Source organism: Neobacillus sp. NPDC058068, assembly GCF_042885335.1.
Classification (GTDB): Bacteria; Bacillota; Bacilli; order Bacillales; family Cytobacillaceae; genus Neobacillus.
The window spans coordinates 1-56,282 of sequence record NZ_JBHVSI010000019.1 but is presented as its reverse complement, the minus strand read 5'-3'; the positions used below and the strand labels follow the sequence as shown (position 1 = coordinate 56,282).

Here is a 56,282-nt window from a genome sequence, read left to right as displayed (position 1 = left end):
CTTTAGAAAGAAGTACGGTGTAGCCCCTGGAGCTTACAGACGTGTAGATTTGACCACTTAGCTGTGGAACTAACTGATTTACCGTTGGATAACATGATGCTCTTACTTGGGGATACGTTAAACCGATCGTAAAAAGAGCTGATATCCAAAATTTCAAACCTATAGCATAATTGCTTTCGAAATCCAAGTTAATACTTTGCTAAAAAAATTAGGGGATACCATTAGTACTTTGGTATCCCCTAATAATATTTAAGGCTCTTTTCTAAAAGTTTGTTGATTTTTTCAATAATAGAAGGCTATCCGCCAGTAAAGTCAACTTATCCCTCAATTATAGGACTTTATTATGCAAAAACAACTATGTTTACGAAAACAGCCAAATTTAAACACGATATACTCTTGTCTCATACGGTTTTAGTGTTAACTGTCGGAGTGGTTCATGCTCAGAAACCTCATAGTTATTTAACAGCAAATTTTGATAGTCCAAGGAAACACCTGTGATCTCTGCCGGTTCTACGGAAAGGTTTGTGATTACGATTACCTTTTCCTCAGCCGAAGTCCGGGTATAGGCATATATTTGCGGATCCTCTTTAAGCAGCAATTCATAAATACCGTAAGTAAACACGGCATTCGACTTTTTCAAGCGAATCATTTTTTTATAAAAATTCAAGATGGAATCAGCATCCTTTTGCTGTGCTTCTACATTGATTTCCTTATAATTTTTATTCACTTTCAACCATGGTGTTCCGTTGCTAAAACCAGCATTCACTTCATCCGACCACTGCATTGGCGTACGGGAATTATCACGACCTGACGCCCAGATGACCTCCATAATTTCCTCGTGAGGAACCCCGTCCGCTCGTTTTAAACAGTACATATTTTTTGCCGAAACATCATCATAATCTTCAATTGATTCATACCGGACATTGGTCATCCCAATTTCCTGACCTTGATAAATGAACGGTGTTCCCTGCATGAGAAAGTACATCGCAGCAAACGCCGTTGCACTTTCACGCCAGTATTCCTGATCATTACCCCATGTGGAGACGACACGCGCTTTGTCATGGTTTTCAATGAAAAGTGCATTCCATCCCTTTCCCTCTAAGCCTTTTTGCCAGCGGGATAGTACATTCTTTAACTCGACGATATCAAGTTCCTTTTTTGTTTCAGCATCCCAAAGGTTAAGATGCTCAAATTGAAAAACCATGTTGAATTTCCCTTGGTTTTCACCTACCCACTGCTCAACATCATCAACATTATCAACCGTTACTCCGTTCGCTTCACCAACGGTCATGATGTCATATTTAGCAAATGTTTCTTCCTTTAACTCTTGTAAAAACGTATGAATTCCTTCGACGTTCATCATTTTTTCAAAGCATGAAACATACGGAAGCCCCTCAGGATTTGGCATATCCAGAAGGCCTGGCTCCTTCTTAATATGACTGATGGCATCAACGCGAAATCCATCAATTCCTTTATCAAGCCACCAGTTGACCATCTCATAAAGTGCCTTACGAACATTTTTATTTTCCCAATTTAGATCTGGCTGCTTTTTTGAAAAAAGATGCATGAAATACTGATCTGTTTCTTCATCATATTTCCATGCGGATCCAGCAAAAATACTTTCCCAGTTATTCGGCTCTTTACCGTCCTTACCATCTTGCCAAATATACCAATCCCGTTTCGGATTGTCTTTCGAGGTGCGAGACTCGATAAACCAAGGATGCTCATCACTTGTGTGATTGATGACTAAATCGAGGATTAATTTCATCCCGCGTTGGTGTGTTTCTTTTAATAGAAGATCAAAATCAGCCATTGTTCCAAACTCGGTCATAATCTCCTGATAATCACTAATATCATAGCCATTATCGTCATTCGGAGATTGATACATAGGACTGACCCAGATGACATCAATCCCTAAATCTTTTAGATAATCTAGTTTTGCAATAATTCCCTGTAAATCACCAATTCCATCCCCGTTGGCATCCATAAAGCTACGTGGATAAACTTGATAAGCAACTGCTTCTTTCCACCATAATTTATTCATGATAAATTCCTCACTAATCGTTACTTTTGTCTGATTTCTCTGCACTTGGCTGACTGCATGATAAGCGTTCAACCAAACGATGCGAGATTATCAGGCGCTTCGTAGGTTCATTGTTGTTTTCGATTTTTTGGATTAAATTTTTTGAAGCTTGAAAGCCAAGCTCAAAAATATTTATATCAACAGAAGTTAAGGGCGGTTTCGCCATTTCTGCCAGCAGAACATTATTAAAGCCGACAATCGAGATATCGTCTGGAACTCTAATTCCTAATTCATCCAGAGTATTCAGAACACCAAGCGCCATAAAATCATCTGCTACCACAAGGGCTGTCGGCGGATGTTCGAGCTGCATTAACTCCCGAACTGCCTGCTGTCCGCCCTCCCTTAAAAATTTCTGATGAATAATATATTCACTTCTTGCCTCAATACCTGCCTCCGCTAATGCCTTTTTATAACCATCCTGACGGTCAGACGTTACAATTAATTCAAGACTTCCGCCGATAAAACCAATTTGCTTGTGGCCTAGTCCGATTAAATAGGCAGTAGCCTCTTTCATCGCGCGAATATTATCATTATCTACGTGAGTAATTTCTTCGATATTTTTATATGGTTTTCCAATCAAAACAAACGGAAAACTTCTATCCATTAAATAAGAGATGACCTGGTCCTCAACTTTTGAAGAAAGTAAGACAATCCCGTCGACCCGTTTTCCCTGCACCATTTGAACGACAGCATGAAGAATTTCCTCTTCCGATTTCCCTGTCGTCATATGCAAGGCATAATTTTTCTCTTGTGCCCCTTCACTGATTCCCTGCAATACAGTAGGAAAAAAGGGATTTTGAAACCCAACATCCTTCGAGCTTGGCATCACTAGTCCTATTGCCTGCGTTGATTGACTCGCCAAATTTCTGGCATTTAAGTTGGGATGGTAGCCGAGCTGCTCCATTGCCTGTTTTACCTTTTGCTTTGTGGCTTCACTAATTCGTGGACTATCGGCAATAACCCTGGAAACCGTTGATGGAGCAACATTTGCTAAGCTAGCTACATCCTTAATCGTAACGTTCATATTTTTTCCCCTCTCAAAGGGTGTAATTCAATTTATCAATATTAACCTTTCGTTCCTCCTGCTGTTAATCCAGATACGAAGAATCGCTGGAATGACAAGAAGAGAATCGCAATCGGAACAGCAATTAGAACGGCCCCGGCTGCAAATGTCGTGAATTCAGCGCCAAATTGTTTAGCGACCATTTCATATAGACCCACTGCTAATGTATAATTTTTTTCAGTCCGTAGCAATATGCTCGCAATAATAAAATCAGCAAATGGGCCAATAAATGCGAACAGCGCAACAACGGCAATAATTGGTTTAGCCAGCGGCATGACAATTTGAAAAAAGATTCGTAAATGTCCGGCACCATCAATCTTTGCTGACTCATCAAGCTCCTTCGGAATGGTATCGAGATACCCCTTCATCAGCCATGTATTCATCGGAATTTGCCCACCGACGTAGACGCAGATAAGACCTAAATGGGTATCGATTAAATGGGTAAGCGTCGCTAAAATATAGATTGCAATTAGAGCAGCAAAGTTTGGAATCATTTGCAAAATCAAAAATGTCATTAAGCCATTTTTCCGTCCCACAAAGCGATAGCGGGAGAAAGAGTAGGCTGTTAAACTGACTAGAATAACGGTAAATACCATCGTTAAAATACTTACTTTTAACGAGTTGATGTACCAAAAGAGATAATTACTTTTACTTGTATCAAACAGATGCTGGTAATGGGCAAGTGTCGCGTTTTTCGGAATAATACTTGACCCCGATAAGCTTTGCCCAGGGTTAAACGATGACCCGATAATCCAGGCCAACGGATATAAAATAATAACAAACATAATCAATACGACTAGATAGGTCAGGGTAAGTCTGGTGATTTTCTGTCTTTTCGTACTCATATTACATCATATCCTCTTCTTGGAATGATTTTGTTCTTTTAAATTGCCAAATCGCCACGGTGATAACAATCACAGATAAGAGCATCGTCAATGTTGCAGCCTTTGAATATTGCGCCGAAGTCATCGTTAGACGGTAAATCCATGAAATAAGGATATCTGTACCACCGGCGTTCTGCCCAGTTACTGCCGGGCCGCCGCCATTAAATAAGTAAATGATACTAAAGTTATTAAAGTTGAATGTGTATTGCGTAATGAGCACTGGTGCTGTTGCAAATAAGACTAATGGTAAGGTAATGTTTTTAAACTTTTGAAAGGTGGAAGCACCATCAACGGTGGCAGCTTCATACAAATCTGCCGGAATCGATTGTAGAACACCGGTTGTCATCGCAAAGATGAACGGGAACCCTAACCAAGTTTGAATACAGATTAACGCAATTCTTGTAAAAATCGGTTCGGTCATCCAAGGCAGGCCTTCAATCCCAAAGAAACCTAGGATATCTCTGTTAATCGCACCAAAGGATTCATTAAACATCCCCGCAAATACTAGAATGGAGACGAATGCCGGGACAGCCCAAGGTAAAATAAACACAGTCCGCATTATTGCTTTTCCTTTTACATCCTTCTGATTGACAATAATCGCAAGGAAAATTCCCAGCGCCACCTGGAAAGTTGTCGCAACAAATGTCCAGACAAGTGTCCAAGCAAGTACCGCAAAGAAGGTGTTTCTCCACATGTCCACTTTAAAAATATCTACAAAGTTTTTAAAACCAACCCAATCAACCAGTTTTGCCGGCGGAGTATGGTAAAGATCATAGTTTGTAAACCCAAGTAAAATAACGAAAATAATCGGAAAAATAACGACAAACACTAATAGTAAAAATCCAGGTGACATGATTAAATAGGGAAAACCGTTATCAACAAGGTTTCGGTACTGTTCCTTAACGGTGCTGACGGGTTCATGGCTATCACGTTTTTTCCCCACTTTATAGGCATCACGTAAGTTAAACACGTAAAACCCAATTCCAAACACAAGGACAATGATAGCCAAAATCCCATACACTAAAAGGAAAATCGAATGATCCTCGAATGGAATTTCTCCTAATGTAACTAATCCCCATAAACCGATGTTTATTAAATCCATAAATACATAAATAAAAGCTGCACTTAAGACGAGAAAGGAGACTCCCTTTAAAATTTGCTTGTTATACAGTTGACCTATCCCAGGGATAATGGATAGAATCAATGCTTTCTTACGGTGGCTGGTTGGATAGGATACTTCACTCGACATCCTACACTCCCCTTTCTTTTTTTAATAGTTTAACTCAGATGCTTTATCAAGAAAAAACTTTTTTCCCTCATAAAACAGCTGAATTAGAGAGCAGTACCTCATTGAGGTGAGGCACTGCCGACATGGAACTATTTAGTAGAAGCAATATTTGCTTTGATTTGTTCTACTGCCGAATCAAGAGCCGCTTTCGGTGCTGATTTTCCAGTTACAACCGTTTGAAGGGATTTAGCCATTGGATCCCAAACTTGACCCATTTCAGGGATGTTTGGCATTGGCACAGCATATTGTGATTGCTCAGCTACTGCCTTTGCTCCTTCATTATCTTTAATTGCTGGATCATCAAGTAATGCTTTGTTTGTTGGAACTTCAGCTGTTTGTTCGTAACGATATTTAGAGTTTTCATCATTTGTAATAATTTCGACGAATTTGGTTGCCCATTCTTGATTCTTAGAATAAGCAGATACATGCCAGCCTTTAACGCCCATGAATGTTTTTACATGGTCACCGTTAGGAAGTGTTGGAAGTGCTGTAACTCCAATTTTAATGCCTGCATCTGTATATGGTTTAAATGCCCATGGTCCGTTCATAACAGAAGCCACTTTCCCTTCTGTGAAGAGACCATCTAGAGCAGACCCGCCATTTTCACCAATGATCCCTTTAGGGAATAATCCCTCTGTATACCATTTTTGGATATATTCAGTACCTTTGACAGCACCCTCATTATTTAAGCCAATATCTTTCGGATCATTGTTCTTAAAAACATAACCGCCCATACCGCCAATAATACCGTGAGCGAAATAGAAGTTATCCCAAAGCGCTAGAAAACCATATTTTTCACCCTTAGTGAAATCTTTGGCAAATTTATAAACATCATCCATTGTCTTTGGAGCTTCAGGCATTAAATCTTTATTATAAATAAAAACTGGTGTTTCTGAAGCTTTTGGAAGTCCGTATAATTTACCATCGTACGTTTCTGCATCAATCGAAGGTTGTGAAAATTGATCCGTAACCTTTTTGTCGACTTTAAGCTCAGCAATAAGACCTTCTGTTGCAACTTGCCCTACTTGGTCATGCGGTAAGGTTACAACATCTGGGCCTGTCCCTGCAGGACCGTCAAGGCGTAATTGATCACGCATTTTTGTAGCCATTTCTACTTCTTTGAATTCAATTTTTATGCCATTTTCTTTTTCAAAATCAGCCGCTACTTTTTTAAGCCAGCCAGATTTGTCTTTATCTTCCCATACAACAAGTTTATCCGGTTTTGCTACTGTTTCTTCCTTTTTGCCAGTGTCTTTCTTGTCTGTAGTATCACGCTTTGGACCACATGCAGACAGAACACCAAGCATCAAGACAGCCATCATAAAGATTGCTAGTGCTTTTTTCATTTTTTCCCCTCCTGTTAAATGTAGGAATGATTTGTAGTTCTGCCCGCACCGCAAAACCTATCTTTTAGAATAGCGCTTACATTTGCGAAATCGGTTGCACAACTTACTTTCATTATAATACCTAAATTTAATTTTACAACTAGTTTTTGTAAAAAGTTTTTTATTATCCAGATGAAATGGAAAGGCTAGCATGGATATAAATTTATATCATTTCTATTTGTTTTTTAGTAAAATAGCCTTAAAATAACGTTTCAAGAAAGAGAGTTGAACTAGCTTGTTTAAAGAAGCCATCTATCATCGACCAAAGGACAATTACGCATACGTTTGCGCAAACGATGAATTACATATTCAAATTCGCACTAAAAAAATGGATATTAAAAAGGTAACTCTTATCCATGGTGACCCCTATAATTGGGAAGGGAAACAATGGAAAACTGACGCCCTACCGATGAAAAAAAGCGGTTCTGATCAGTATTTTGACTATTGGTTTGCTTCAGTAATCCCCCCTTTTAAAAGATTACGGTATGGTTTTCTCTTAAATGATGGAACGGAAACCGCCTGTTTTACAGAAAAGGGCTTTTACGCTGAGCCTCCAGTTGACGATACCGCTTATTATTTCTGTTTTCCATTTATGAACAAGGCAGATATTTTCCAGGCTCCCGAGTGGGTAAAAAATACAGTATGGTACCAAATCTTCCCTGAGCGCTTTGCAAACGGAAATAAAGACATTGATCCTGATGGGGTCCTTCCTTGGGGGAGCGATGAACCGACTCCAACAAATTTTTTCGGTGGTGATATCGAGGGAATCCAGCAAAAGATACCTTACTTGAAGGATTTAGGAATTAGCGGCATTTACTTTACTCCAATCTTTAAAGCCTATTCCAACCATAAATACGATACGATTGATTATCTAGAGCTGGACCCGCAATTTGGAACAAAGGAAGCTCTTAAAGAATTTATCGATGCCTGTCATAAAAATGACATAAAAGTAATGCTTGATGCAGTGTTTAACCATAGCGGCTTTTATTTCCCTCAGTTTCAGGATGTGCTGAAAAACGGGGAAAATTCCGCTTTTAAAAATTGGTTCCATATTCATGAATTTCCATTAGTTACCGAGCCGCGTCCTAATTATGATACCTTTGCCTTTACACCGTTTATGCCAAAATTAAATACGGAGAATCCAGAAGTAAAGGAATATTTGCTGGAGGTCGGCCGCTACTGGGTTAGGGAGTTTGACATTGACGGCTGGCGTCTCGACGTGGCTAATGAAGTCGATCATGCATTTTGGCGTGAATTTCGCCGTGAAGTAAAGGCAATTAAACCTGAACTGTATATCCTCGGAGAAATTTGGCACGATTCAATGCCTTGGCTGCGTGGTGACCAATTTGATGCTGTCATGAATTATCCGTTTACCTCGAATATCCTGAACCTATTTGCTAAGCAATCGATTACGGTGAAGGAATTCGTTGAAAATATGACAAGTGTGATTCATATGTATCCGAAAAATATTAATGAGGTTGCCTTCAACCTTGTTGACAGCCATGATACTCCAAGAATTTTGACAGAGTGCGGCGAGGATTTGGATCGGGTAAAGCAAGTTTTCACTTTGCTGCTGACCTTTATTGGAACACCATGTATTTATTACGGTGATGAAATCGGGATGACCGGCGGACAAGATCCAGGGTGTCGCGGGTGTATGGAATGGGACCCTGACAAGCAAAGTCAGGAGTTATTTACCCATATCCAAAAATTAATTCAGTTACGCTTTGAAAATCCATTGCTTGCCAATGAGGGAGAACTTAGCTTCATTACACCCGGGGAGCATGATCCATGTCTCGCCTATTCGAAGTCCAATGGGGAGCAGACATTCTGCATTATTTTGAATACAAGCAGTGAGGCAGCTGCCTATTCGCTTCCATTTGATTTAAGCAATAAATCGGTTAAAAACCTGTGGGAGAATAGGGATATCGCAATTTCTGGCGCTGAGTTGACGATTCAGTTACAAGGAAATGGCATTACTATATTGGAATTTTAACAAAAAGGACAGGGAGCTCATCTTGAGCATCCTTGTCCTTTTTGCCTAGTTTTTAGTTATTTTTTAATACAATAGACTCGTATGGACGGAGATTGTTTTGGCTGCCTGCTTCATAGTTAGCAAGGACAACGTTATATTCAGCTAGCTTTGTTCTAAGCTCAGCATCCTCAATGATTACTTCATCTCCACTAAAATTACACAGGACAAGGAGGGCTTCATCGTTCCACTTTCGTTCGTAGGCAAACAATTTAGGATGATCCTTTAGCAGCAATTGAAATTCACCTACCACAACAATATCCATTTCCTTTCTTAGAGCAATCAATTTTTGATAAAAATAAAAGATAGATTCCGAATCCTCCAAGACATTTTTCACATTAATATCTTTGTATCTAGGGTTGACCTTGATCCACGGGGTTCCAGTCGTGAAGCCGCCATGTTCGGAATCATCCCATTGCATCGGCGTTCTGGCATTGTCTCTGCCTTTTACATAAATCGAAGTCATAATTTCCTCATCCGTATAGCCTAACGCTTTTCTTTCGTTATACATATTAATGGTTTCGATATCGCGATAATCTTCAAGGGATTCAAACTTAACATTGGTCATGCCGATTTCTTCCCCTTGATATATATAAGGTGTCCCCTGCATAAAATGCAGGCAGGTTGCTAACATTTTCGCAGATTCCACGCGGTACTTACCTTCATCACCAAAACGAGAAACAATCCGCGGCTGGTCATGATTATTCCAATACAGGCTATTCCAGCCTTTGTTATGTAACGCCATCTGCCACTTCGTAAGATTTTCCTTCAAATCGACTAAATTCAACGGTTTTAAATTCCACTTTCCACCCTGAGCACTGTCTAAGTCCATATGCTCAAACGTGAAAATCATGTTGACTTCTTTCCGATCAGGGTCCGTGTATTTTATAGCATCCTCTGGGTTCGCACCCGGCATTTCGCCAACGGTCATGATTGGGTAGTTAGACAAAACCTCATGGTTCATTTCTTGTAAAAATTCATGGATTCTCGGTCCATTCATATAGTATTGACCGCCATCTCCATATAATTGACCTTCGCTCTGCTCGCCGTCTGGCAGGTCCGGCTGCTTCGATATCATATTAATGACATCCATCCGGAAGCCATCGATGCCTTTATCGAGCCAGAACTTCAACATCTGGTACACTTCTTCCCGGAGCTTCGGGTTTTCCCAGTTGAGGTCAGGCTGTTTTTTTGAAAATAAATGTAAAAAGTATTCATTGGTTGTTTCGTCATATTGCCACGCCGAGCCGCTGAACACGGAACCCCAGTTATTCGGTTCTTTTCCGTCTTTACCTTTACGCCAAAAATAATAGTCGCGATATGGATTGTCTTTTGATTTTTTCGACTGAACAAACCAATCATGTTCATCAGAAGTGTGGTTCACTACTAAATCCATGACGAGTTTCATTTCGCGTTTATGCAATTCCGCTAACATCCGGTCAAAATCAGCCATTGTCCCAAATTCGTTCATAATAGCTTGGTAGTTACGGATATCATAGCCATTATCATCATTCGGCGAATCGTAAATCGGACTGAGCCATATCACATCGACTCCTAATAATTTCAAATAATCCAGTTTCTCGATAATGCCTTGGATATCACCGATTCCATCGCCGTTCGAATCATTAAAGCTTCGGGGATAAATCTGATATACGACACTCTTTTTCCACCATTGGTCATTGGTTTTCAATATACTTTCCTCCTCAATGCAAACAAACACACTATATCACAAAGATGCAGCAAAAACTGAAAAAATCCTCGTCCAATTAAAGATGGATGAGGATTTTTTTATTATCTTATTCATGATCCGGTGTATTCACCATGATTCCAGCTACTTGGGTTAAACGGTCATAAAAGGCCAATCCTGCCGGGTTTTGGTCGAGGCCAATTTCCTCAAATGCCTCTCTCATGCAACGAAGCCAGCACTGGGCTCTTCTCGGAGTCACTTCGAACGGCAGATGACGCTCTCTCATAGCCGGCGGCCCGAATTCTTGGCTGTAAAGGGCCGGACCTCCTAAAAATTGCGGCAGGAACATCCGCTGCTTCCGCTTTATCTCGTTCATATCCCCTTCAAATAATGGGGCTAGTTCAGGATCATCATATACACGCGGATAAAAGGCATTGACTAATTTATCAATCGTTTCTTGTCCGCCTATTTCGCTATAAAGTGATTTAAAATTATATTCCAATTCCTCCACCATCCACTATTATTTTCCCCCTGTTACTGATAATTATAATGATAAACCGGATGGATTTTCGTGATTTATATCACACTAAGGTAGAGTTTACATAAGTTTCCTTCTGGTTGCACTCAATTTATGTCGCCATTTGAGTGATTATGGTATTCTAAAATAATATGAAAGACACTTAACGGGGATTGCATTTTATAATGGTCTTTGTACGAAAAATAGGTCGTCTTCAAGAGGTGTGATGAATGAATAAAGCCTGGATTTATGTTGCTTTAACTTGTTTGTTGGAATTAATTTGGGTGTACGGCTTTAATACAGCTGCTACATGGTGGGAGTGGGCGATTGTTTTGGGGATTATTTTTATCGACTTTCACTTTCTTCCCAAAGCATGTAAAAGCCTCCCGACTGGCACAGTTTATGCGGTTTTTGCAGGAGTAGGAACAATTGGAACAGTGTTGATGGATGTTTTTCTTTTTGGCGGGAGCTTCAATGCTGGAAAATTTCTCTTTATTGCAATAATAGTTTTCGGCGTAATTGGCTTAAATCTCGCAGATAACAGTGAAAAAAAACAAACTGTAAAGGAGGCCGCCTAATATGGGCTGGCTATTTGTCTTTTTGGCTGCAGCAAGCGAGATCACTGGTGCTGCCGGACTTAAATTATATAGTCAGCGGAAAACCATTCGTAATGGGATTCTTTATATTGGCGGGTTTGGTCTGTCTTTTGCTTTTTTATATACTTCCTTTCACTATTTGCAAGTAAGTATTGCCTATGCGGTTTGGGTTGGGATCGGAACTGCCGGTGCGGTGTTAATTAACATGTTCCTGTTTGGGGAGTCAAAAAATATAGGGCGCGTTATTAGTGTTAGTTTGATTATTATTGGGGTAATGGGGTTAAAGGCTCTTTCCTAAAAAAAGAGCCGACCCGAACGAGCAGCCTTTTGCCATTTCCGGTCCATGAAACTGCCTCTCACGGACATTCTTTTCTAGCCCTGTTCGTTACCTAATCGGTGCAACGAGTTCCACTTTAATCCGATCCGGGTCTTCGAAATAAACAGCGTAATGAGAATCGCCTCCAGCGTAAGGATGCTTATCTTGATAAAGGATTCCTACTCCTTTCACCTTTAACTTTTCGGTGATTTCATCAACCTGTTCTTTCGATTTTGCATGAAATGCCAGATGGTTTAGACCTACTCTGCAGCGATGGTAAGGGACATCCATAAACCGATCCTCTGCTTGAACAAAAACGAGATAAGTATCACGATACTTCCAACTAATACCCGAGTCCCATTTCTGATATCGTTCATATCCTAATTCCGTTAAAAACCACTCCCAGAACTCAATAGTTTTAGTAAGTTTGGAAACATAAATTTCAAGATGGTGGAGCATGTTTTGTTCCTCCATTTCTTTAGTGTTCAAGATGAACATAATATTTATTGCAAAAAAGGACTGAACACATTATTCAGCCTTCTCTCCCAATCTCTATTTTTACATATTTGCAGCAATAATAAAGTATCAAGATCAGGCAGACCATGAAAAACGTTCAACACTAAATTCCAATGTATTCAGCTATTTTGAAGCGGAATACATGTCTCATATTTTATAAAATTTCGTAATTTATTGTAATCCAATTTTACCACGATATGACATTAATTGAACATTACCGGCAAAATTTTCGCAAATGTTCACTGAAAATAGTATCCTAGCTTCAAAATAATGGGGCAATGCAAATCATTGTTTTGAAAAGTAAGAGTATTTAAATTATAATTCAATAGAATAGATTTGTTTGGGATGGGAGAGAGTTTGATGGCTAAAATTCAAAATGTTGGACAAATTGGAGTACCCGTGAAGGATATTGATAGAGCGGTTGCCTTTTATAAGGATATACTAGCGCTGCCATTACTATTTAGTATGGAGACAATGGCTTTTTTCGAGTGTAATGGTCTCCGCCTTCTGCTAAGCCTTCCTGAGCAGGAGCAATTTGCTCACCCAAGTTCGGTTATCTATTTTCAAGTAGCAGATATTAAGGAAAGCTATCAAGGATTAGTTGAAAAAGGGGTCAACTTTATCGACGAACCGCACATAGTCGCCAAAATGGGGCATACAGAAACATGGATGACGTTCTTCAAAGATACAGAAGACAACACCCATGCACTAATGAGCGAAGTACAAAGTTAATGGTGCAAAGGAAGCCGTTTTGGATGGCTTCCTTTATTTTTTTAGAATAAAATGTCATTGACTCGTGCTTTTATTTGTATTAATATATTTGTTTGCAAGCATCATACATTAGCGTGGTTCGAGATCCTCCCACGAAAAAAAACTAAGGAGAAATGAATATGGAGAAAACAACTAACACAGTAGCACAACCAATTGGTGCCAAACCAGGTATTGGTTCTGTTGAAACTGCTGCAGCCGGCAAGGCGCACAACAAAGTGCACGGAGTTGTTGTGGGCGGGATTGTCGCCGCATTATACATTGCTGTTTCAGCCTTAATTCAGCCGTTTGGCTTTACCCAAGTCCAGTTCCGTGTCTCGGAAATGTTTAATCATCTAATCGTTTTTAACAAAAAGTACATTTATGGAATCGTTCTTGGTGTATTTTTGACGAATTTATTCTTTTCACCAATGAAAGCCTATGACCTGATTTTCGGTGTCGGCCAGTCGGTGATTGCCTTATTGATTGCGATTGGATGCGCCCGCTTTATCAAAGGCATCTGGGCACGAATGATCGTCAATACACTTGTCTTCACGTTTACAATGTTCATGATTGCCCTTGAACTTCACCTGGCGTTTGGTTTGCCCTTCATGTTTACATGGCTGACAACAGCCGTTGGTGAATTGGTCGTGATGGCCGTCGGCATGCCGATAATTTATGCTATTAACAAACGCGTCCATTTTGAAAAAATGGTTTAATCATAATAAGAGTTGCTGCTAAAAGTGATAAAGCAGCAGCTCTTTTTTGTTGTGATTTAGTTAACCATTCTTTTTATCTTTTGAATTTCTTCCCCATTAATTTGATTGCGAAAATCCCCATTTATTCTTACGGCTGAGCCAAAATGGTATTCCGAGGCTTGGAGCTGTTTATGTATATACTCAATATTACTGGAAGAGAGACCTGATCCCGGCATGATGATTGGCTGGTCAGGAGTTTTCTTCGACGCCGTTAACATCTTATTTAATGGGTCAAGTCCTTCGAGGACCGTTGGTTTTCCTCCAGAAGTGAGAATACGGTCTATATGATAGGGCGAGTCGCAAAGATCCTTATACGCCTCTAAAGTATCAGTCTGATCAATGGCGCGATGAAAGGTTACGGATAGGCCTTGCGCTTCTTCTAAAACCATGGGAAGAATGTCAAAATCTACTGTATGCTTTTCGGTTAGCCCTCCAAAAACAATCCCGGCGGCACCTAACTCTTGAATTATTTTAATATCTTCTTTAATGGCATCCCATTCATTCTTACGGTATTCAAATGAATAGCTATGAGGCCGAACCATAACCATTACAGGAATTTCTACGCTCTTTACAACCGTTTTAATCGTTCCGTAACTTGGCGTCAGGCCGCCTTCGGCAATTGCGGAAACCAACTCAAGACGGTCCGCCCCATTGGCTTCAGCTGTTTTTGCATCTTCTTGATTTAAGACAATAATTTCTACTTTGCTCATTTTTCAATCCTCCTTAATCGGAAAATATTTGTAATAGGTTTCTGTTTGTGTCCGCGTAATGCAGCCGTTTTTTTCAAAAACTCTTTGCATTTTCTTATTTGCGATATGGGTGCTCCCAATGTAGTGGGTTGCTCCCATTTTCTTTAGTGCCCATAACGATTGAAGATGCAGATCAGTACTTAAACCTTTCCCTCTCGCTTCAGGTAATAGTCCAAAATAAAACAATCGCCCCTCCACTATTGTACCGGGCTCAATGTGGGGGATGGAAATTCCAATCGGGTTATCTTGTAAATAATATACGTGGCATGATTTTCCCCAGTCTGCCCCTAATTCGCTTTTAACAGACAATAGATGCTGGTCCATTGTTAAGGTTGATGGTTTATTATCTGAACCTGACATACACCTTTCCCAGAAGTGTTTAAATTCTGATTCTGAAAACCTTTGGTCTGCTATGGCAGCATAGGTAAACAGTGTTTCCCCTTTATCAAGGTTCGATAAATCCTTGTAAACTTCAACTCTTGAGGAAAAATGTTCAAACCCGTTTCTCAGGAATATTCCCGATAAGTAGTCGAAGTCTTCTGACGTCCTATCCAACGAAACACCTATACGCTCGAGTCCCCACTGGGAGCACAGATTAATTAACAAGGAGAGCTCTTGCTCAGAAATCAGGTCTGTCGGTTTTTCTTTTTGTTCAATTGTAATGTAGGCAGGAAAGCCATTTAATAATTTAAAGGTTTTACCCACTAAACTCTCTATTAATAATATTTTGGGCATAACACTCGACCTTTCCCCATTTTAATCGCTATCAAGAATAATTTTAATAAATATTGAGACTGGAAAACAAATTCAAAGTTTGAATATTACTAAATTAAATTTTTCGATTATTAAGTTTATTGTGGTAGGATAAATTTGTTATAGTTATATTGAGAAATTAGAAGGGAGAGAACCGAATGTTAAAACGTCCATTAGAAAATGAATACCCTAATTATTATGTACCGTATGTGAAGCTAGTTCCTGAAGGTGACCTGTTATCGATTCTGAAAGAGAATCTGGTTGACACGGCAGCCCTTTTGGAGAGTTTATCTGAGGAAGACAGTCATTTCCGTTACGCCTCTGGTAAATGGAGTATCAAAGAGGTGCTTGGTCATATGGCAGACACTGAAAGAATCATGAGTTACCGCCTGTTGCGAATTGGACGCGGTGACCAGACACCCTTAGCAGGATTTAACGAGAACGATTATATTGATGGTTCTCAATTCGACCAACTTCCGATAAAAAACATCCTTGAAGACTTTGCAGCAACACGAAATGCCACCATCACGTTAATTCAGAATATGCCGGATGAGGCCTGGGCCAAAAGAGGCATTGCAAACGAAACCGATATCACCAGCCAAGCCATCGCCTACATCATCGCAGGCCATGCCATCCACCACCTGAAAATCATTCATGAAAGATACCTGCCAGAATTCAAATAAACCATTTGATCGCAGTGCAAATGGTGTTAGTTAAATGATTTAATTTTATTGATGTCATTTTAATGGTGTCATTTTAATGGTGTCAGGCACCGCTCGTGGACAAATGTCCGCCCGGGGTGGACACTCTCGTTTTTTCGGTTTAGTATGAATTTAAGCTTGCGAACGTTAGTTCTGTGATTTATAATGGAAATATCGGTAATAATATGTAGTGGGCTGCATTCATTGACAACTATCCAATGCCTGGCTATCAACCTATCGATACAAAGAACTCAAGGAGCTGATTTTTAATGACGGTACGATTAATTCCCTATTTAGTGATGGACGGAAATGCAAAGGAAGCGATTCATTTTTACAAAGAAGCATTGAATGCTGAGGTTCTCTTTCATCAATCTTTCGGCGAAATGCCGGAAAACCCAGAATTTCCTATACCTGCGGAAGCAAAGGACCGTGTGAGTCACGCGACAATAAAAGTGGGTGAAACAGAATTAATGTTTTCTGATACATTCCCTGGCCAGCCACATCAAAGCGGAACACAAGTTACGATCTGTATTACAACTGACGATGCTACATTGGCTCATAAGTTTTTTGATGCATTAAAGGAAGGCGGTCAAGTGGGCATGCCACTGCAAGAAACTTTCTTTAGCCCAGCTTACGGCAATGTAACAGACAAGTTCGGAATTTCCTTTCAAATTTTCACTGAAGGTCGACAATAGATTATATCAAAACAAAACAGCTCTGTTCGCATCTATTGCGACAGAGCTGTTTTTCTTTTTCCAGACAAACTCTTCCACAAATTGGAATTGAAATCTACAACCTATAGTTTGATATAAAATTTAAAAATTCCTTTTGCTTGGAATGATCATATTTCATAACGGCATATGTGTTAGCTTCGGGCATTGGGATCGAATGACAATCGACCTCTAGTAATCTTCCTTCTAATAATTCTCTCCTAACCGTAGATGTCGGCAGGAATGATACCCCCAACCCCTCAACAATAAACCTTTTCGTAATATGGACTTGCGATACTTTCATCATTCTTATACTTGGAAATTTGATTTTCACTACTCTGCAAAGATGCTCCCAATAACCAGGATGATTGTGGGTTAATAGAAAGTTGGTTGTTAATACTTCCCCTTCATCCAATGGGGGAGCTGATTCAGCATCCCCCCCATCATGCGGGGCAACCAATATGACTTTATCTTTATATAAAAGCTCACTAATCAAACTTGGATGACTACTGTTTAAGCACGACAGCGCCAGATCTACTTCATCCTTTAAGAGCGCCTGTTCAATATCAACAGATTCAATAATTTTTACTGAAATCTCCACTTCCGGGTACTGCTTTGTATAGCTCTTCAGAACGTAGGGTAAGATGGTATCTGCGATTAGAGGTGAGATACCGAGTGATAATTTCCTTGTGTATCCTTGACTAAAGGAAGATAAATCCTCTAGACCATGTTGATAAACCTCCAGCAATCTAGTTGCATGAACTAAATATCTTTTCCCCTCCTCCGTCAGTTTAATTTTTTTCCCTTCGCGATGAAACAATTGAGTCCCCAATTCTTTTTCCAGTTGTTTAATATGAACCGTTACGGAAGGCTGTGAAATATATAGGATCTCTGCTGTTCTGCGAAAATTACCACAATCAGCAGCCGTAATAAAGGTGTTTATCCATTGAAATTCCATTTTTCGCTCCTTATTAAAAATTTTAATTAATCGCTTCTAAAATATTCAATATTCTTAATTGTCCTTTTCCTATAAAATAACACTAAATAAGGAAGGGAGCGATTTTTATGATTCAAAAAGGATTGAAAGGGATTGTCGCGGCAGAAACATCGATTAGTCATATTGATGGGGAAAATGGACAGCTGTTTTATCGGGGGTATGAAATTCGAGAGATTGCGAAAAGATTTTCTTTTGAAGAAGCAGCCTATCTTCTTTGGTTCGGCCACTTACCTGATGAGGTACAGCTAAGCGTGCTAAAAAACGAGTTGAAATCTAATCGTGAATTACCCGAATATGTAATGGAAATAATCGACCAACTCCCGCCCGCCATGGATTTAATGAGTGTTATTAGAACGTCCATTTCCGCAGAAGGCGGTCAGTCGGATTATGGGTGGAAACCTGGTGTTTCACAGGCTATCCGGTTAACCGCTTTAGTTCCTACAATTATCGCCTATCGAAAAAGATTTTTAGAGGGGCAAAGTTTTTTCCCATCTCGGAGCGATTTAGATTTTGTTGAAAATTACTTGTATATGCTAGATGGTAACTTGCCTTTAGCTGCCCATATCGAGGCACTGGAAACATATATGATCCTAACCTTAGAGCATGGAATGAACGCCTCTACTTTTTCTGCCAGGGTTACAGCATCCACTGAATCAGATTTAGTTTCGGCAATCACATCAGCAGTTGGGACAATGAAAGGTCCTCTTCATGGCGGCGCTCCTTCAGGAGTCATCGAGCTTCTGGATGAAATTGCGATGGTTGGTGATGCTGAAACGGTAATTAGAGCAAAGGTTTTGCGCGGGGAAAAATTAATGGGGTTTGGACACAGGGTGTATAAAACGCATGACCCGCGAGCAGTTGCACTAAAAGCAAAATTAATGGGACTCGTTGGTGAGGATGAGTGGCTTGATTTAGCGATGACAGTAGAGGATACGGGTGTTAAGTTATTAGCGGAGCTGAAGCCCGGTCGATTGCTTTATACAAATGTAGAGTTTTATGCTGCGGCCATCATGAAAGCAATCAATTTGGATGTGGAACTTTTCACCCCTACCTTTACTGCAAGCAGAATGGTCGGATGGACGGCACACGTCCTAGAACAAGCAGAAAACAACACAATCTATAGACCACAATCTAAATATATTGGGACCTACAATAAATAGTAGTTATGGTGTCAGGCACTAAAACTAACCCCAACGCAGTTTTTTGCGTTGGGGTAGGGCTTTATCCCATTTTTGTTCGTGCTGGCTGATATTTTCTCATTGGTCCTTTTTCAAGTACTTCTTGAATATAGAGGTTCCCGTTCGGACTTGTTTTTTTAAGCAGTTCCATTAAATATGTAATATCATCCAGTGCTCTATGTGTTTGGTAATTTGTGATATTGTGTGCTTGTAAGAGAGTCAAGAGCTTACCATTTGGGAAACCATAGTTTTTCCAAGGGATATTTCTCATCGTGCAATACCATTTTAAATCGTTGACCTCGGGATACATGTGATAAAGAAAACTGCGATCAAAGGAAGCGTTGTGTGCAAACACAGTGTCCGCGCGATGAAAATAGGTTTTTACTTTTACATCATAAAAGCTTTTTCCTCTAACCAACTCGTATGGGATCCCGTGTACTCTATATGCTTGGTCATAATTATTTCGGGCTGATGTCGATAGAGGCTCCCGCAAAAAGGAATCTTCCTCAATTATTTCGATGATTTCCCCAGAATCGGATCGATAGGTAAATAACTTTAAAGCCAGTTCAATCACTTCATCTTTAGTAGGACCCAATCCGGTCGTTTCCACGTCCAAAAGCAAACCATATTTTTCTATGCTAGGCACCATCATCATTCCTTAATAGTTAGGTTTTCCACTATTATAACAAAGCTTACCCAACTAATACATCTCCTAAATATCCCTATTGATAACCAAATAGTCTTAGAAAGATTCCTCTTTTTTTGTCCTTATAAGCACTGTGTTACGTGTAAAAATTTACATTAAGTAAAAAAGCTTATCACTATGCTAAAAAACATACCAAGCTCTCCTTTTTTTAAGTGTCAGGTTATATGTTTTTGAATCTTACCAAAAGATACTAATAAGAAAATCATTAATTAAGTTGACACTTAATTAAGTGTACACTAAAATAAAAGTATGATTGAAAAAGTTCTACATGCATTAGCTGAACCTAGACGTAGAGATATTCTCTCCCTCGTTCGTAATCGAGAGCTTACCTCCAGCGCGATTGCCTCACATTTTGACATTTCCGCGCCAGCAGTTTCTCAGCATCTCAAAGTTCTTGAACAATCCGGCTTAGTTGTCGTCCGGAGGGACGGAACAAAACGGTACTACGGTATTAGAAGGGACGGTTTTGCTGAATTAAAACAATACATTGACCGTTTTTGGGATGAAAGTTTACTTCTATTGAAAGAAGCTGCGGAAGAGGAAGAAAGGAGAAAAAACGATGAAAACAAACAATGATACAATCAGGAAAGAGATTTATATCGAAGCACGCCCTGAAACATTATTTTCGTTTTTTACAGATGCAGACAAAATGGTCCGCTGGATGGGGAGACAGATTCTACTCGAACCAAAAATCGGCGGTAAATACCGGATAGATGTTAATGGCAGCGATATTGCCATGGGAGAATATGTGGAAATCGTGCCTTATGAAAAAATCGTCATGTCGTGGGGCTGGGAAAAGTCAAAAGTTGTCCCTCCTGGTTCCTCTAAGGTTGAGTTCCGGCTAACTCCTAAAGAAAATGGGACAAATTTAGTCTTAACGCATTATGATTTGCCAACTGAAGAAATTCCGTCACATCAGCAAGGTTGGTCTCATTACATGCCGCGCATTAAAGATTTTGCAGAAGGTAAGGACCCAGGTGTCGACCCTTGGTCCGTTGTAGCAATGCATTAATTTTTAAATAAAAAAGTTTAATTGGGAGAGGTAAAAAAAAAGACTACATTATCTTGTAACTGTGGATTTTCTGTAAAAAATACTGATCGTTATAAAGTAGAAGCTGCTATGTGGCACCATGCCATTCACGACCATGCTGACATGTTAAAAAGCATGACAGTCGAAATGCTGGAAGATTGGTTAAAATAAAAGACAAGCAGTTAGCGACTGCTAAATAATAGAGGGGGAAACATACGATGACTAATACAATTCACCAAGAAGTGGTTTTCAATGCGAGTCCTGAACGTGTTTATGAAGCACTGACTGTTTCCAATCAATTCAGTGAAGTTACAGGAGGTGCTCCAGTTGAGATCAGCCCCGAAGCTGGTGGGACTTTTTCTTGTTTCGGTGGCATGATTCATGGAAGAAACATTGAGCTTGTTCCAGGTGTTCGAATTGTCCAAGCTTGGCGTGTAAAGAACTGGCCTGAAGGAGTTTATTCAATCGCTAAGTTCGAACTGAAGGAGCAAGATTCGAAGACCCTTTTGGTTTTCGACCATACTGGTTTTCCAGGAGTAGAAAAAGAACATCTTGCTACGGGCTGGGGAGAGAATTATTGGAAGCCATTAGCGAAATATTTAGGTTAATAGCAATAATACCAACACATTATTTCAATCTTGACCAGTTGAAATAATGTGATTTTTTTGTTTAGGGAATTAAGTGTTAACAAATTGTTCAAATCATTTTTACAAATATGTGAACTATTGAGCAAACTTCCCTATTTTTAAAATTAATTTGTTATATTAACAGTGTACTTAATATATAGAACTTAATTACTAAGGAGTGTTTCACATGGTAGTCAATTGGTTAAGAGAAAACAAAGTTGCCGCTGGAATTTTGACAGTTCTTCGCTTATATATCGGTTATTCTTGGTTAACAGCTGGGTTCCACAAACTGACAGGCGGATTTGATGCATCTGGATATTTGAAAGCAGTAATTGCCAATCCTGTTAAAGGTCCTGATGGCGCCATGGTTTATGGCTGGTATGTTGATTTCTTAAAGCATTTCGCTTTACCAAACGTAGATATTTTTAATACGATCGTTCCGCTTGGTGAGTTCTTAATCGGACTTGGGCTTATTCTTGGCTGCTTAACAACAGCAGCAATGTTCTTCGGTCTTGTGATGAACTTCGCGTTCTTCCTAGCCGGAACAGTATCTCATATTCCAACGGACCTTTTCATCGGTGCCATTATTCTGTTCGCTGGCTTTAACGCAGGCCGCATCGGTCTCGACCGCTGGGTAATCCCATTCATCCGCAATACTCCATTTAAAGGTAAAAAGACCATCAAACAAACGGTCTAGCAAATTAAGTAAACAGCCTCCTTCTCATCACGAGAAGAGAGGCTGTTTTTTGGAAATAAAACAAACATTTATATTTTAAGCACATCTTGTGTAATTTCATTAAGGCTTTGTTGGAGAATCGCCAGCTATCCCTGCAAGAAACGCCTTAATAATAATCAACAAGCTTTCATCCAAATCCAGCGCCATCTTGAAGCCGCCCCTTTGTTCCAACGAAGAAAATCCATGTAAAATGCTGCGCAATCCCCGGACCGCATGTAAGGCTCTATCACCCTCTAAATGATAAGTCTGCAAAATACGGACGGACAGGTCCACGATTTTTGCACCTGCCTGCTGCACATCAACATCCTCTGGGTCCGGTGCCAGCAAAGTTGCCTCATATATTCCCGGATGCTCCCGGGCAAAATTGACATATGCTTTACTAACCGCTAGTACGGCTTCAGTGCCTGACACCCCAATCGCTGCATCTGCCATAACCCCGTAAAGCATATCAATTCCATAGATCGCCAGCTTTTTTCTCAGCCCTGGCAAACCGTCAAAATGGTTATATAATGAAGGAGGGCGAATCCCCAATTTCTTAGCAAGATTCGCCAGTGTAACCTCATGAATACCAAGTTGATCGGCTAGGACTCCTGCTGCTTCTAGTATCGTCGTTAAATCAAGTCCAATTTTTGGTCTAGGTGACATTCTTAGCTACTCCTTTATCCTATTTTCCGTTCTATATTTTCAATCGCTTGTTCCATAACTTTCACAGGATTCTCAATCATTTCTCCATGGCCTACTGCAAGGAGCTTAGGTTCATAGCCCACTAGTTTCTTTGCACTCACTAGCGCCGTTTTTTTACTCCATGTGCCGAAGGCTGGGAACGGGAACCATGGCTTTATATCGCCCGCCACTGCAATTCCGCCTCTTGTCTGGAAGGCATCACCAGCAATCAATGCCTTCGTCCGCAAATCGAAAAACGACAGCGAACCTGGTGTATGTCCCGGCGTTTCGATTGCTGTCAAGGAGCCAATCAAGTCACCTTCTTTCAATAATACATTCGCGCGCGTTTTTAATTTTTTCGGTACACCGCCTTTAATCGGCGTTTGCTCCTCATGTGGATCCAAAGAATGGTCGTCATTCATTAATCTATGGTCTCGAATTGAAATATAAACCGGTACCTCTGGCAGCAAGTCCTTTAACGAATCTAAAGCACCGACGTGGTCCTCATGTGCATGTGTCAATACAATTTTAGTAATCGGCTTACCGATTGTTTCTGCCGCCTTTATAATCCCCTTTGTACAAAATCCAAGTGCAGCATCAATCAAGGTTAATCCGTCCTCTTCTTCGACCAAATAGCAATTTACCGGAAAAATATTCGCCATGAATGTCACTTGATATAAAAAACCATTTTTAATCATTCTCATAAGAATCATCTCCACTTAACTATTATCATTAGTTTTATTATAACTAATAACATTAGTTAAATCAACAAATTCCCCCCACCTTTTTACAATTATTTTTAAAATGGATTACTAAGGTTATTGGTTAAAATATAAACAAATATTGAATTTTTAGTCACATCCTGTATAATTGTTCCCGAATCAATAAAGAGAAAGTTACTTTTTTAGACGGAGGTGGCTGCCATGACAAACGCTGCTATTATTCAATTTAACAATGTTACCAAGCAATATGATAACGATCCGCCAGTTCTTGACGATGTAAGCTTTGAGATTGAGCGCGGAAAGTTTTATACGCTTCTTGGCCCCTCTGGATGCGGCAAGACAACGATTCTAAGGTTAATCGCTGGTTTTATCGAGCCCACCAAGGGAGAAATTTATTTTAACGAAAAAAAAATCAATGATATCCCGGCCAATAAGCGCCAGGTAAATACTGTTTTTCAAGATTACGCCCTTTTTCCACATTTAAATGTCTTTGAAAACGTGGCATTCGGATTACGCATCAAAAAAATGAAAAATGCAGAAATAGAGCGGAAGGTAAAGGAAGCGCTCAGCTTCGTTAACCTTAATGGCTATGAAAACCGGGAAATCCGCGAAATGTCCGGCGGTCAGCGTCAGCGTGTCGCCATCGCTCGGGCAATTGTCAACGAACCGGAAGTCATCCTTCTTGATGAGCCGCTTTCCGCTCTCGATTTAAAGCTGCGGACCGAGATGCAATATGAACTCCGTGAGCTCCAACGCCGTCTGGGGATTACCTTTATTTTCGTAACTCACGATCAAGAGGAAGCACTAGCGATGTCCGATGAAATTTTTGTCATCGATAAAGGGAAAATTCAGCAAAGCGGCACACCAACTGATATTTACGACGAACCGATTAACCGTTTTGTTGCGGACTTTATTGGTGAATCGAATATTGTTGATGGAAAAATGCTGCAAGATTATCGGGTGGAATTTGTCGGCAGAGAGTTTGAATGCGTCGACAAAGGCTTTAACGAGAACGAACCAGTTGAAATTATTATCCGTCCCGAGGATTTGGAAATCACTACGTTGGAACGGGGCAAGCTCCAGGTCCGCGTTGATTCCCAACTGTTCCGCGGGGTTCATTATGAAATCAGTTGCTACGATAAGGATGGAAATGAATGGCTTGTTCATTCCACGAAGAAGGCAGCCGTTGGCAGTGAAATCGGGCTTTATTTTGACCCAGAGGCGATTCATGTTATGCGCCATGGTGAAACAGAGGAAGAATTCGACCGCCGTTTAGAAACCTATGCTGATGTGGACCGCCATGGAAAATAAACGAACCAGCGGTCTTTACCGGATTCCTTATCTGCTTTGGATACTTCTATTTGTGATTGTGCCGATTTTACTTGTTCTTTACTATTCATTCTTTGATATTGAGGGGAATTTTTCGTTCGTCAATTATCAAAAGTTTTTCACACCCGTTTACTTAAAAATGACGCTCAGCTCGTTTTGGTACGCGTTTTTAATCACGGCCATTTCATTGCTGGTTGCCTACCCAACGGCATATTTACTTACAAAAACCAGGCATAAACAATTATGGCTGTTATTAATTATTGTACCGTCATGGATAAATTTATTGTTAAAAGCCTATGCCTTCATCGGTATTTTTGGAACGTATGGCGCTGCAAACAGCTTTTTAAAAATGATTGGGATTGGATCAAGGCAAATTTTATTTACTGATTTCAGCTTTGTGTTTGTATCGGTTTATATTTTTATCCCTTTCATGATTCTGCCGATTTTTAACGCTTTAAATGAATTGAATCCAACCTTTATCGATGCAGCCAGTGACTTAGGGGCATCAAAATGGACGACGTTCCGCAGAGTTATTTTTCCATTAACGATTGATGGAGTAAAATCTGGGTGTCAGGTAACATTCATTCCTGCGCTTTCTTTGTTTATGTTAACGAGATTAATCGCCGGCAACCGCGTGATTACACTTGGGACATCGATTGAGCAGCACTTTCTCGTTACACAGGACTGGGGTATGGGCTCAACGATTGCGGTCTTTTTAATTATTATTATGGTGCTGATTATGGTCGTTACTGGTACCCGAAAGCGAGGTGTGTAGATTGGATAAAAAAATAACCCCTTTATCAAAAATATTTCTTGCGGTCATCTTTTTTATCCTGTATGCACCGATTTTCTTCCTCGTCATCTTCTCCTTTAACAGTGGAGAAACGATGTATAGTTTTAAGGGCTTTTCATTAGAGTGGTATCGCGAGCTTTTTCAAGATACGAGACTGTTGATTATCGTTTTAAATACAATCGTGATTGCTTTTTTATCCGCACTCTTCTCTACCATCATTGGTGTGCTTGGAGCTTTGGCGATTCATCAGGCGAAAAAAAGGCAAACAAAAAATACTTTATTATCATTAAACAATGTGTTGATCGTCAGCCCAGATGTTATTATTGGCGCTTCGTTCTTAATTTTGTTCACGATGGCCGGGCTGAAACTTGGCTTTTATTCCGTTTTGCTATCCCATATTGCTTTTAGCATTCCGATTGTCGTCTTGATGGTATTGCCAAAATTAATGGAAATGAGTCCTACGTTGATTGATGCCGCCCGCGACTTAGGCGCGAGCAGCTGGAACGTTATGACAAAGGTGATTATCCCGTTTATTACACCAGGAATTTTTGCCGGCTTCTTTATGGCGTTAACGTACTCATTAGATGATTTTGCGGTGACTTTTTTTGTAACTGGGAATGGTTTTTCTACACTATCAGTTGAGATTTATTCCTTAGCGCGCCGGGGAATTTCCCTAAATATTAATGCCCTGTCCGCCCTGCTGTTCCTATTTACCTTGCTGCTAGTGGTGATTTATTACTTTATTACCCAGCGCAACAAGCCTAATGGAATGGGGGTACGTAAACGATGAACAAACTTGTCCGTTTTTTTCTGTTCATTGCTGTTGTCTCGGCCGTGCTTCTATATATGATTTCTAGTTTGAATGCTTCGCAGGGGTATTCCGGCGGCAATACGGTGACTGTTTTTAACTGGGGCGACTATATTGATCCGGATTTAATCAAGAAGTTTGAAAAAGAAACCGGTATTAAAGTCATCTATGAAACATTTGATTCAAATGAGGCGATGATGACCAAAATTGAGCAGGGCGGTACGAATTATGATATCGCCGTTCCATCTGAATATATGATTGATAAAATGCGTCATGAGGATTTACTCCTCCCATTGGATCATTCGAAACTGCCCAACTTAAAACATATTGATAAACGGTTTATGGATTTGCCGTTTGACCCGGAGAATAAATATTCCATCCCATATTTCTGGGGGACCGTCGGCATCGTTTATAATCCAAAGATGCTCCACGGCAAGGAAATTACCAGCTGGAATGACCTTTGGGATTCTGATTTGAAAAATGAAATCTTATTAACCGATGGTGCCCGTGAAGTAATCGGCATGGGTCTTAACAGTTTAGGCTATTCGTTGAATGATACAAACAAACAGCATTTACTTGAGGCAAAGGAAAAGCTCGACAAACTCACCCCGAATATTAAAGCGATTGTCGGCGATGAAATCAAGATGCTCCTCGCCAATCAAGAGGCATCCGTCGGGCTAGTTTGGTCAGGAGATGCTTCGGAAATCATGTCAGAGAATGAGGATTTGGACTATGTGGTGCCGAAGGAAGGCTCTAACCTTTGGTTCGATAATATGGTCATCCCGAAAACTGCGAAAAACGTCGAGGCAGCTCATAAATTTATTAACTTCATGCTTGATCCAAAGGTTGCCGCCCAAAATACCGATTACGTCGGCTATTCGACACCTAACAAGAGCGCTTTAAAATACATGCCAAAAGAAGTAGTCGAGGATGAACGGTTCTATCCATCACCAGAACTAACGGAAAAGCTAGAAGTATACAAAAACCTTGGTAAAAAGAACCTAGCCTATTACAACGAGCTGTTTTTGCAATTTAAAATGCATCGGAAATAAGAAAAGCGAAAGCGCCCTAGTCTTCAGGAATTCGAAGATTGAGGCGCTTTTTTCTTTCTGTTCATGAATTGGTTAAGAATTTTTAGGCTAAGTTAAAAAATGATGGTTGACCTTTGATTTTGTCAGGAGTATACTATGAACATAAGTTTATTAAATAAACAAATGTTTAGGTGGTGAATTTGTGGCTGAAAAAAATTTCGAAAAATTGACCGAAAAGGAACAATTGATTTTCGATTTGATTCGTAAGAACCCCTATATTTCACAACAGGAGCTTGCAGAAATCTTAGGATTATCTCGACCTTCGATTGCCAATATTATTTCTGGCTTAACTAGAAAAGGGCATATTATAGGCAGAGCTTACGTATTAAATGAGTCCCAGCAGGTCATTTGTATTGGCGGAGCCAATATAGATCGAAAATTCCATGTGAAAGCGAAAGCGCAGCTTGGCACTTCCAACCCGATTCAATCATCGCAAAGTGTTGGAGGAGTTGCTCGGAACATCGCCGAAAATCTTGGACGCCTTGGTGCCAAAGTAACATTATTAACAACCAGTGGAGCAGACAGCGATTGGTCATTCATTGCCGAATCGTCATCACTATATATGAACCTAGATCAAGTGGCGCAAATCCCAGGAATGTCAACTGGATCCTACACAGCGGTACTTGATACTGATGGAGAATTAATCATCGCGCTTGCCGATATGGAAGTCTATGAGGAGATCACACCTGACTTACTCCGTAAACAGGATGTTTTATTGAGTCGGGCAAAATGTATCATGGCAGATCTTAATTGCCCGAAGGAAACATTGCAGTATTTATGCAATTTTGCCAAAATCCATGAACGACCGATTGTTTTGATACCGGTTTCATCTCCGAAAATGAGCAGGCTGCCTGCTGATCTAGATGGAGTGACCTGGTTAATTACCAACCGCGATGAGTCAGAAACGTATTTAAATTGCGAAATCAAAACAGAAGACGAGTGGAGACAAGCACTAGAAAAATGGCTTTCACTCGGTATCGCCAATGTAGTAATTACCAATGGAAAAAAAGGCGCCATGATTGGAAATAAAGAAGAAGGGATTTTTCATATTCCTTCGATTGAAACAAAAGAAATTGTTGATGTCACAGGAGCTGGAGACGCATTTTCCTCTGCTGTCATTTACTCGTGGCTTGAAGGTCATAAATTGACCGATATTGCCAAAGCAGGCACTGTCAATGCTTCTAAGACATTGCAATCCGCCTACACTGTTCGCCAGGATTTATCACCAACTCAACTACAAAAAGACATGGAGGAATTATCATGAAACAGTATATTACATTAGCAGAAGAAGTACGTGCAGCGAAAGAACAAGGAAAACCGGTAGTAGCTCTAGAATCAACTATTATTTCTCACGGCATGCCATATCCGCAAAACGTGGAAACAGCTCGTAAGGTTGAACAAATTATTCGCGATAACGGCGCGGTTCCGGCAACAATTGCGATTTTAGATGGACAAATTAAAATTGGTTTATCAGATGAAGAGCTTGAAATGTTTGGAAAGAGTTCCGATGTTGCAAAGGCTTCACGTCGTGATTTAGCTTACTTGATTGCAACCAAGAAAAAAGGCGCAACAACCGTTGCCGCGACGATGATTTGTGCAGAATTAGCTGGAATTAATATCTTTGTTACCGGTGGAATTGGCGGTGCACACCGTGGAGCTGAAACAACAATGGATATTTCCGCTGATTTAGAAGAATTAGCCCAAACAAACGTAGCAGTCATTTGCGCCGGAGCGAAATCGATTTTAGATTTAGGGTTAACAATGGAGTATCTTGAAACTAAAGGCGTACCGGTAATTGGCTATCAAACAGATGTCCTTCCTGCCTTCTATACAAGAACAAGCCAATTCCCAGTTAACTTCCGTGCAGACGATGTAGAAACTGTAGCTGCTACTTTAAAAACAAAATGGGATTTAAATCTGAAAGGCGGAGCAGTCATCGCTAATCCGATTCCTGAAGAACATGCTATGGATGAAAAGACAATCACTGATGTCATTGAGACAGCATTGAAGGAAGCAGAAGAGAAACACATCGCTGGTAAGGATGTAACTCCATTCCTATTAGGAAAAGTTAAAGAACTAACTGGCGGAAAAAGCCTAGAATCCAACATCGAACTAGTTTATAACAACGCCGTAGTTGGCGCAAAAATTGCTGTTCATTTTGAGGCAATGAAAAAATAGTAAGTAGTGACACTTAATGGGTGATCAATGGTGTCATTTCAATGGTTTCATTTAATGGTGTCAGGCACCACTCGTGGACATTTGTCCACCCAGCGCGGACACTGGTCATTTAGACTGTACACCTAATTAATTATAAGCAAAGAGGGACTTCCACAAATAAGTGGAAGTCCCTCTTCTCAATCAAAAGTCCATTTGTTTAAAAGCTATTATCTTCTTTTAAACTTTCCTTGTTCATATACCAATTGTTCACCTGTGTGAGGATGGCAAAGACGAAAAAGAAATTCATTGCCCAGACGTTGATGAATGGAGTTAAGCCGCCAAACTCAATCGTCGCGTAACCTTTTAACTTCATCACAATCATCGATTCGATAAAAATAAGGATAAAACCAATAACACCCGCAGCAGCCGCTCTAATCATTTCTTTCTCCTCCCAAAAACATTCTCTTTTATATGTTCATTTTCCCTATATCAACCCTAATTACAGTACAATTCCAACAATATTGTGAACACCCTACCCTCTATTATATGGCAAAAATGCTTTGTACAACACCCTAAAAAATAGAAAAAGGTGTCAGGCACCATGTGAATTTTTCACATGGTGCCTGACACCTTTGCTTATTTCATTTTCTTTATAAATACAACTTTCAAATAGTTTCCTTCGGGAAATTCTTTGATGGTTTTGAAATCTGCGGGTAGTGAAAATTGTTCTAATAGTTTGTAGCGTTGGCCAGTTTCGTTAAAGGCTGTCTCGATAAAGCCCTTGAACTTTTCCATTCCAAAGGTACTGCAGTTGGTGGAGGCAACAATCGTCCCGTTATCCTCTGTAATCGCAATCGCTTCTTTTAAAAGATTCGTATAGTCCTTTTCCGCACTAAAGACAAATTTCTTAGACCGTGCAAAGCTTGGGGGATCGAGGATGACCACATCAAACTTCAACTGTTTTTTCGCCGCATATTTAAAATAATTAAATACATCTTCCACAATAATACCTTGCGTTTTATGGTCAATGTCATTTACAGTAAATTGCTCAATTGTTTTTCCCCTGCTTCGATTAGCCAGATCCACACTTGTCGTTTTTGTTGCTCCGCCTAATGCCGCAAAAACGGAAAAGGCCCCAGTATAGGAGAATGTATTTAATACTGTCTTACCATTAGCGTACGAATCCCGAATCGTTCGCCTTACATCCCGTTGATCTAAAAACACTCCGACCATCGCACTTTCATTCAAATAAACGGCAAAATTGACGCCATTTTCTTTAATTATAATCGGAAACTGCCCTCTTTCACCGGCGACGAAGTAATCTTCTTCAATATATTTACCTGCGATATCAAATCGCTTTTTCTGATAAATAGCTTTAAATTCCACCAGTTCCTGTAAGGCCTGAATGATATATTCCCGAAAGTGATAAATACCCACGCTGTACCAGGTTAACAAATAATAACCAGCAAAGTAATCAATTGTCAATCCGCCGATTCCATCACCTTCACCATTAAATACCCGAAACGCCGTTGTTTCCGTATTTTTATAAAATGATTCTCTATCTTTAATCGCTTCTTTAAGCTTTTTCTTAAAAAAGTTCTGATCAATAGAGACATTTTCTTTTCTACTCTGCACCCAGCCAAGTCCCTTATTTTGTTTGCCATAATAGCCTTTGCCAATGAAGCGATTCCTTTCATCGACCAACTTAATGACGGAACCCTCTTTTACTGTATCATTCACATTGATAATGGCTTCCTTAGAAATAAGTGGATAGCCGCTTTTTAGCTTATTTACAAAATTCGATTTTACTTTTAAACAGATTTCAGTATTCATCGGTTCATCCCATCTATGTTATTAATCCTATCAGTCTAGTAGAAAAACATAGACAACAGGATAGTGATTTGCGTTTAAAACACAATATCACAATCATAACACTAAAGAAGGTCCTTTCCCTACAATTTTCACGCCTTCACACACTGGGAGATATCACCATAACAAAAACCCGCCACAAATCAGCGTGGCGGGCCGCAGGTTTGGTTCATGTTAATAAACTCCTCAACGGTTAACACGGTGTCCTTAAACCCGAGTTTTTCCGCCAACTTTGTAATTCCTGGAGCTTCGACGCAGGCTTTTTCCAAAAGTTCCTTTTGTGAAAACACATATCTTGTGTCCCCATCAAGAAGAACTTTTCCTTCCGTAAACACAATCGTCCGTTCAAAATTCTCGGCAACGAAATCCATATCATGAATAATCGTCATCACTAGTTTATTTTTATCCTTTAAGGTTTGGATGATTTGCCGGATTTTTTCCTTGCCGTCATAGTCCTGAGCAATCGTCGGCTCGTCGAAAATAATAATATTCGTATCCATTGCAACAACCGATGCGATACAGAGGAGCTTTTTTTCTGATAAGCTCAAATCATGTGGATTAATCTCCAGTTTATCGTCGAGATCTACCATTTTTAATGCCTGGATGGCATTTTGCTTTGCCTGATGCTTATCCATTTTAATATTCAGCGGACCGAACATTACTTCATCCAAAACCGTTCGTTTAAAAATCTGATCGTTCGGATTTTGAAAAACAAGCCCAATCGTTCTTGCCAGTTGGGCGGCAGTTTTCCTGTTTACATCGTGATCATGAATCAGAATTTCCCCTTCATCTGCTTTAAGCAAGCCTTTCAGCAGCTTCACAAATGTTGTCTTTCCAGCCCCGTTTTGACCAATGATGGCGGTAGAGCGCCGGTCAAACTCGAGGTTAATCCCGGAGAGCACAGGAGTTTCCTTAGTATAGGAAAAAGAAAGATTGGCTACCTTGATCATGCCCCATTCCCCCTTAAAACCTTTTCAGCCTCTTCAAGAGTAACAGGATACTCATCCGTACCCGCTTTCTTAACACCCAACGCCTTACACACCCTTGTATATACGGGTGCAATTACGCCCATTTCCTCCAGGTCTTCTCTTGAAAAAACTTTTCCCGGCGTATCAAACTCTACAACTTTTCCGTTATTAAGCAGTAAGACTCTGTCGCAATACTGGGCAACCTTCTCCATTTTATGTTCAGCTAGAATGACCGTTATTCCATGCTTACTTAGGCTTTGAATCGCCTGAAACACTTCCTCGGAACCTACTGGATCCAACTGGGATGTTGGTTCGTCCAACACAAGAATATCCGGTTTCATTGCGATGATACTCGCAATCGCCATCCGCTGCATTTGTCCGCCAGATAAGTCAAAGGGATTATGGTCCTTTACCTGCTCAATGTTTAACAAATCAAGCACGGAATCAATCCGTTCAATGATTTCAGTCCGGGAGATTCCTATATTCTCAAGTCCAAAGGCAATTTCCTCATAAACCGTCATCTTCGAGCCCGTCACCTGCGTAAATGGATTTTGAAACACCATCCCGACCTTTAACGAAATATCAGCAATCGAATGATGCTTAACTTCCAGCCCGTCGACAATCACTTTTCCGCCGTAAGCCCCTTTATAAAAATGAGGAACGAGGCCAACAAGCGCTTGGCATAACGTCGATTTACCGGCTAAATTTTTCCCAATGATGCCGATAAATTCCCCTTGGTTTATATCGAAAGTCACGTCATTAAGAGCGAGCGATTCCGCTAATGGATATTTATATTTAAGACCTTCGACCACTATTTTTTTCATAAAAATATCCTCCAAGCGACGGCCGCCACTGTTAGCACCAACATTCCAATCTGCAGGACCTTGCTAAACTGATACGTTTTTTCTTCATGCAAATAGGTTTTCGTAGTCTGAGAGTTAAAGCCACGCACTTCCAAGGCCATCGCTCTTTCCTTTGTATTGATCAGCGACCCAAGCACGACAGGTCCCAGTAATGGTATAAATGCTTTGATCCTGACCAGCAATTTCCCTTCTGTCTCCATCCCTCTCGCCCGTTGTGCATCGGTAATCGTGCTCATTGTCGCCATCATCTCGGGGATGATTTGAAAAACAGAAACAATCACATAGCCGATTCGCGGTGACATTCCCTTTCGCACCAAGGCTTCAACAAGATCCGATGGTTTCGTTGTCAGAACAAGAATCATGAAGGCGCCAATAATATTGATGACCCTAAGCGTGATGGTTAAGGCAAAGAGCAGCCCTTCTTTGTACATCGTTAGCGGCCCGATTTGAAAAAGCACCGTTTCATTTTCCGGTTTAAACATTCCCTGGATAAGGACGACCGTAATCAGGATCAGAAAAACAAAGCCAAAAATGGGGATTGTTTTTCTGATCACCTTTGCCGCGAGCAATAACGCAAGGCTAAGCCCAATAAAAAGAAACGAAATTGTGAATGATGGTAGAATAATAGGAATCAAAATGGCAAAAGGAATGTACCAGAGCTTAGTAATTGGATCAACATCATGGACAAAAGAAGCTTTTTCCTCATATAAGCTAATCGATTTCACGAACTGTCACCGGCTTTCTTTTCAACAAAAGACTTTCAAAAACATTCATAGCGACGCTTCGCCCTTTTCATAAGAAGCGGTTAATCAAGAGTCTCTATTTTCTGGTTGTTAGTGTATAATTGGACGACATTTTGTGGTAATCCTTTGAAAATACCATAGCTGACAAGAACCACAACGATTTTATCAGGGATATCGACGACAATTTCGTCAAGCAGAGAGGCAAGCCAAGTAGAATCGGTTTTGGCTAGTACAAAAGTAAATAAAGCATCGCCCCAAACGTTTCCTGTCTGCCCGCCCCAGAATCCGATATTGATTGGTGTTGAAACAATTGTTGCCACAAGCCCAATAATCACCCCAGCGACCACCGCTTTACCCCAGTTGGAAATAAAGCCTTTGTAAAAAAGAATCCCGACTGCCACACCAATTGCCATACTAGTAATCGCATAGACAAAGGAGACAGGATCGGTGAAGCCGTAAATAATATTATTAATGGCGCCTGCTAACGCGCCGACAATTGGACCACCAAGCATGGCTGCTAAGACGGTACCGATGGAATCTAACCATAACGGCAGCTTCAGCAATGCTGCAAGTAATTTACCAATATAGTTAACACCTACTGCAACCGGAATCAGAACGAGTGCGGCTGTGGATAAGCGTAACGACCACATGCTTTGTTTTTTCATTGAAAAAAACCCCCTTTTATTTTTTACAAAGTAGAATCATAGGAAACAATTGCTTCAAGTGCGGTGAGGATTTCAAGCTCTTCTCCTCGTTTACTTTTGTTTTTCTCATCAATATAAGCATTGATTCCTCCTTCCAAATCCCCCTCTTTTTCGACAACGACATTTAAAATAGATGCGGTCTTAATGCCGCGTAAGCCGCCAATCACAAATACTGCAGCTGTTTCCATATCTGAAGCGAGAATTCCTTTCTCTGACCAGTACTTGTCGATATCTTGTTCTTTATCAGTATAAAAGCTGTCATGACATCTGACAATACCTGTATAATTTTTTGCATCGTTCTTTTTTGCTGCGGTCATCACATGAAAAAGCATTTCTGGGTCCGGTATCGCGGGATAAGCTTTGTTAATATAAGAATAGGAGGCACCGTCATTTCTGACGGCACCGGAGGCAATTACCAGGTCCCCCAAACGCAAATGCGGCTGTAAGGCGCCGCAGCTTCCGATTCGAATCATTACTTTTATGCCGATATTCTTTAACTCTTCGACAGCAATTCCAGCAGAGACCCCGCCAATCCCTGTGGAAGTAACTAAAACAGGGATTCCTTTATAGAAACCTTTTATCGTTTTGTATTCTCGGTTGTAAGCGAGCACTTCAGGCTGATTTAAAAATTTGGCTACTTCATCGACGCGGCCTGGGTCTCCCGGCAGTAAAGCGTATTGAATCTCATGCTCATTGCTGATTCTGATATGCGGTTGTAGGTTGGATTTCATTTTCATTGGCTCCTTTTGGTTTTCTTTCATTTTTATGATTATTACGCTGTTCAATTCTTGATGGTTCAGCAATTCAAGATAGGATGGAATTTTCTCGGTGTAATAACAAGAGGCTATTTTGATAGTGGTTTTTCTATGTGGAATGTGGGAATGAATTTACCATTACCTATATAATTCAATTTTACCAAAGTAGGAAGATTCAGTCATTTATTAATATTTCTGATAAAAAAGGTGCCTGACACCCAGGAGTGAGGGTGTCAGGCACCTTTTCATTTATTTAATCTTTATTTTTTCATTCCCCTTTATCCATGACGGATAGGCAGTAAGTCCAAGGGAAATGGGACCCGTTTGTTTTTCTAGGTCTGGAATGTAAACACCAATTTCAGCGTTCAGCTGCTCATTCCCTCCACTCTTATAGCTTGAACCAGATTCTATTCGCTCGCCATTCCCATCCTTAATTTCCGAAAAAAGGAAGTAACGAAACTCCTTTTCTGTATGAAAATTGAAGATTAGGTAGTTGTCTGCTACTCGTAAATCACTTAGATGGTCCCCTTTTGGCTGTTTCAGGATTTGGAGTTTCTTTGGATCCACGACAACATTTACTTCATCCTTATCAATAGCCTGAAGTTTGTTGAGAACTAGGTACAGCTTTTTCGGCTCCCGGAAGTAGTTGCTTTGTAAGTAAAGGATAAACTCGTCGGGTGAAATGTTACTTGATACAACCCCGTTGCTAATTTTATTCCACGTTTCTCCATTTTCATCGACAAGCCTTAGATCCTCGAAACTTAGAATTCTTTTGGAGTTATGAGGATCCATTTTAACATGGATAGCTGCCCTTAGCGGATAAATATCTGCCTTTAAAAACTTTATCTTTTGTCCTTCGATTGTAACGGTTTTATTTAAAGTGTAAGACTTTTTCTTTTGGATTTCTTTTGTAAGATCAAATTTTAGGGTAAATTCTTCTTTGAGATTTGTCCCTTCTACGCTTACACTTAATTCAAATTTCTTCGCCGCTAAAGGTGATTGAAAATAAAATTCAAACATGTCACTTTGGGATGTTTCTCCATTATAGAGAGAACTCCCCATTGAAATTGTACCGATATCAAGCTTTTTCCCATCTAAACTTTCTAAGCGAACATTCACATTTCGCAGCTCTTTCTGCTTTTCTTTGGATTCAATTGTATAAAATAAAACCAATCCATTCTCATCGGCAATCGCACCATCTATGGTAAGCTTTATACCGCTTTTTTCCTGAGATACATCGATTTTTTCATAGTAATCATTTTCAACCGCCAGGAGCTTTCCTTTATCATCCCGGATGAGGTCGACCAACTTTTCCATTCCGGGAATGACGGTAATATAATTCGCGAATGCCGGTGAAAGGCGTATCGATGTAAAAAATCCAAGCAATATGATTGCGGCAGTAGCCAGCGTAAACGCCCATCTTTTTCGGCGAGGTTTCCGTTTCTGTTCTGATTTAGCCTTTTGAAATCCTGCAAAAATAGCCTCATCCAATGAATCCAGCGGAACTTGGATGTTATCATACAAATTTTTTAATTGCTCTTCTTCTTTTTCATACATGGAGATCACCGCCATTTCCCTCTAGTTTATCCCGGAGTGCCTTCAACGCTTTGTTCAGCCACGTCTTGACCGTACCTTCCGGACATTGAAGTGTAAGGGCAATATCCTTTATTTTCATATCCTGAAAATACTTCAACGTTATGATTTCACGGGAGCGCTCATCCAAGCCAAGCATCGCATCTTTTAGCTCCATTTCGTTATAGTTCTCGGTTGTGCCTTGCTGGCTTAGGATTTCTTCATTTAATACTACTCGCTTTTTCGTTTTCAATTGATCATTGCAGTAATTAATCATGATTCGAATCAGCCATGTTTTGAAATATGAAGCATCCCTAACGGTTCGAATACTCTTATAGGCACGATAGGTAACTTCCTGAATCGCCTCCAGCGCCTCTTCCTCACTCCTTAAAAAGGAAAGAGCCGTTTTATATAAATCTATTTTGTATAGCTGAATCAGCTGCAAAAATGCAGAATCATCACCTTTGATTGCTTCTTTCACCAATTGCTCACCCGCGTTCAATCCCTCATCCCCCTCACACCCCTGTTGTACTACATATTAGACCATTTAGTAGAAAAAAAGTTTTGAAATTTAATAAAAAAATATGGTCTCCTCCTAAAGGGTTTCGATAAAGGCTAAAATGTGAGCATTTACGAAATATTTTTGTGCGCTTACGACAAGTTTCCGGACACTTACTACATATTTTATGAAACATACGACATTTCCTGGATATTATTTAGAAATTCACACGATTTCCTGATACTTACTACATATTTTTAAGCACTTACGACATTTCCTGGATATTATTTAGGAATTCTCACAATATCCTGATACTTACTACATATTTTTAAGCACTTACGACATGTTTCCGGCCACTTACTACACATTTTACAATACTTACAACATTTCCTGGATATTATATGGAAATTCTCACAATCTCCTGATACTTACTACATATTTTTAAGTACTTACGACATATTTCCAGACACTTACTACACATTTTACAAAACTTACGACATTTTCTGGATATTATTAGGAGGATCGCACGAGAATCCGATATACCATCCTCAATCTATGATCCCAAACAACCGGCAGCCAAGAAGGATAAACTGTTCCCACTTTGGATCACCAACGGTTCTTTTTTATTTTCCAAAAATAAACCCTCCTCAAATTGAGAAGGGCTGTTTGTATCCATCAGGAATACTATTGTTAGAGTTTGAGGTAATTATCTTTGACTGGGATTGATTGTACCGTGCCCATGGTGAATGCCATGACCAGGATAATAACCGGTATGGCCATGGTGAACGCCATAGCCTGGATAATAACCGGTATGACCATGGTGAACGCCATAGCCTGGATAATATCCAGTGTGACCATGGTGAACGCCATAGCCTGGATAATAACCGGTGTGGCCATGATGGTAGCCTACTTGTGTAGGATAATATCCGCCATGTCCATGATGATACCCATGTCCTGGATAGTATCCGCCATGCCCATGGTGGTATCCATGCCCTGGATAATACCCACCATGCCCGTGATGATAACCTTGTGCATCGTAATTGCCTAATTGCCTTAGCATTTTTCTCTCCTCCTCAAATGGTTCCCAAATAGTGTAAGTGTCCACATTCAATAAGGAATAGATTCTCGTCCACAATTTCCATAACATTTAAAGTAGTACTAGAATAATTTCTCACTTTTTTTTAATCTATTACTTCTATTTTTTAAAATATCTGATATTTTTATATTATAGAAAAATAATAAGGTGGGGGAACTATTGATAACAAATTTTCATGAATACGGCCATGAATTTTTTATGCAGGAAGCTTTAAAAGAAGCGGAAGATGCCGGAAAACGTGGCGACCGGCCAATCGGTGCGGTTATTGTCCATAACGGCATCATCATATCTAGGGGGTCAAACAGAATTAATACAATGGACAGCGAGCTTGAGCACGCTGAAATCAATGCGATGAATCGATGTGCTTCGTATTTACGGAAACATGCGCGGGAATGTATTCTTTATACAACGGTTGAACCTTGTATGATGTGCTTATCTACGCTAATTGTGGGAAATATCCAAAATGTTGTTTTTGCAGTAGAGGATAAATATCTGGATATTGCACATTTCATCGATTCAAATGACTACATAAATAAACGATTGCATCACTATCTAGGCGGGGTATTAGCTGAGGAATCAGCTGAAATATTGAAGACGTACTCCCCTTTTATGGCGGAAGTCGTGTTGACCGGGCGCAGACCGTCATAAGGGAATCTTCACAACTTCCACATAACTTCCCTATAAGTTCAACACATGTTTATTTTAATATAAAGGTAACTTAATTAAGAAATGGTTCGAAGAGCTCATTTCTTAAAACTTCCCATAATTTGATTGGTGCCTGACACCAATCTATTTTTTTGCCTTTAAATATTAATCTTCATAACTTCCACACAACTTCCCCCTAAGTTCTACACAAGTATTTCTTATGATAAAGGTAACTTAATTAGGAAATAAGTTCATTGAGCTCATTTCTTAAAACTTCCCATTTTGGATTGGTGAATGCACCAATCTATTTTTTTTGCCTCTTTTTTGGTGCCTGACACCCTTTCTACTACCGCCATAGTATTTTTGGTGTCAGGCACCAATTTCAAGAAAATGTCAGCTGCCACAATTTGTGATGGCTTACGTTTAAGATTAGTTTACTCCAACCTGTGTCCAAGCCGAGGCTACTGCGTTGTATTGGGTGCTGCCTGATCCGTATAAGTCTGCAGCTGCCGCAAGAAGGGAGCTGCGAGCATCTTTAAAGTTACTCTTTGGTGATAGATAAACCGTTAAGGCTCGGTAATAGATTTTCTCCGCTATAGACGTTCCCAGCTTGGAAATTGTTAAATAGGCAGCCTTGTTTGGAATCCCACTGTTTGTGTGGACGCCGCCGTTATCAGAAGTCGTATTTACATATTTACTCATATGATCCGGCTGACCATAAAGGCCGGGGTCAGATAAGCTGCGCAGAGCATCGCCAGCTTTATTCGGCGTATACACATCTTCACCAATCAAATAATTCTTTTTATCTAGGAATACCCCGAACGTATCAGAAATCGATTCATTTAATGCTCCGGACTGATTTTGATACTCTAATCCCGCAGTTCTTTCTGTTACCGCATGCGTTAATTCATGGGCAACTACATCTAGGGCACCGGATAATGCTCTAAATGTTGTTCCATCGCCGTCGCCATACACCATTTGCGCGCCGTTCCAGAAGGCATTGTTGTAATTTCTGCTGTAGTGTACCGTTGAGCGAATCGTTGCGCCCCTATTGTCAAAGCTGTTTCGATTATGTGTGTTTTTAAAATAGTCATAGACAACACCCGCATAGTAATGGGCATCGACATCGGCTCTTTGTGAGGTAGCATTAAAATTATTATCAGGGTCGACGGAATAATTACCAGGTAATGAGGTTGAATTTGCTGCCGTTCTTGTTTCAATCACACCCGTCATTGCTTTGGTCGTATCATACAAATAGTAGGTGCCGCTTGATAAATAGGTATTAAGTTGTTTTGTGTCTCCCAAGACGCCAACTCCGCTGCCTGCATCATTCACAGCATTATAGGAATCTAGGACATTGCCATTTACAGCATCTATATATACGACCCAGTTTGCCGGGTATGGTTGAATAAATTGGAGAGTTGTTTTATAGGCTAGGTAGAAGTCATTGTCTTTTTTATAAACCACCAGGTCTGCTTTTTCGACCGTATCTTCAAACTTATTCCCATCTGGGCCCGATTCGGCGTTGGTTTCTGTTTCCGCTTTGGTTACATGAATTGATTTCCACGCCTTATCAAGAGCACCATCCTGAGCAACTTGCGCTTTCAGCTTTCCTTTAAAATAAGAAGCTGCTTCCGGAAACACGTCTCCGTTCACAACCGTAATCATGCCATTTTTATCGGTATGGACCTTAAATTTCGCGCCATCCACCGGAATTCCCTGGACTGACTGGACAAAATTATAGTGAGTACTGCCAAGCTCGTCCGTTTCTACATCGAGCAAGGTCAAATCTTTATCAGCATCTAATTGATAGAGTTCTTTATTTTCTTTTAAAAACTGTTTAATAGAATCCTTATTCTTATGAGCTTTAGTAGATAATTTCCCATGGACGAAGGATGGGACAGCTTGTCCATTTTTCCAATTCACCTTGGCATCCTTCCCAAACAACTTCGCTTCCTTGGTAACCGTAACAGTGCCCGAAATTGATTTGGCCGCAGCCGAAATCGGTAACACAGTCCCCATCGTTAATCCCAATGCCAAAACAAGTGACGTTCGCTTCTTCATCTCTTTCTCAGCCTCCCAAAGATATATTTTTATTGCAATTTTCAAAATATATCATATCATGGTAAAGCTATCTGCATAATTGGGAAAAAAGAGACTGATAGGGTGTCAGGCACCGGAGGTTTTTATGCCGCCAAATTAAAAAATCCCAACGCCTGATTCATATTTGGCATTGGGAAAAATTAAGCTATTATTTTTTAGGGGCTGGATTATGACAATATTTTTCCTCAATTTTAGCTTATCTTCCTGTTTTTATCGAAGCACTTGATTTGGAGCACCACTATTTTTTCACATATTCGGCAGTAAATCCGTTCGCCAATAACGTGATAGAGTCGTTCCAAACGCTGTTTTCGGTAGAATTTAAAACGACTGCAATTAATTTTTTCCCATTTCGTTCGGCAGAGGATACGAGGCAATAGCCTGCTTCATCGGTAAAACCTGTCTTAATTCCATTGGCTCCTTCAAAATAAAACGGGCTGCTTGAATCGAGAAGCTTATTTCTATTTTGAAACGTTATGACCTTATCAGAATAGATTTTACTACTTACCACTTCTTTAAAATGAGGATTTTTCATAGCCTCTCTTGCGATTATCGCCAAATCATGGGCGGTGGAATAATGATTGGGGTGATGCAGCCCATGAGGATTCATGAAGTGAGAGTCTGTTGCTCCAACTTCTTTAGCCTTTTTGTTCATCATCGCAACGAAATAGTCTAATGCTTTTTTTTCTGAAACATGAGGGTTACCCATTTGGTTTTTTGCTGTGTAAATGGCTATCGTTCTGGCAGCATCATTACCTGATGGCAGCATTAGTCCGGCTAGTAATTCCCTTAGCGTGAGAACTTGCCCTTCATAAAGATACGCGGAGCTTTCTTCTGCTGTTTTTAAGTTTATTTCCTTGCCAACAGTAATTTGATCATTTAAATTTCCATATTGAACCGCTAATAATGCGGTTAAGATTTTCGTTGTACTCGCGGGAAAAAGCCTCTTGTTATCGTTTTTTGCATAGATAACCTTACCTGAATCTAAATCTAGCAACAATGCCGCTTTGCCCTTAATGGAAGGGCTTGAGTTCATCGATTCTAATAAGCTATTTTTGGGTATATCGTCTTGGGAGCTGATCCAATCTTTTAAATGGGTTCCAAAACCGACGACCATACAGACAGCCACAACAAACATGATATTTTTTATTTTCATATAATACAGCACTCCTAGAAAAATGGTATAGACCCAATATAGCCATTATTTCTAAAGAGAAATGAAATTAAACCTAAAGAAAACCTTAAGAATTATTAATGAAAAAACGCATGTATTGGTTCACTAAAACTTCAATGATCCATTGGTAGTGGCAAGTGAACTTGAAAAATCGTTTCCGTCTCATTACTTGATACGGTTATTTCCCCTTGGTGCAATTCAACGATTCCTTTGGCAATCGCAAGACCTAATCCGGTACCGCCGGTTTCATCCGACCTTGACTTCTCCGCTCGGTATAATCGATTAAAAATATGAGGAATGGCGTTTGCCGGAATCGCTTTCCCATAATTGACAACCTTCACGACCGCATATTGTTCGTTTTCTTCAACAATGAGCTCGATTTTTTTACCTTCCCTTCCATATTTAATCGCATTGGAAATTAGGTTTTCAAACACTCTCATGAGTTTGTCCGGATCAGCCTCAATCATAATATCAGCGGGAGGACTTTTAATCTCTATACTCATGCCTGCGATTCGTAATTCTGGATTAAATTGGGCCGATAGTTGTTTTAGCAGTTCATTAATGTTGAACCTCATCCGTTTTAGCGCCACATCTCGGTTGTTTATTTTTGTAAATTCAAATAGGTCGTTGACCATTCGATTTAGGCGTTTCGATTTATCATAGGCAATGGTAACAAAATAGCGAAGCTCAACTTCATCGCGATATTCGTCTTCCTCAATTAACCGTAAATAGCCGATAATTGAGGTTAATGGTGTTCTTAGGTCGTGAGACACATTGGTCACCAGTTCATTTTTCGATTGAACGGCTCGTTTTTCTTCTTCAATTAACGATTTAAGCTGTTCCTCCATGCTATTTATGTTTTGAGCAAATAGACCTAATCCCCCATGTTTCATTACGGGAATAGCTACATCAAATTGCCCCTCTGAAAGCTGTTGAACCGAATCGCTGATCAGCTTAAAATACGATGCCATTTTTTTGATTGCTAGTGAATAATAGATGACCGTCAACATGATCGTACCAATGAAAAATAGGTTCCAAAATCCATAGTTCTTATACAAATAGACGTATAAATAATTGACGCTTGACGGTAAGGTAATTTTTAGATAAACAAATCTGATGATATATCCTAATATGGCCGTTGATATTGCTGCAGATAGCAAGCTATATATCAAATACGACATTAACCTGACATATAGGGAAGTTGATTTTTTATCCATCAATTTTGTACCCCACTCCCCAGATGGTTTTGATTAATTTATAGCCTAATTCCTTTTCCAGTTTTTCGCGTAAATTGCTGATATGGACCATCACAGTATTATTTGAAGAATAATATGTTTCTTTCCATACTAGTTCAAAGATTTCTTCACTGCTATAAACTCTGCCCAGATTTGAAACCATGATATAAAGAATCGCAAACTCTTTTGAGGTTAACGGGATGGACCGACCGCTAACCTTTGCGGTATGAAAGGTTTTATTTACCTCGAGACTTCCAACCTTAATAATCTCGTCTTCCATCCGTTCCTCTTGGTATAAATAGGTCCTTCGTATTAATGTTTTAACACGAGCCACTAGCTCTAAGGGATTAAATGGTTTTGTTAAGTAATCATCAGCCCCGCTCATTAACCCGGTTATTTTATCGATATCCTCTGTTTTGGCACTAATCATCAGGATCGGAACATGATTTTTTTCACGTAAAATCCGGCATACTTCCATGCCATCGACCTTAGGCATCATCACGTCTAATACAATCAAATCGATTTTTTCTTTTTCAAAAAGAGTTAAGGCCTCTTCGCCATTAAATGCTCGTGAAATTTTATAGCCTTCGTTTTGCAAATAAATCGCAATCAATTGGACGATTTCTTTATCATCATCCACGATTAATATATGTCTCACTTTCTCTTCCCCCTATCATTATTTAGACGAAGATTTATGTAAATTTGTCTCTATATTAAAAAAATACCACAGCATCAAGGACTGTGGCATGTGAAATTAATAATTAGGTTAAAGAATTATGACCATTCAACGATATGAAAAAGAGCTGTCACCTTGACAGCCCTCCATTCACTACTTTAAGTTAATTCCACCATGCTCTGGTGTCTCAATCCTAATCGCTTTCACCTTTTTGAGTTTTACCCAACGGTTCTTTTTCATTCCCTGCTCCAATTCCTCAAAACCATTTGTCAAAATAGGCTCAGCGCCAATTAATATCTCCGTACTAAGAGATGCCATGTAGACTCGGTTTGCCAATTTCTGTCCATTTAGCAATTCAATCGTTATGATCTGTCCTTGCTTTAATTCGGATAAAACCGGCAGCCTTTTAAAATAGTATTGTTTATTGTATTCATCGATTTTCTTGTCAATTAGCCGTGTACCTAGGATAAAAGCCACGACACAAATGATTACTGACCACCAGCCGAGACTTTTTAAGTAGGTGTCTCCGATATACAAAACCACAAACAGAAGTACAATTTTTATTAACCAATAGATGAATTTCATTTAAAACGTCCTCTTCGATTTACCAAATTTTAATTATCGTCTACCTTTTTGATTACTTTACCGTTGTTATCATAAAAAGTAAATGTTTCACCCGAAGGACCTTGGCAGTCAAAAGCATCAGGTGCTGTATTATAAAACCAAAATTTCAAATCTTTAGCTTCCTTAAAATATGGCCCCAATGGCAATAATTCTGCATCGTTCTTGCCTATTTTAACTTTATCGATTTTAGGGCTTTTTGTGGTTACTGTAGCGACACAATTAAAGGAAAAATAATATTCAGAATCAAATTCATTAATATGTTTTATTGTTTCATTGTCAATCGAATCAACCGATGGCAACTTCCAAAGAAAAAATTCTTTTTGAAAACGAAGCTGATAAATTTGGTTTTCACCAGCTATAATGAGTAATCTTTCATCATTTGTCTTGATTTTTTTAGCATTCTGTAAAAATTCACTCGTCAGTCCCGGTTGCTTACTATCACTCAGCCATGCTTGATACGCTCTTTCCTTGGTAAAATAGGCATCCTTAAAAAACAAATCATCCGTTTTCAAAAAATAAATGAGCCAAAAAACTAAAAATACAACCAAAACGGAAATCAAAATCCGAGTAACCCTCATTGTTATCCCCCAATAAAACTATTTTTTCTTTGTGCGCTACCAAGATAAAACCTGTAGGTAATTTGCGGTTCCTAGCCTTCCTGGATTTCCTTAATGCTTTTTCCTCCTAAAAAGGCATGACCCGTAATAAACTTCCCTGCTGTATTGAACCCATATTTTGCATAAACCTTTTCGATTTTCTCATTGATAGGAAAAACCCAAAAGTCTTCCTTGCCGCTTTTCTTTACTTCTGCTTGGAGGAAGTAGATAAGCTCGCCAATAAGCCCCTTCCCTCTGAACTCTTCTCTAGTCGCTACGCTCTCCATTCGTACTTGGTCTTTATGTTCGAATAGACAGGCAGTCGCACAGGCAATACCATCATAGCGAAGAAGATAATATGTGAAAGCAGGGTGCTTAAATTCTTCGGGAAATGCCTTTTCTCTCACTTCCCTTCCGCCAAACTCCTTAATACTACATTCAATCTCTAATGCTTCATTGAAATTTTCTTCTGTCACTTTTTCAATCGTAACCAGATCACTTCTTTTATGGTCCTTGATTTCTTTATTCCAGATTTGAATCGGACTGACCAATTCCTCAAAACCAAATTTGTATGAATCTAATTCCTCTATAAATTGACTTAGTTTTTCAAGATTAAAAAGATAAAAGCGCGGTGTAATGTTTCTTTCATTATAGAAATGAATCACTTCTTCGATAACGGCCTTAGGATTTTCCGGTGCTTCATGAATATGAGCATGATTGGCATCGTAATAAGTCGGTTGGTTTTCATTGTAAAAAATATGTCCCCAAGACGTGTTTATTCGTTTTGTAAAGGTATCAATGTACGCTATATCAAGATCCAGAACCTTTTGTAGTAAATTCAATATTGTTCTCCTCCATTATGTTTACATAGGGTCATATAATCTTTTTTCCTTAAATTTTTTAGCAAACATGCTCAAAAAACGCTTTACCATTTCAAGTAAAGCATCTATTTATTGATGAAAATCCCATTATTTTGTTTAATTTTTTTGAAATATATTATTTCCGGGTCTCCCTCATCCAAGTTTTCTACAAACCCACTCTTAACATATCCAATTGAATCAAATAGGCTTTGCATTATTTCGTTAGATTGGTTTGTTGACGAAAAGATTTTTAGGGTTGGTGATATCATCTCAAAGTGCTCTATCATCAATTTGGCATAACCTTTTTTTCTCTCGGAAGGATGAACAATAACAAGTGAGATAAAGCTGCAATCAAAAAAATGAGTATTAAAAATTAGGTACCCTACAACTGAAGAATCTGTTTTAGCTGCCAAACACTTCTTTCCGTTTATTGCCTCTTTTAAATATCCTTTTCTACTGTCATTTCCAATTACTATTTTATCAATTTCTAAAATTCCTGCTAAGTCTTTCTGTTCAGCGGTTCCTATCCGTAACATTCATCTACCTCCATTAAAAATGGGAAGTTTTTTTCCGATGGCTTCATTCAGGAACAATTCTATTCGATTAATAATGTCGATACAAAATGGTCTTTATGTAAGATCGGAACAGTCAGATTTACATTTAACTGGCTGCAATGCCTTACATCCGCTTCAAATCCACGTTCACGTAATTCTCGCCCGCTGCCGCATTCCCAAATTAGTTCTTAACAGAACCAATTAAGGTACCTTAGCTTTCCTAATCCCATATTTTAAACTATCCCGTTAGAAAGCATCTTCTTGAAGTATTTTTCAATTTCCTTGGTATCCTTTAAAATAATCAACTTATCAGGATACTGACTTAAAATTTTGACTATTTCTGGTTTACTTTCATTTTCAAAATAAGCGTTCCACTTAAACATTTTCCTAAACATCATGAATGTTGGTTTATAGTTTGCCTTTTCCAGTCCTGCCATTTGTAAAATAAATCTTTTAATAATCCTATATGTTCTTTTAGCGTAATCCGTATCCAGAAAGATAATCACATCTGCATGTTGAAAACTTTGTGTTACCCATTCATAATGAACCCCTTCTATAATCCAAGCATCAGTAAGAATGATAGAATTTAAATATTCATCTCTTTCATCTACGGTTCTTCTTATATCCCCAGTTGTACACCGTTTCCAGACAACGTTATCTAATTCATAATGAGGAACTTTCAACATAGCAGATAACGTTCTTGCTAATGTGGTTTTTCCACTGCCAACCGAACCAATAATATGTATTTTTTGCATATCTACCCCGTTCTGTTAAACCGCAGATTTGCTGCAAGAAAACGCTAAGAAGAGTGGTATTCTCATCCGTCTTACATACTCTTGCTCACTTTTAAAATTTTCTTTTTGCGGGCTGCATTCTCGTATTTCGTCTATTGAAAATCCTTCAGATTTTAATAGTTTAAAATATTCTTCAACCGTTCGATGATATTTAACCACCTCTTTTTCAATCCAAGGTTCTACCCGCTTGCCTATATGAAAATATTCGTCGGCGATCCAATTCCTACGCTGCGCAGAGTGTGAAGCACTTTCTATAGAAGAAGTTAAAATCGGATGTTGAACGCTAAAGATAAACTTGCCGTTTGCTTTTAAAGATTTCATCACTTGTTTAAATATGGGACCTAATTCTGCTAAATAATGAAGGGCCAGCCGCGAAACAACTTTATCATATTTCGTTTCTGGGAAATCCCACGTTTCCATTGAACTGTGATGAACTTTCCCATTGGTCCCCTTTAACATTTCTAGAGCTTTTTCCACCATGTTTGCCGAACCTTCTACTCCTTCATAACCAGAACAGCCCTGTAGAAATAGTTCGCGCCCAAATCCTGCATCACCGCATCCTAAATCTAATATATATTCCCCTGTCACATCCCCCATTAACTCTACTATCACAGGCCTTTCGATAATATTGTTTGGGCTTTCTTCCCGATGTCTTCTTTTTAAATAATCTTTGAAAAACTTATCATCATCGTAAACTTCAGAACCTTTATATTCCATATGGAGACCCCCTTTCAATTACTTTACATAAGTTTCTTCTTCATGTGCAATGATAATAGAAAAAAGAAGGTCATAACTTGAAAAGGCTATTAATTAGTTTTTTAGTAACATTACTTTTTTGCACTGTAAGTGGCGAACAACTGAATTTACTCACTCATGTCCATGCACAGCAGAAACCAATTCCTCCATATGCGAAATGGGGTGAGTATGCTATGGAGAAAACGCAGCAAAGGTATCCGAATGCTAAGATTATTGATTATCTTCATATTGGCAGAACTCATGGCCCACATACCTCAACGGAGAAATTCAAATTATGGTTGAAAGTCAATCAGAGAGAATTTGGAGTTTTCATCAATATTGAATTCAACAATGAAACCCAAAAGGTCATAAAAGTCACCTTTAAGGAAACACCTAAATAATGATATTGTTCAGAGTCATTACAGAACCTAAAATTGCACTTTGTAACTTTTACTTTTTCCCTTTCTTTTCAACGAAGGAAAAAACAATTGCAACGACTAACAGAAGGAAAAAAATCCCGATAATTATTGTGGAGGAACCAGGTTCTAAGAATTCATTTTTATTTCCTGCGTACTCCCCTTCTCTGGTTGCCTTTTTGTATTTACCGTCCTTTTCTTGAATAGCAATGGCTTCATCTGTGCTAATCCCTTTAATTGAATAGTACTTGGTCCCTTTTTTATAAATATTTGAAAAGTTACCTGAATAAGTGCCTTCCATATCCGAATACTTTGTAACATGCCCAATCTCTTTATCTATCACTGTTACATATTCATCACTAACGACATAGGTATAGCCATCCCAGACCACAAACAAATAGGCCCAACTTGCGAAGGACTTACTTGGCATTAAAATAGAAGTTATTGTGGTGAAAAATAAAACTAATACAATTATGGGCCTGCACTTCACACAATCCCCTCCCATTGATTACCGCTTCCGTGAACATCTAGAAATAAAAACTTTACCAATATCCCAAATATTATTCAAATGACTAAATGTCCTTATTTATCATATTATGTAAAATAAAAAGAAGAATTCTGATATTATTTAAATATACAGAAAAATAAAAAGGGGGAATACAAGAATTTATGAAAAAGGTAATAACCATCGCAATTACATTATTAGTTTTATTGGGACTCAGTTATGGAGTAACCTATTTTACGAGCACAAAATTTATTGATATTGCATTTTTTGTGGGAATAGCGATTACTGTTATTATTTGGTTTTATACTTCCAAGGGAGGCTTAACAACTAAAAATACGGATATGTTAGTCCAATCTGCAACAGGAATCAAGATGGGAGAGCAAAAGTATGAGTTTTCGCCAAACTTAGCTTTTATCACATCTTTGGCATATACCCTCATTACATTAGCTGCTATGCTTTACTGTTATAGAAGTTACTTTTAAAAACATCTTTTGACAGTTGAAAATAATGAGCCTTATCTGAAAGGCTTGAAAGTCGAAAAAAGCTCGGTGATTTATAGTGTCCGAGCTTTTCCACTTATTTAGATTTCAATTATTAATAGGAATCTATTTTATGATCCTTATTTTTGAAAAAGGTAATAACACGAATTCACTTTTTCCGATAATGTTTTCCTGTTTAATAAATCCTAGACCGTTCCGACTGTCCTTGCTAACTAATCGATTGTCTCCCATGACATAATATTGGTTTTTTGGAATGAAAATCGGGCCAAAGTCTTCTGTCAGTTTGCCTCCTTGTCGTTTCGCAAAATTAAGATTTTCAGCTAAATAGGTTTCCTTATATGGCACCTGATTGATAAATAACTGGTCACCTTTCATTTCAATCTCATCACCCGGGACACCAATTATTCTTTTTACATAGTTTTCATCAGGACCTTTAATAATGATGATGTCACCTCTATTAAATTGTTCGAATTTATACACTTTATTAACAAAGATTTTTTCGTGATTATGTAAGGTTGGTTCCATTGAAGCACCATCAACTATGTACGGAGAAAATAAAAATGTTCGAATTACCATTGCCAGTCCTAACGCAATAAATAATGTTTTAACCCAGCTTTTCAATTCATTATTTGCTTTCGACTTTAACATTTCCAACCACTCCTTGTCTTTTTCAAAGGTTTCCTTAATTATGGTATATTCAACATGTTGGAAATGAAATCCTGCTTTTATCTCCCTAAATGCTGCTTCGACTTCTTTTTTTCTAGTTCAAGTAACGTGGCAGGTTGTTTTATTAGCAGGAGATATAAAAACATTTATAGAAGTAATAAAATGACCAAAACTTAAGGAGCAGACAAAAATGAAAGCAAGCTTAAATGAAGATTGGAAAAAAGACAGAATTGCATCTGCACATTTAGGAGAAAATCCAATGGTGATCGCAAAAATGAGAAGTGGTTTTGCGGTTATTGGAGATACTCAATTTCTTCCAGGATATTGTGTCCTTTTACCTTTCGTTAATGTTGACACATTAAATGACCTCGATGTTAAGCAAAGAAGTGAGTACCTTCTTGATATGAGTATAATTGGAGATGCCATACAAGAAGTTTGTAAGCCCAGAAGAATTAATTATTCTATTTATGGAAACACGGATACTTTTTTACACGCTCATATATTTCCTCGATATGAATGGGAACCAGAAGAAAGAATACCAAAACCTGTTTGGCAATATTCTGAAGATAAATGGCGCAATAGTAAATACCATTTTTCTGTTGAAGAACACGGAGAATTAAAAGAAAAGCTAAGCAAAAAAATTAATGATTTAATAAATCGCATCTACTAATATATTATCCATTTTTTCCCAAAATAATAAAAACCCTTGTTCAATAAAATTCACTTTTTCACTACAATAATTGTTGAAGAGAAGAATATTAATCTATGGGAAAAGCTTGAATGGGAGTAAATTGATTTGCGTTTTGTATCTATTGTTTTTAATCATAGACTTTTTCTCGTAATGTCGGATGGAGATATAATAAATAAAAAAGATCATTTACTCCCAAAGGAACTAGCAATATTAAACAGGTGAAAGAGTTTTGTATATGAACTCGAACTAGAGGTAACTATATCTTTTTCTGATATCGCTGCTCCGCTTTGTAACTAAAGATAAGACATAAAGCAATCATTATTGGAAAAGACAGCCAGGCAAATCCTCTAAAGAAGGCAAATGGAGTTTCAAAAAGAAAGGCCCCCCAAAAGTCAGCTCCTGCTTTTTCCCATAATCCAAGTGTAAAGTACAATTGTTTCGGGTTAAAGAAAGCTCCGGCATCTATGGCATTTGTTGTCACTAACGCTACAAAAATAGGAAGATAGCACATGGCTAATGACAAGTACATCTGCGAAAGTCTTTTGTACCTGCCGGCCTTGGAATCAATATCTGAAAAAATATCTTCATCAGCATCTTTGCTGACTTTTTTAAAATACTGTGTTCCTGAACTTTTGGTACCTGCCAGGTGCTCCCATCCACTATCTTCAAAAAGAGTACAGTAATCTACAAAATCCGCCTGTTTTTTAAATATACGGTAATCAATTTTTATATTAGCATGATTGGGCTTAGATTTGCGAAATCGATATCCTAATGACTTTCCTACAAGTTCATACCCCTCTGAGGCCATTTCATTCAGCCATTTAGCTTCCTTTTCAAAATCTAAAAAGAATTTATACTTTCTCATGAGACTCCTCCTCGTTTAAAAGCATCGTTAGTAATTCCAATCATATGCTGCATTCTTTCTAAATCCAAACGCAGCATATCTTTCCCCAGTTCAGTAATCATATAGACCTTCCGGCGACTATCCCCACTCTCGACAGGCTGAATAAATTTTAGTTTTAGTAAATTTTCAATTGCCCCATACAATGTGCCGGCAGCCATCCTTACCTGTCCGTTACTAAGTTCCTCCACTTTTTGCAGAATAAGATATCCATGAGCCGGTTCTAATAAAGACAAAAGAATGTAATAAACGGTTTCTGTGAGTGGAATATGTTTATCTCTTTTCATTATTTCCTCCTGACGGTGCAACTTCTTAATATACAGTTTAACTATATAGTTTTAGTTTATACAGTTTAACTGTATACGTCAACAAAAAAATTAAAAATGTGGTTTTTTCCCATTCATTTTCATTAATTACTGCATTAAATGCATTGATAAAGCAAAAAGATTATTATGTGAAAAAGGGTCTGGCTACGTAGATCCGAATTCAAAAAAATCCCCCACAATAGTGAGGGAATTTCTGTTTTACGCCACTTTTATGGCTTTGCCAAATGGTACTCGTGGTAAAAATGTGCCCGGCACCAGCCAAAATAATTCAAATTCAACTGTCTCCATTTCTTCCGAAAAAAATCCTGTAACGTCCGTTATATAAAATAGTGTATCCACTTGCTCTTCTGCTGCCCATTCCAGCGCTAATGTATAGGAAGATTTCCCATGTGTGTAGTACTTAATCGTATCACTTTTAACTTGGGAAATATTTCGGATTTTGAAATCTGCCTGAACTAAAATTGTATCGGGTTTCAATTGTTCAAACAATTTTACTATGTTATTGATGAGTGTAGTTGGTGCTTCATTTGTGGAAGTATCCACGACTAAAGCAACCTTCTTATCTTGACGCTGCTGGATCATCGAAAGTATCGTTTTATGCCATTTCAACACCATTTCCCCCTTTGATTAAAAACCAAGCCTTTTTATTTTGGGTTAATAAGAAATGGATTATGATTGGATAATTGCGGTAACAAAATGCCTTAGTTCCTGCAGGAATTCGCTAAATAAAATATCAACAATTTGAAAAAACTAGTTACTGTAATTCAATTTTCACCGGTTCTAATTCGAGTGGCATATTCGCACTCATTGAACCTAATCCTACTCTTAACACATAGTTATCGGGATTAAAATTGTTTAATTTACTCAGGTCAAATGTGCTCCTGAAGCGTAATTTGGCTTTATCTAAAGTTTTTAATGTATGGCTAATTGGTGCTTCATATATATTTTTCCGAGATTCTTCCACTAACGTTACATCATTTCTGGAGAAATCTTCAAAGAAATTGAATTGCTCATTTCTTTTTTCCCCGTTATTAATTTGGAAATCGACTGTAAAACGCTTGCCTTTTAAGCTGACCCTTTCAACGTTTACAGAGAGATCTTGTCTGTTCGACTTTATTTGCACAGGAGTGCGCTCGTTAATTGCAACAAATTGATTCGGCTCCTCCAGAGCTACTGCCGGGCGAATCTCCAAATAGTTTGTTTTTCCTTTTAGTGCCTGCCGAATAATCGTTCTTCCTTTGACAATGATTTGATTCCCGGTCTTTTTCGTCTCCAAATCAATTCCATCTGCTAGTAGATGGATTGGATTTCCTTTGTCGTCAAGAACTGCTAATCTGACTTGATCATGTTTGCCTTCACTTGGAAATGCTGCCGTATAATTAATTGCCGTCGAGGCCCTCCCGGCGATAATCGAATCAAAGTGAACTTTTATATCTCCCTTTTCACTTTCTTTATCCATCATTATTGTTTCGTAGGCTAATTGCTTAATGGGAACATTGAATCTCCAGGATCCCTCTTTTCCACCAATACTCTTGAATTCAAGCGGGAAGGTTGTATCTGCAGGCAAATCTAGTTTTGGGTAATTTAACTGTATCTGCCCGGTATACCCATTATCCGAGGGCTCCATTAAGACAAGCTCTTTGCTGTCATCACTCCGTTTATCACCATCAAATATCTCGTAAATCCCACTTAGATTCCCTTCTTGATCGGTTTTCACCTTTCCCTTCACATCAAAACTAACCCCAATAACGGCACCATCATAATAGGCACTTGTGATGGCTACATCAATCCCATTGTGACTGGCAGTTTCATTTAATTGGGTGATTAACTTTTGTGAGGCTAAATTTTCGCCGACTTTATCTTTAAAAAGCTGCCCGAGCAAAGGCATATTCGCCATTACTCTCGATACGGACGGGACGATAAAACTCGTGGAAATCAGGATTACAGCTGCAGCGGCTGCCGTAAAAACAATTGCCTTGTTTTTTCTAGGCTTTTCACCCTGATATGCCTTGCCTACCCCAGCCTTAATCGCTTGTAAAACTGCCTCTTTCGGTACTTCAATCTTCTCATATTCCTCTTGAAAAAATTCCTTCTTCATTATAATCCGCCCCTCCTAACAGTTTTTTCAACTGGCTTTTTCCTCGAGACAAATAGGTTTTCACTGTATTTTCCGGTACATCCATTAACTTTGCCACTTCACTTATCGGCAAGTCCTGATAGTAAAAGAGAATAACTGCATTTCGATAATGTTCATTTAATTTGTCTATCGCATCTGCTAAATCCAGGGCTTCATCTCGTTTTTCTCTTTTCGCGGATGAAAGCTCTATAATTTTATCAATCGGGGTTTCCTTCTGCTTCTTTTTCAACAAATCATAGGCACAGTGGATAAGGATCCTTGTTAACCAGGTTAAGAAAAACCTTTCATCTCGTAATTGACCCACTGCTAAAAGGGCTTTATAGGCTGTTTCTTGAATAACATCCAAAGCATCCTCGCGATTGCCGACATATAGATAGGCCGTCCGATACAATTGGTCACTATGTAAGACTAAAAGCTTTTCGAAAGCTTTTTTGTTTCCGTTAATCGCTTTTTTTATCAATTTTATTTCAGTCATTGCTTAACCTCCTTCCGCCCATTAGAGAAGAATCTCTCACAAAAAGTTTCAGCTAATTTAATAAGTTTATAAATCTCTTTATCAAATGGCAGACAATATAATCCATACCACTTAGAGGTAAGGTTTGACAATGAAAAAGGATGGGTATATACCTATTTGGATAATGATCATACCATTTCCCAAATTGCCCGGAGTGTTCCGGATAACCAAAGTTCTAATGATGGAAAACATTACGAATTGGGAAAATAAACGATAAAGGAAAAAGGGAATTTCCAATGTAGAAATCCCCTTTTTACAATGAAGATGATACCGGTTTAATGTAAAGTTAATATCGGCGCCGTCCGCCGCACGTGAAGCTTGCTTTCGCTTTCATAAAATCATGCATCAATGCTGCTTTTCTTCCCTTATCCGTATGACTGTTCATTTTGTTACGAAGGCAATTTATGAATTGGTAGTCACATTGGCAGGGTGAAATCCCTCTGCTTAGACAGAGGTCGTGGCCCATGCAGCAGCCGTCTACATCATTAATTGGAGCACCGGGCCCACTGCAGCCAGGTCCACACCATCTATATCCTGGGAAAATACAGAACCCACGCTTTCTTCTTCTTCGCAATACCAATACCCCCCAAAAGGTTACTTTACTAATAAAATATGACTGTCCGTTAATTTTGGAATGGCTATGTCCCAATGGTGATTTCATTTTGCAAAAAATATTACACCATTGGGTTTAGGAGTTGTTTCTTGGGTCCGGATTCCGCCAAACTCAGTGTTGATTCCGCCAACTTCTGCATTGATTTGGAGGTTAGTATAAAAAGTAGACACCGGCTTTGGCGTCATGTTTAAATCATATCAAGACGAAAAAGGACGTGTTTAACATGGCGAAAAAGACCACTTATCCAAAAGAATTTAAAGAATATGTTACCAAGCTAGTAGTTCTGGATGGCCGAAAGATAGTTGATATTTGCCAAGAGCTCAATATCCC

At 39.1% G+C, this 56,282-nt stretch carries 65 protein-coding genes and 1 riboswitch (1 of these 66 running past the window's edge); of the genes, 23 read left to right on the top strand and 42 right to left on the bottom strand.

The window, feature by feature from the left end:
* Positions 1-61 carry the end of a helix-turn-helix domain-containing protein gene (locus tag ACFVSW_RS20960; protein WP_387318556.1) on the top strand. The gene continues 722 nt to the left of window position 1, outside the view, so only the last 61 of its 783 coding nucleotides appear in the window; its start codon lies off the left edge, out of view; its stop codon occupies positions 59-61.
* A gap of 318 nt (positions 62-379) precedes the next feature.
* Here ACFVSW_RS20960 and ACFVSW_RS20955 read toward each other — a convergent pair whose 3' ends face one another.
* The 5 genes from ACFVSW_RS20955 to ACFVSW_RS20935 all read right to left on the bottom strand — a co-directional run bounded on the left by ACFVSW_RS20955 (position 380) and on the right by ACFVSW_RS20935 (position 6,664).
* Positions 380-2,044: a glycoside hydrolase family 13 protein gene (locus ACFVSW_RS20955; RefSeq protein WP_387318555.1), complete on the bottom strand. Its 1,665-nt coding sequence runs from the start codon at positions 2,042-2,044 to the stop codon at positions 380-382.
* A gap of 13 nt (positions 2,045-2,057) precedes the next feature.
* Positions 2,058-3,107 (bottom strand): LacI family DNA-binding transcriptional regulator, encoded by a 1,050-nt coding sequence (locus ACFVSW_RS20950; RefSeq protein ID WP_387318554.1) that lies wholly within the window; start codon positions 3,105-3,107, stop codon positions 2,058-2,060.
* Between the two features lie 41 nt (positions 3,108-3,148).
* Positions 3,149-3,991, bottom strand: a complete 843-nt coding sequence (locus ACFVSW_RS20945; RefSeq protein ID WP_024026335.1) for a sugar ABC transporter permease — start codon at positions 3,989-3,991, stop codon at positions 3,149-3,151.
* Position 3,992: 1 nt separating this feature from the next.
* On the bottom strand, positions 3,993-5,279 hold the full coding sequence (locus tag ACFVSW_RS20940; protein WP_387318553.1) for a carbohydrate ABC transporter permease: 1,287 nt from the start codon (positions 5,277-5,279) through the stop codon (positions 3,993-3,995).
* Positions 5,280-5,407: 128 nt separating this feature from the next.
* A complete protein-coding gene (locus tag ACFVSW_RS20935) occupies positions 5,408-6,664 on the bottom strand; it encodes an extracellular solute-binding protein (protein ID WP_387318552.1) in 1,257 nt (418 codons plus the stop codon).
* A gap of 274 nt (positions 6,665-6,938) precedes the next feature.
* Between ACFVSW_RS20935 and ACFVSW_RS20930 the strand changes: the two genes are divergently transcribed.
* Positions 6,939-8,699 carry a glycoside hydrolase family 13 protein gene (locus ACFVSW_RS20930; RefSeq protein ID WP_387318551.1) on the top strand — a complete coding sequence of 587 codons (1,761 nt, stop codon included), beginning with the start codon at positions 6,939-6,941 and terminating at the stop codon, positions 8,697-8,699.
* Positions 8,700-8,751: 52 nt separating this feature from the next.
* Here the strand turns inward: ACFVSW_RS20930 and ACFVSW_RS20925 are convergent, their stop codons facing one another.
* Together ACFVSW_RS20925 and ACFVSW_RS20920 are read right to left on the bottom strand one after the other, a co-directional pair.
* The gene (locus ACFVSW_RS20925; RefSeq protein WP_387318550.1) at positions 8,752-10,425 is read right to left on the bottom strand and encodes a glycoside hydrolase family 13 protein; all 1,674 of its coding nucleotides are present in this window, start codon (positions 10,423-10,425) and stop codon (positions 8,752-8,754) included.
* Between the two features lie 106 nt (positions 10,426-10,531).
* Positions 10,532-10,936, bottom strand: a complete 405-nt coding sequence (locus ACFVSW_RS20920; protein ID WP_387318549.1) for a globin domain-containing protein — start codon at positions 10,934-10,936, stop codon at positions 10,532-10,534.
* Positions 10,937-11,169: 233 nt separating this feature from the next.
* Between ACFVSW_RS20920 and ACFVSW_RS20915 the strand changes: the two genes are divergently transcribed.
* Both ACFVSW_RS20915 and ACFVSW_RS20910 read left to right on the top strand, forming a co-directional pair.
* Positions 11,170-11,517 (top strand): DMT family transporter, encoded by a 348-nt coding sequence (locus ACFVSW_RS20915; protein ID WP_387318548.1) that lies wholly within the window; start codon positions 11,170-11,172, stop codon positions 11,515-11,517.
* Position 11,518: 1 nt separating this feature from the next.
* Positions 11,519-11,833 carry a DMT family transporter gene (locus ACFVSW_RS20910; protein WP_387318547.1) on the top strand — a complete coding sequence of 105 codons (315 nt, stop codon included), beginning with the start codon at positions 11,519-11,521 and terminating at the stop codon, positions 11,831-11,833.
* A gap of 87 nt (positions 11,834-11,920) precedes the next feature.
* Here ACFVSW_RS20910 and ACFVSW_RS20905 read toward each other — a convergent pair whose 3' ends face one another.
* On the bottom strand, positions 11,921-12,310 hold the full coding sequence (locus ACFVSW_RS20905; protein ID WP_387318546.1) for a VOC family protein: 390 nt from the start codon (positions 12,308-12,310) through the stop codon (positions 11,921-11,923).
* A gap of 417 nt (positions 12,311-12,727) precedes the next feature.
* Between ACFVSW_RS20905 and ACFVSW_RS20900 the strand changes: the two genes are divergently transcribed.
* Together ACFVSW_RS20900 and ACFVSW_RS20895 are read left to right on the top strand one after the other, a co-directional pair.
* Positions 12,728-13,099: a VOC family protein gene (locus tag ACFVSW_RS20900; RefSeq protein WP_387318545.1), complete on the top strand. Its 372-nt coding sequence runs from the start codon at positions 12,728-12,730 to the stop codon at positions 13,097-13,099.
* A gap of 107 nt (positions 13,100-13,206) precedes the next feature.
* Positions 13,207-13,251: riboswitch (PreQ1 riboswitch) on the top strand.
* A 6-nt stretch (positions 13,252-13,257) separates the two neighbouring features.
* Entirely contained in the window at positions 13,258-13,833 is a 576-nt protein-coding gene (locus tag ACFVSW_RS20895) for a QueT transporter family protein (RefSeq protein ID WP_387318544.1), read from the top strand.
* Between the two features lie 56 nt (positions 13,834-13,889).
* Here the strand turns inward: ACFVSW_RS20895 and ACFVSW_RS20890 are convergent, their stop codons facing one another.
* Both ACFVSW_RS20890 and ACFVSW_RS20885 read right to left on the bottom strand, forming a co-directional pair.
* On the bottom strand, positions 13,890-14,582 hold the full coding sequence (locus tag ACFVSW_RS20890; RefSeq protein ID WP_387318543.1) for a copper homeostasis protein CutC: 693 nt from the start codon (positions 14,580-14,582) through the stop codon (positions 13,890-13,892).
* Between the two features lie 3 nt (positions 14,583-14,585).
* Positions 14,586-15,356, bottom strand: coding sequence for a GNAT family N-acetyltransferase (locus ACFVSW_RS20885; RefSeq protein WP_387318542.1), 771 nt, complete (start codon positions 15,354-15,356; stop codon positions 14,586-14,588).
* Between the two features lie 176 nt (positions 15,357-15,532).
* On the opposite strand from ACFVSW_RS20885, the gene ACFVSW_RS20880 reads away from it, so the two are divergent.
* Positions 15,533-16,057, top strand: coding sequence for a DinB family protein (locus ACFVSW_RS20880; RefSeq protein ID WP_387318541.1), 525 nt, complete (start codon positions 15,533-15,535; stop codon positions 16,055-16,057).
* Between the two features lie 287 nt (positions 16,058-16,344).
* On the top strand, positions 16,345-16,770 hold the full coding sequence (locus tag ACFVSW_RS20875) for a VOC family protein (RefSeq protein WP_387318540.1): 426 nt from the start codon (positions 16,345-16,347) through the stop codon (positions 16,768-16,770).
* Positions 16,771-16,864: 94 nt separating this feature from the next.
* Here ACFVSW_RS20875 and ACFVSW_RS20870 read toward each other — a convergent pair whose 3' ends face one another.
* Positions 16,865-17,743 (bottom strand): LysR family transcriptional regulator, encoded by an 879-nt coding sequence (locus ACFVSW_RS20870; protein ID WP_387318539.1) that lies wholly within the window; start codon positions 17,741-17,743, stop codon positions 16,865-16,867.
* Positions 17,744-17,850: 107 nt separating this feature from the next.
* Between ACFVSW_RS20870 and ACFVSW_RS20865 the strand changes: the two genes are divergently transcribed.
* Positions 17,851-18,942: a citrate synthase/methylcitrate synthase gene (locus ACFVSW_RS20865; RefSeq protein WP_387318538.1), complete on the top strand. Its 1,092-nt coding sequence runs from the start codon at positions 17,851-17,853 to the stop codon at positions 18,940-18,942.
* Positions 18,943-19,003: 61 nt separating this feature from the next.
* Here ACFVSW_RS20865 and ACFVSW_RS20860 read toward each other — a convergent pair whose 3' ends face one another.
* The gene (locus tag ACFVSW_RS20860; RefSeq protein ID WP_387318537.1) at positions 19,004-19,609 is read right to left on the bottom strand and encodes an exonuclease domain-containing protein; all 606 of its coding nucleotides are present in this window, start codon (positions 19,607-19,609) and stop codon (positions 19,004-19,006) included.
* 306 nt (positions 19,610-19,915) lie between these two features.
* On the opposite strand from ACFVSW_RS20860, the gene ACFVSW_RS20855 reads away from it, so the two are divergent.
* The 4 genes from ACFVSW_RS20855 to ACFVSW_RS20840 all read left to right on the top strand — a co-directional run bounded on the left by ACFVSW_RS20855 (position 19,916) and on the right by ACFVSW_RS20840 (position 22,019).
* Positions 19,916-20,242 carry an ArsR/SmtB family transcription factor gene (locus tag ACFVSW_RS20855; RefSeq protein ID WP_387318536.1) on the top strand — a complete coding sequence of 109 codons (327 nt, stop codon included), beginning with the start codon at positions 19,916-19,918 and terminating at the stop codon, positions 20,240-20,242.
* A complete protein-coding gene (locus tag ACFVSW_RS20850) occupies positions 20,226-20,678 on the top strand; it encodes an SRPBCC family protein (protein ID WP_387318535.1) in 453 nt (150 codons plus the stop codon). The genes ACFVSW_RS20855 and ACFVSW_RS20850 overlap by 17 nt, the downstream gene beginning before the upstream one ends.
* A gap of 236 nt (positions 20,679-20,914) precedes the next feature.
* A complete protein-coding gene (locus ACFVSW_RS20845; RefSeq protein WP_387318534.1) occupies positions 20,915-21,304 on the top strand; it encodes an SRPBCC domain-containing protein in 390 nt (129 codons plus the stop codon).
* Positions 21,305-21,509: 205 nt separating this feature from the next.
* Entirely contained in the window at positions 21,510-22,019 is a 510-nt protein-coding gene (locus ACFVSW_RS20840; RefSeq protein WP_387318533.1) for a DoxX family membrane protein, read from the top strand.
* A 99-nt stretch (positions 22,020-22,118) separates the two neighbouring features.
* Here ACFVSW_RS20840 and ACFVSW_RS20835 read toward each other — a convergent pair whose 3' ends face one another.
* On the bottom strand, positions 22,119-22,703 hold the full coding sequence (locus ACFVSW_RS20835) for a TetR/AcrR family transcriptional regulator (protein WP_387318532.1): 585 nt from the start codon (positions 22,701-22,703) through the stop codon (positions 22,119-22,121).
* A gap of 14 nt (positions 22,704-22,717) precedes the next feature.
* Entirely contained in the window at positions 22,718-23,425 is a 708-nt protein-coding gene (locus ACFVSW_RS20830; RefSeq protein ID WP_387318531.1) for an MBL fold metallo-hydrolase, read from the bottom strand.
* Between the two features lie 219 nt (positions 23,426-23,644).
* Between ACFVSW_RS20830 and ACFVSW_RS20825 the strand changes: the two genes are divergently transcribed.
* From ACFVSW_RS20825 to ACFVSW_RS20800, 6 genes are all read left to right on the top strand, one after another.
* Positions 23,645-24,754 (top strand): ABC transporter ATP-binding protein, encoded by a 1,110-nt coding sequence (locus ACFVSW_RS20825; protein WP_387318530.1) that lies wholly within the window; start codon positions 23,645-23,647, stop codon positions 24,752-24,754.
* Entirely contained in the window at positions 24,744-25,547 is an 804-nt protein-coding gene (locus ACFVSW_RS20820) for an ABC transporter permease (protein ID WP_387318529.1), read from the top strand. The genes ACFVSW_RS20825 and ACFVSW_RS20820 overlap by 11 nt, the downstream gene beginning before the upstream one ends.
* A gap of 1 nt (position 25,548) precedes the next feature.
* A complete protein-coding gene (locus ACFVSW_RS20815; protein ID WP_387318528.1) occupies positions 25,549-26,355 on the top strand; it encodes an ABC transporter permease in 807 nt (268 codons plus the stop codon).
* Entirely contained in the window at positions 26,352-27,425 is a 1,074-nt protein-coding gene (locus ACFVSW_RS20810) for an ABC transporter substrate-binding protein (protein WP_387318527.1), read from the top strand. The genes ACFVSW_RS20815 and ACFVSW_RS20810 overlap by 4 nt, the downstream gene beginning before the upstream one ends.
* 181 nt (positions 27,426-27,606) lie before the next feature.
* Complete coding sequence (locus ACFVSW_RS20805) at positions 27,607-28,728, top strand: PfkB family carbohydrate kinase (RefSeq protein WP_387318526.1); 1,122 nt, start codon at positions 27,607-27,609, stop codon at positions 28,726-28,728.
* The gene (locus ACFVSW_RS20800) at positions 28,725-29,642 is read left to right on the top strand and encodes a pseudouridine-5'-phosphate glycosidase (RefSeq protein WP_387318525.1); all 918 of its coding nucleotides are present in this window, start codon (positions 28,725-28,727) and stop codon (positions 29,640-29,642) included. Before ACFVSW_RS20805 ends, ACFVSW_RS20800 begins: the two co-directional genes overlap by 4 nt.
* A 196-nt stretch (positions 29,643-29,838) precedes the next feature.
* On the opposite strand, the gene ACFVSW_RS20795 is transcribed toward ACFVSW_RS20800, so the two are convergent.
* From ACFVSW_RS20795 to ACFVSW_RS20750, 10 genes are all read right to left on the bottom strand, one after another.
* Positions 29,839-30,060, bottom strand: coding sequence for a hypothetical protein (locus ACFVSW_RS20795; protein WP_387318524.1), 222 nt, complete (start codon positions 30,058-30,060; stop codon positions 29,839-29,841).
* A 197-nt stretch (positions 30,061-30,257) separates the two neighbouring features.
* Positions 30,258-31,454: a class I SAM-dependent rRNA methyltransferase gene (locus tag ACFVSW_RS20790; RefSeq protein WP_387318523.1), complete on the bottom strand. Its 1,197-nt coding sequence runs from the start codon at positions 31,452-31,454 to the stop codon at positions 30,258-30,260.
* Positions 31,455-31,633: 179 nt separating this feature from the next.
* Positions 31,634-32,440, bottom strand: coding sequence for an energy-coupling factor ABC transporter ATP-binding protein (locus ACFVSW_RS20785; protein WP_387318522.1), 807 nt, complete (start codon positions 32,438-32,440; stop codon positions 31,634-31,636).
* Complete coding sequence (locus ACFVSW_RS20780; protein ID WP_387318521.1) at positions 32,437-33,282, bottom strand: energy-coupling factor ABC transporter ATP-binding protein; 846 nt, start codon at positions 33,280-33,282, stop codon at positions 32,437-32,439. Before ACFVSW_RS20780 ends, ACFVSW_RS20785 begins: the two co-directional genes overlap by 4 nt.
* Entirely contained in the window at positions 33,279-34,046 is a 768-nt protein-coding gene (locus tag ACFVSW_RS20775) for an energy-coupling factor transporter transmembrane component T family protein (RefSeq protein ID WP_387318520.1), read from the bottom strand. Before ACFVSW_RS20775 ends, ACFVSW_RS20780 begins: the two co-directional genes overlap by 4 nt.
* Before the next feature lie 80 nt (positions 34,047-34,126).
* Positions 34,127-34,729 carry an ECF transporter S component gene (locus tag ACFVSW_RS20770; RefSeq protein ID WP_387318519.1) on the bottom strand — a complete coding sequence of 201 codons (603 nt, stop codon included), beginning with the start codon at positions 34,727-34,729 and terminating at the stop codon, positions 34,127-34,129.
* Positions 34,730-34,752: 23 nt separating this feature from the next.
* A complete protein-coding gene (locus tag ACFVSW_RS20765) occupies positions 34,753-35,499 on the bottom strand; it encodes a nucleoside phosphorylase (RefSeq protein WP_387318518.1) in 747 nt (248 codons plus the stop codon).
* A gap of 273 nt (positions 35,500-35,772) precedes the next feature.
* Positions 35,773-37,080 (bottom strand): DUF4179 domain-containing protein, encoded by a 1,308-nt coding sequence (locus ACFVSW_RS20760; protein ID WP_387318517.1) that lies wholly within the window; start codon positions 37,078-37,080, stop codon positions 35,773-35,775.
* The gene (locus tag ACFVSW_RS20755) at positions 37,073-37,597 is read right to left on the bottom strand and encodes a sigma-70 family RNA polymerase sigma factor (protein WP_387318516.1); all 525 of its coding nucleotides are present in this window, start codon (positions 37,595-37,597) and stop codon (positions 37,073-37,075) included. Before ACFVSW_RS20755 ends, ACFVSW_RS20760 begins: the two co-directional genes overlap by 8 nt.
* Before the next feature lie 703 nt (positions 37,598-38,300).
* Entirely contained in the window at positions 38,301-38,654 is a 354-nt protein-coding gene (locus ACFVSW_RS20750) for a hypothetical protein (RefSeq protein ID WP_387318515.1), read from the bottom strand.
* Positions 38,655-38,849: 195 nt separating this feature from the next.
* On the opposite strand from ACFVSW_RS20750, the gene ACFVSW_RS20745 reads away from it, so the two are divergent.
* Positions 38,850-39,338: a nucleoside deaminase gene (locus ACFVSW_RS20745; protein WP_387318514.1), complete on the top strand. Its 489-nt coding sequence runs from the start codon at positions 38,850-38,852 to the stop codon at positions 39,336-39,338.
* A 426-nt stretch (positions 39,339-39,764) separates the two neighbouring features.
* On the opposite strand, the gene ACFVSW_RS20740 is transcribed toward ACFVSW_RS20745, so the two are convergent.
* The 10 genes from ACFVSW_RS20740 to ACFVSW_RS20695 all read right to left on the bottom strand — a co-directional run bounded on the left by ACFVSW_RS20740 (position 39,765) and on the right by ACFVSW_RS20695 (position 48,665).
* Positions 39,765-41,399, bottom strand: coding sequence for a M4 family metallopeptidase (locus ACFVSW_RS20740; protein WP_387318513.1), 1,635 nt, complete (start codon positions 41,397-41,399; stop codon positions 39,765-39,767).
* Positions 41,400-41,676: 277 nt separating this feature from the next.
* Positions 41,677-42,591: a D-alanyl-D-alanine carboxypeptidase family protein gene (locus ACFVSW_RS20735; protein WP_387318512.1), complete on the bottom strand. Its 915-nt coding sequence runs from the start codon at positions 42,589-42,591 to the stop codon at positions 41,677-41,679.
* A gap of 131 nt (positions 42,592-42,722) precedes the next feature.
* Positions 42,723-43,826 carry a sensor histidine kinase gene (locus ACFVSW_RS20730; protein ID WP_387318511.1) on the bottom strand — a complete coding sequence of 368 codons (1,104 nt, stop codon included), beginning with the start codon at positions 43,824-43,826 and terminating at the stop codon, positions 42,723-42,725.
* Positions 43,819-44,502, bottom strand: coding sequence for a response regulator transcription factor (locus ACFVSW_RS20725; protein ID WP_387318510.1), 684 nt, complete (start codon positions 44,500-44,502; stop codon positions 43,819-43,821). Before ACFVSW_RS20725 ends, ACFVSW_RS20730 begins: the two co-directional genes overlap by 8 nt.
* Before the next feature lie 171 nt (positions 44,503-44,673).
* Positions 44,674-45,105 (bottom strand): hypothetical protein, encoded by a 432-nt coding sequence (locus ACFVSW_RS20720; protein ID WP_387318509.1) that lies wholly within the window; start codon positions 45,103-45,105, stop codon positions 44,674-44,676.
* Positions 45,106-45,134: 29 nt separating this feature from the next.
* Complete coding sequence (locus ACFVSW_RS20715; protein ID WP_387318508.1) at positions 45,135-45,704, bottom strand: hypothetical protein; 570 nt, start codon at positions 45,702-45,704, stop codon at positions 45,135-45,137.
* Positions 45,705-45,793: 89 nt separating this feature from the next.
* Complete coding sequence (locus ACFVSW_RS20710; RefSeq protein ID WP_387318507.1) at positions 45,794-46,582, bottom strand: GNAT family N-acetyltransferase; 789 nt, start codon at positions 46,580-46,582, stop codon at positions 45,794-45,796.
* A gap of 104 nt (positions 46,583-46,686) precedes the next feature.
* Complete coding sequence (locus ACFVSW_RS20705) at positions 46,687-47,136, bottom strand: GNAT family N-acetyltransferase (RefSeq protein WP_387318506.1); 450 nt, start codon at positions 47,134-47,136, stop codon at positions 46,687-46,689.
* 251 nt (positions 47,137-47,387) lie between these two features.
* Positions 47,388-47,909: a P-loop NTPase family protein gene (locus ACFVSW_RS20700; RefSeq protein ID WP_387318505.1), complete on the bottom strand. Its 522-nt coding sequence runs from the start codon at positions 47,907-47,909 to the stop codon at positions 47,388-47,390.
* Positions 47,910-47,924: 15 nt separating this feature from the next.
* A complete protein-coding gene (locus ACFVSW_RS20695; protein WP_387318504.1) occupies positions 47,925-48,665 on the bottom strand; it encodes a class I SAM-dependent DNA methyltransferase in 741 nt (246 codons plus the stop codon).
* Between the two features lie 77 nt (positions 48,666-48,742).
* Here ACFVSW_RS20695 and ACFVSW_RS20690 point away from each other — a divergent pair, with 77 nt between their 5' ends.
* On the top strand, positions 48,743-49,084 hold the full coding sequence (locus ACFVSW_RS20690) for a DUF3889 domain-containing protein (protein WP_387318503.1): 342 nt from the start codon (positions 48,743-48,745) through the stop codon (positions 49,082-49,084).
* Positions 49,085-49,133: 49 nt separating this feature from the next.
* Here the strand turns inward: ACFVSW_RS20690 and ACFVSW_RS20685 are convergent, their stop codons facing one another.
* Positions 49,134-49,589: a hypothetical protein gene (locus ACFVSW_RS20685; protein WP_387318502.1), complete on the bottom strand. Its 456-nt coding sequence runs from the start codon at positions 49,587-49,589 to the stop codon at positions 49,134-49,136.
* Positions 49,590-49,768: 179 nt separating this feature from the next.
* Between ACFVSW_RS20685 and ACFVSW_RS20680 the strand changes: the two genes are divergently transcribed.
* Positions 49,769-50,086 carry a hypothetical protein gene (locus ACFVSW_RS20680; protein WP_387318501.1) on the top strand — a complete coding sequence of 106 codons (318 nt, stop codon included), beginning with the start codon at positions 49,769-49,771 and terminating at the stop codon, positions 50,084-50,086.
* Between the two features lie 123 nt (positions 50,087-50,209).
* On the opposite strand, the gene lepB is transcribed toward ACFVSW_RS20680, so the two are convergent.
* Positions 50,210-50,752: a signal peptidase I gene (lepB, locus tag ACFVSW_RS20675; protein WP_387318500.1), complete on the bottom strand. Its 543-nt coding sequence runs from the start codon at positions 50,750-50,752 to the stop codon at positions 50,210-50,212.
* 208 nt (positions 50,753-50,960) lie between these two features.
* Here lepB and ACFVSW_RS20670 point away from each other — a divergent pair, with 208 nt between their 5' ends.
* Positions 50,961-51,440: an HIT family protein gene (locus ACFVSW_RS20670; RefSeq protein WP_387318499.1), complete on the top strand. Its 480-nt coding sequence runs from the start codon at positions 50,961-50,963 to the stop codon at positions 51,438-51,440.
* Positions 51,441-51,717: 277 nt separating this feature from the next.
* Here the strand turns inward: ACFVSW_RS20670 and ACFVSW_RS20665 are convergent, their stop codons facing one another.
* The 6 genes from ACFVSW_RS20665 to ACFVSW_RS20640 all read right to left on the bottom strand — a co-directional run bounded on the left by ACFVSW_RS20665 (position 51,718) and on the right by ACFVSW_RS20640 (position 55,913).
* On the bottom strand, positions 51,718-52,326 hold the full coding sequence (locus ACFVSW_RS20665) for a DUF2812 domain-containing protein (protein WP_387318498.1): 609 nt from the start codon (positions 52,324-52,326) through the stop codon (positions 51,718-51,720).
* Positions 52,323-52,649: a PadR family transcriptional regulator gene (locus ACFVSW_RS20660; protein WP_387318497.1), complete on the bottom strand. Its 327-nt coding sequence runs from the start codon at positions 52,647-52,649 to the stop codon at positions 52,323-52,325. The genes ACFVSW_RS20665 and ACFVSW_RS20660 overlap by 4 nt, the downstream gene beginning before the upstream one ends.
* A 237-nt stretch (positions 52,650-52,886) precedes the next feature.
* Positions 52,887-53,297 (bottom strand): vWA domain-containing protein, encoded by a 411-nt coding sequence (locus ACFVSW_RS20655; protein WP_387318496.1) that lies wholly within the window; start codon positions 53,295-53,297, stop codon positions 52,887-52,889.
* Between the two features lie 145 nt (positions 53,298-53,442).
* Positions 53,443-54,786, bottom strand: a complete 1,344-nt coding sequence (locus ACFVSW_RS20650) for a DUF4179 domain-containing protein (RefSeq protein ID WP_387318495.1) — start codon at positions 54,784-54,786, stop codon at positions 53,443-53,445.
* Positions 54,755-55,300: a sigma-70 family RNA polymerase sigma factor gene (locus ACFVSW_RS20645; protein ID WP_387318494.1), complete on the bottom strand. Its 546-nt coding sequence runs from the start codon at positions 55,298-55,300 to the stop codon at positions 54,755-54,757. Before ACFVSW_RS20645 ends, ACFVSW_RS20650 begins: the two co-directional genes overlap by 32 nt.
* Positions 55,301-55,625: 325 nt before the next feature.
* Complete coding sequence (locus ACFVSW_RS20640; protein WP_387318493.1) at positions 55,626-55,913, bottom strand: phospholipase A2 family protein; 288 nt, start codon at positions 55,911-55,913, stop codon at positions 55,626-55,628.
* Positions 55,914-56,282: the final 369 nt, after the last annotated feature.

What these genes read in the sequence shown, in the direction of transcription:
- ACFVSW_RS20955 (WP_387318555.1), bottom strand. Translation starts at nt 2,044, where the DNA reads ATGAATAAATTATGGTGGAAAGAAGCAGTTGCTTATCAAGTTTATCCA.
- ACFVSW_RS20950 (WP_387318554.1), bottom strand. Translation starts at nt 3,107, where the DNA reads ATGAACGTTACGATTAAGGATGTAGCTAGCTTAGCAAATGTTGCTCCA.
- ACFVSW_RS20945 (WP_024026335.1), bottom strand. Translation starts at nt 3,991, where the DNA reads ATGAGTACGAAAAGACAGAAAATCACCAGACTTACCCTGACCTATCTA.
- ACFVSW_RS20940 (WP_387318553.1), bottom strand. Translation starts at nt 5,279, where the DNA reads ATGTCGAGTGAAGTATCCTATCCAACCAGCCACCGTAAGAAAGCATTG.
- ACFVSW_RS20935 (WP_387318552.1), bottom strand. Translation starts at nt 6,664, where the DNA reads ATGAAAAAAGCACTAGCAATCTTTATGATGGCTGTCTTGATGCTTGGT.
- ACFVSW_RS20920 (WP_387318549.1), bottom strand. Translation starts at nt 10,936, where the DNA reads ATGGTGGAGGAATTGGAATATAATTTTAAATCACTTTATAGCGAAATA.
- ACFVSW_RS20915 (WP_387318548.1), top strand. Translation starts at nt 11,170, where the DNA reads ATGAATAAAGCCTGGATTTATGTTGCTTTAACTTGTTTGTTGGAATTA.
- ACFVSW_RS20910 (WP_387318547.1), top strand. Translation starts at nt 11,519, where the DNA reads ATGGGCTGGCTATTTGTCTTTTTGGCTGCAGCAAGCGAGATCACTGGT.
- ACFVSW_RS20905 (WP_387318546.1), bottom strand. Translation starts at nt 12,310, where the DNA reads ATGCTCCACCATCTTGAAATTTATGTTTCCAAACTTACTAAAACTATT.
- ACFVSW_RS20900 (WP_387318545.1), top strand. Translation starts at nt 12,728, where the DNA reads ATGGCTAAAATTCAAAATGTTGGACAAATTGGAGTACCCGTGAAGGAT.
- ACFVSW_RS20895 (WP_387318544.1), top strand. Translation starts at nt 13,258, where the DNA reads ATGGAGAAAACAACTAACACAGTAGCACAACCAATTGGTGCCAAACCA.
- ACFVSW_RS20890 (WP_387318543.1), bottom strand. Translation starts at nt 14,582, where the DNA reads ATGAGCAAAGTAGAAATTATTGTCTTAAATCAAGAAGATGCAAAAACA.
- ACFVSW_RS20885 (WP_387318542.1), bottom strand. Translation starts at nt 15,356, where the DNA reads ATGCCCAAAATATTATTAATAGAGAGTTTAGTGGGTAAAACCTTTAAA.
- ACFVSW_RS20880 (WP_387318541.1), top strand. Translation starts at nt 15,533, where the DNA reads ATGTTAAAACGTCCATTAGAAAATGAATACCCTAATTATTATGTACCG.
- ACFVSW_RS20875 (WP_387318540.1), top strand. Translation starts at nt 16,345, where the DNA reads ATGACGGTACGATTAATTCCCTATTTAGTGATGGACGGAAATGCAAAG.
- ACFVSW_RS20870 (WP_387318539.1), bottom strand. Translation starts at nt 17,743, where the DNA reads ATGGAATTTCAATGGATAAACACCTTTATTACGGCTGCTGATTGTGGT.
- ACFVSW_RS20865 (WP_387318538.1), top strand. Translation starts at nt 17,851, where the DNA reads ATGATTCAAAAAGGATTGAAAGGGATTGTCGCGGCAGAAACATCGATT.
- ACFVSW_RS20860 (WP_387318537.1), bottom strand. Translation starts at nt 19,609, where the DNA reads ATGGTGCCTAGCATAGAAAAATATGGTTTGCTTTTGGACGTGGAAACG.
- ACFVSW_RS20855 (WP_387318536.1), top strand. Translation starts at nt 19,916, where the DNA reads ATGATTGAAAAAGTTCTACATGCATTAGCTGAACCTAGACGTAGAGAT.
- ACFVSW_RS20850 (WP_387318535.1), top strand. Translation starts at nt 20,226, where the DNA reads ATGAAAACAAACAATGATACAATCAGGAAAGAGATTTATATCGAAGCA.
- ACFVSW_RS20845 (WP_387318534.1), top strand. Translation starts at nt 20,915, where the DNA reads ATGACTAATACAATTCACCAAGAAGTGGTTTTCAATGCGAGTCCTGAA.
- ACFVSW_RS20840 (WP_387318533.1), top strand. Translation starts at nt 21,510, where the DNA reads ATGGTAGTCAATTGGTTAAGAGAAAACAAAGTTGCCGCTGGAATTTTG.
- ACFVSW_RS20835 (WP_387318532.1), bottom strand. Translation starts at nt 22,703, where the DNA reads ATGTCACCTAGACCAAAAATTGGACTTGATTTAACGACGATACTAGAA.
- ACFVSW_RS20830 (WP_387318531.1), bottom strand. Translation starts at nt 23,425, where the DNA reads ATGAGAATGATTAAAAATGGTTTTTTATATCAAGTGACATTCATGGCG.
- ACFVSW_RS20825 (WP_387318530.1), top strand. Translation starts at nt 23,645, where the DNA reads ATGACAAACGCTGCTATTATTCAATTTAACAATGTTACCAAGCAATAT.
- ACFVSW_RS20820 (WP_387318529.1), top strand. Translation starts at nt 24,744, where the DNA reads ATGGAAAATAAACGAACCAGCGGTCTTTACCGGATTCCTTATCTGCTT.
- ACFVSW_RS20810 (WP_387318527.1), top strand. Translation starts at nt 26,352, where the DNA reads ATGAACAAACTTGTCCGTTTTTTTCTGTTCATTGCTGTTGTCTCGGCC.
- ACFVSW_RS20800 (WP_387318525.1), top strand. Translation starts at nt 28,725, where the DNA reads ATGAAACAGTATATTACATTAGCAGAAGAAGTACGTGCAGCGAAAGAA.
- ACFVSW_RS20795 (WP_387318524.1), bottom strand. Translation starts at nt 30,060, where the DNA reads ATGATTAGAGCGGCTGCTGCGGGTGTTATTGGTTTTATCCTTATTTTT.
- ACFVSW_RS20790 (WP_387318523.1), bottom strand. Translation starts at nt 31,454, where the DNA reads ATGAATACTGAAATCTGTTTAAAAGTAAAATCGAATTTTGTAAATAAG.
- ACFVSW_RS20785 (WP_387318522.1), bottom strand. Translation starts at nt 32,440, where the DNA reads ATGATCAAGGTAGCCAATCTTTCTTTTTCCTATACTAAGGAAACTCCT.
- ACFVSW_RS20780 (WP_387318521.1), bottom strand. Translation starts at nt 33,282, where the DNA reads ATGAAAAAAATAGTGGTCGAAGGTCTTAAATATAAATATCCATTAGCG.
- ACFVSW_RS20770 (WP_387318519.1), bottom strand. Translation starts at nt 34,729, where the DNA reads ATGAAAAAACAAAGCATGTGGTCGTTACGCTTATCCACAGCCGCACTC.
- ACFVSW_RS20765 (WP_387318518.1), bottom strand. Translation starts at nt 35,499, where the DNA reads ATGAAATCCAACCTACAACCGCATATCAGAATCAGCAATGAGCATGAG.
- ACFVSW_RS20760 (WP_387318517.1), bottom strand. Translation starts at nt 37,080, where the DNA reads ATGTATGAAAAAGAAGAAGAGCAATTAAAAAATTTGTATGATAACATC.
- ACFVSW_RS20750 (WP_387318515.1), bottom strand. Translation starts at nt 38,654, where the DNA reads ATGCTAAGGCAATTAGGCAATTACGATGCACAAGGTTATCATCACGGG.
- ACFVSW_RS20740 (WP_387318513.1), bottom strand. Translation starts at nt 41,399, where the DNA reads ATGAAGAAGCGAACGTCACTTGTTTTGGCATTGGGATTAACGATGGGG.
- ACFVSW_RS20735 (WP_387318512.1), bottom strand. Translation starts at nt 42,591, where the DNA reads ATGAAAATAAAAAATATCATGTTTGTTGTGGCTGTCTGTATGGTCGTC.
- ACFVSW_RS20730 (WP_387318511.1), bottom strand. Translation starts at nt 43,826, where the DNA reads ATGGATAAAAAATCAACTTCCCTATATGTCAGGTTAATGTCGTATTTG.
- ACFVSW_RS20720 (WP_387318509.1), bottom strand. Translation starts at nt 45,105, where the DNA reads ATGAAATTCATCTATTGGTTAATAAAAATTGTACTTCTGTTTGTGGTT.
- ACFVSW_RS20705 (WP_387318506.1), bottom strand. Translation starts at nt 47,136, where the DNA reads ATGTTACGGATAGGAACCGCTGAACAGAAAGACTTAGCAGGAATTTTA.
- ACFVSW_RS20700 (WP_387318505.1), bottom strand. Translation starts at nt 47,909, where the DNA reads ATGCAAAAAATACATATTATTGGTTCGGTTGGCAGTGGAAAAACCACA.
- ACFVSW_RS20695 (WP_387318504.1), bottom strand. Translation starts at nt 48,665, where the DNA reads ATGGAATATAAAGGTTCTGAAGTTTACGATGATGATAAGTTTTTCAAA.
- ACFVSW_RS20680 (WP_387318501.1), top strand. Translation starts at nt 49,769, where the DNA reads ATGAAAAAGGTAATAACCATCGCAATTACATTATTAGTTTTATTGGGA.
- lepB (WP_387318500.1), bottom strand. Translation starts at nt 50,752, where the DNA reads ATGTTAAAGTCGAAAGCAAATAATGAATTGAAAAGCTGGGTTAAAACA.
- ACFVSW_RS20670 (WP_387318499.1), top strand. Translation starts at nt 50,961, where the DNA reads ATGAAAGCAAGCTTAAATGAAGATTGGAAAAAAGACAGAATTGCATCT.
- ACFVSW_RS20665 (WP_387318498.1), bottom strand. Translation starts at nt 52,326, where the DNA reads ATGAGAAAGTATAAATTCTTTTTAGATTTTGAAAAGGAAGCTAAATGG.
- ACFVSW_RS20660 (WP_387318497.1), bottom strand. Translation starts at nt 52,649, where the DNA reads ATGAAAAGAGATAAACATATTCCACTCACAGAAACCGTTTATTACATT.
- ACFVSW_RS20650 (WP_387318495.1), bottom strand. Translation starts at nt 54,786, where the DNA reads ATGAAGAAGGAATTTTTTCAAGAGGAATATGAGAAGATTGAAGTACCG.
- ACFVSW_RS20645 (WP_387318494.1), bottom strand. Translation starts at nt 55,300, where the DNA reads ATGACTGAAATAAAATTGATAAAAAAAGCGATTAACGGAAACAAAAAA.